The sequence below is a fragment of the Streptomyces sp. NPDC054770 genome, from assembly GCF_053611985.1.
The window spans coordinates 112055-157886 of the sequence record NZ_JBSHBL010000016.1 but is presented as its reverse complement, the minus strand read 5'-3'; the positions used below and the strand labels follow the sequence as shown (position 1 = coordinate 157886).

Below are 45832 nucleotides of genomic sequence, written 5' to 3'. Positions count from 1 at the left end.
GTGCCCCTTTGAGCGGAGGGGCACCCCACCCGGCCGACCGCTGTTCCGGGACCGGGGCAGGTCAGACGTTCGAACCGCTGCCGCCGCCCGAGGACACCTTGATGCCGCTGGTGATGGTGTCGATGATCGACTCCTTCTGGCCGACGTCGACGCCGAACCGGACCACGACGATCTGCTGGGCGTTCGCGGGCGACGGGAAGGCCAGCGACTCGACGTAGCCGTCGGCGCCCTTGCTGGTGATCGCCTTCCAGCGGACCAGGTACCCCTTCTGCCCGGCCACGGTGACCGCCTTGGAGGCCAGCACCTGGTGCGAGGTGATCGAGCCGTAGCCCTTGCCGTACGAGTCCTCGGCATTGGCCGAGATGTCCGCCTTGGCGACCGCCTCGGCGGTGGCCCCCTTGGCGCCCAGCAGCAGTGCGGGCGCCGAGTAGGCACCGCCGGCGGTGCAGGTCTGCGAGGTGTCGCCCGGGCACTTGTAGGAGTCGTCGGAGCTGACGTTGGCGCCGTACTGGATCGCCTGCCCGGTCCAGCCGTCCGGCACCGGGATGCTGATGGCGTTGGTCGAGTCCGACACCCTGCCGCCGCCCTTGACCTTCGGCGCCTCGGACTGGCCCGGCGACGGCGACGCGCCACCGTCGGTGCCACCGGAACCCGAGCTGCCGCCCGACCCGCCGAACGGGAAGCCCTGGCCGCCGTTCTGCCCCTCGGGACCGCCCTGGCCGAACCCGCCCTGGCCGCCCGAGCCCTGCTGCGAGGCCTGCTGGTTGCCGTTGTCGCTGCCGTTGCCGGTGAGCGCCCACGCGCCCACCCCGATGGCGGCGAGGACCGCCACGGCGACGCCGACGGCAATACCGGTACGCAGCCCGCGCTTGGCGGGAGCCGGCGGCGCCGGGTACCCCGGATAACCCGGGTACGCGGGGTAGGCCTCGCCGGCCGGGTACGCCGGGTAGGCCGGGGCCCCTTCGGCCGACTGCGCTCCGTCGGCCGGCTGCGCTCCGTCGGCCGGCGGCTGCGGCGGGGGACCCCAGTCGGCGGCCGACCCGGCGGGCCGGGTCTGCTCCGTCCAGGCCTTGCCGTCCCACCAGCGTTCGGTGGCCGGACCGTCACTTGTCTGCCCGGGATCGGGATACCACCCGGGGGGAGTCACCTGCGTCATGCCCCCAACCGTATGAGGCATCGGTGAAAGTCGGATGAGAGGATCCGGCAATGTTCGTACGAGGTGGGCCGGCACGCCTCATTCGAGTTGGAGCCGGACCGGTGGCACCGGTGCCGGCGGGGGCAGCCGCAGGCCGTTGCGCCCCGGGGTCAGGGAGCCCAGGATGCTCGGGTGACGGGCGCCGGTGGCGGTCGGGGCGGTGCCCACGAGGCCGTGCGCGGTGAGGAAGCCGAGGACCGCGAAGGCGTAGGCCTCCTTCGCCGCCGCCGGCAGACCGAGCTCGTCGGAGACGCGCACCGGGATCTCCGGCAGCAGGTCGCCGAGCATCCGCATCAGCACCGGGTTGCGGGTGCCGCCGCCCGACGCGACCACCTCCGTCGCCGCCACGCCCCGCACCGCGTCCGCCACCGTCCGGGCGGTCAGCCGGGTGAGGGTCGCCAGCGCGTCCTCGGCACGGATCCCGGCGGGCGCCCGCCAGTACCCCGCGTGGAACAGCTCCTTGCCGGTCGTCTTCGGCGCGGGCAGCGCGTAGTACGGCTCCGCCAGCAGCTCTTCGAGCAGCGCCTCGTGCGGACGGCCGCGCGCCGCCAGCGCCCCGTCCACGTCGTACGTCAGCCGCCCGCCGGTGAACTCCCGGACCGCCGCGTCCAGCAGCGCGCACCCGGGCCCGGTGTCGAAGGCCGTGCCGTCCGGCGCGGTCAGGTTCGCGATCCCGCCGAGGTTCAGCGCCACCGGCGTCCCCGGCCGGCCGCGCAGCCACAGCAGGTCGACCAGGCTCACCAGCGGGGCGCCCTGGCCCCCGGCCGCCACGTCCCGCGGCCGCAGGTCGGCGACGACCGGCAGCCCCGTCGCCTCCGCGATCCACGCCGGCTGCCCGAGCTGCAACGTGCCGTGCACCCGGCCGCCCTCCACCCAGTGGTAGACCGTCTGCCCGTGCGAGACCACCAGCTCGGCCCGCCCGCCGCACAGTTCGCGGTTGGCCCGGACCGCGGCCGCCGCGAACGCCTGGCCGATCCGGGTGTCCAGCAGACACACCCGCGCCAGCGGCACGGCGGCCGGCGGCAGCGCACCCGCGAGCGCCTCCCGCAGCTCCTCGTCGTACGGCGTGCTCACCATCCCCAGCGGCTTCAGCAGCAGCGTCCCGTCCAGCAGCCGCAGCTCGGCCGCCGCCGCGTCCACCGCGTCGTACGACGTCCCGGACATCAGGCCGATCACCAGCAATGTCCCAACCCGCCTTTCAACCCGCCTTCGTCCTCGGCGGCCCGAGCAGGGCGAGCACGCTGACCGCGCAGGTCGCCGCCGCGTAGTAGCCGGGAACGTCGAGGTTCCCGGTGCGTCGCACCGCCTCCGTGATGATGAGGCCCGCGCAGCCCGAGAACACGGCATTGGACAGGGCGTAGGCGAGTCCCAGGCCCGTGCAGCGGGCCCGCGCCGGGAACATCTCCGCCAGCATCGCGGGCCCCGGTCCGGCCATCAGCCCCACCACCGCACCCGCACCGCACAGGGCCGCCCCCTGCACGGCGGCCGGGGTCCCCGGGTCCTGGAGGAGGTGCAGCAGGGGCAGCGCCAGCAGCACCACGAGCCCGGCGCCGGTCAGCATCACCGGCCGCCGCCCCACCCGGTCGCTGAGCAGTCCCGCCGGCAGGATCGCCGCCGCGAACCCCAGGTTCGCCACCACGGTGGCCAGCAGCGCCTGCCGGAAGCCGGTGTGCAGCGCGGCCTGGAGGTACGAGGGCAGCACCACCAGGAAGGTGTACCCGGCCGCCGACCAGCCCATCACCCGGGCGGCGGCCAGTGCGATCGCCCCGGCCGGCACGCGCACCGTGTGCACGGCGCCCACGGCCGGCTCCCGGAACTCCGGTGTCTCGTCCAGCCCGATCCGCAGCCACAGCGCCAGCGCACCCAGCGGCATCGCCAGCAGGAACGGCAACCGCCAGCCCCAGGAAGCGAACTGAGCCGTCGTCAGGAGTACGGACAGCCCCACCGCCACACCCGCCCCGCCCAGCAGCCCCAGCGCCACGGTGAACGACTGCCACGCCCCGTACAGTCCCCGTCGTCCCGGCGGCGCGAACTCGGTCAGCATCGCCACCGCACCCCCGAACTCCCCGCCCGCCGACAGCCCCTGAACCACCCTCAGGAACGTCAGCAGCCAGGGCGCGAGCACACCCGCCTGCGCATACGTCGGCAGTACGCCGATCAGCGCCGTCGCGCCGGTCATCAGCGCCACCACCAGGATCAGCACCGGCCGCCGGCCGAGCCGGTCCGCCAGCCGGCCGAACAGGGCCGCGCCCAGCGGACGGAAGAAGAACGCCAGCCCGAACGAGGCGTAGGTGCGCACCAGCCCCTCGGCCGCGCTCCCGCCCGCCGGGGTGAAGAACCGCTCGGCGACCACGGTCGCCACATAGCCGTAGACACCGAACTCGTACCACTCGATGAAGTTCCCCACCGAGCCCGCCGCCAGCGCCCGGAGGGGCCGGTTCCGCTCCCGTACTGCCCGATCTTCGAAAGTCGGTTTCATGTCCCTGCCCGTTGACGGTCCGTTGGCTGTGCAGCGGCAGGTCGGAGCCGTCCGCGTCGCCCGGGCGCACCCACTTTCACCCGTCACGGCAACAGCTGCCCGGACCCGCCTCCGGACAGCCAACCGGACGGCTACGCTCGTGGTCTGTACGTCATTCGGGCGACTTGGGGAGGTAGCGGGATGACGGAGGAGCAGCCCCCGGGAGGCGCTTCGGCTCCCCTCTGGGAGCGCGAGGAGGAGATCGCCGCCATCACCGAGGCGCTCGACGTCCTCTGCGCCGACCGTTCCACCGCCGGGAACCTGCTGGTGCTGCGCGGCGAGGCCGGGCTCGGCAAGACCGCGCTGCTGGCCGAGACCCGCCGCATCGCCGAGCGCCGGGGCTGCACCGTCTGGTCCACCCGCGGCGTCGAGACCCTGCGCAGCGTGCCCTTCCACGTGGTACGGCAGTTACTCCAGCCCGCCCTGGTCTCCCTGCTGCCCGAGGAGGCCCGGGAGTACCTCGGCGACTGGTACGACATCGCCGGCCCCGCCCTCGGCATAACGGACCCCGGCGACCGCCAGGCCGACCCGCAGGGCGTCTGCGACGGCCTGGTCGCCGCCGTCCGCCGGCTCGCCAAACGCGACTGGCCGCTGGTCCTGCTGGTCGACGACGCCCACTGGGCCGACCAGGAGACCCTGGCCTGGCTCGCCGCCTTCGTCGAACGCCTGGACGACCTGTCCGTCCTGGTCCTGGTGGCCCGCCGCCCCGGCGAGGTCAGCGGCGACAGCGCCCGCTACCTCGACGCCGTGGCCGCCGCGGCCGGCCGCCCGGTCCGCACCGTCAGCGCCCTCACCCCGGACGCCACCGCCGGCCTCACCCGCGCCACCCTGGGCGAGCACGCCGACGCCCCGTTCTGCCGCGAGGTCTGGGCCGTCACCGGCGGCAACCCCTACGAGACCGTCGAACTCCTCGCCAAGGTCCAGGACAGCGAGGTGGAGCCCGTCGAGGCCCGGGCCGGCGAACTGCGCGCCCTCAACCGGTCGGCCAGGGGCGGCGGACTCGTCACCCGCCTCGAAGGCCTCGGCGTCGACGCCACCCGGTTCGCCTGGGCCGCCGCCATCCTCGGCACCGGCATCTCCGTCGGCCTGGTCGCCCAGCTCGCCAGCATGGCCGTGGACGACGCCGGGCGCTGCGCCGAACTGCTGCGCACCGCCCGCATCCTCACCGAGCCCGACCCGGCCGGCTCCCGGCCCCACACCGGTGACCTGGAGTTCGTCCACCCGCTGATCGCCACCGCCGTCTACAACTCCATCCCGCCCGCGATGTGCACCGCCATGCACGGCATCGCCGCCCAGATCGTCATCGACGACGGCCGCGGCATCGCCGAGGCCTCCCGCCATCTGCTGAAGGTGCACCCGGACGACGACGAGGAACTCGTCGAGCAGCTGCGCGACGCGGCCAAGGAGCACCTCGCCGTCGGCGCCCCGGACGCGGCCCGCCGCTGCCTCGAACGCGCCCTCCTCGAACCGCCCCTTCCCGAGGTCCACGCGCGCGTGCTCTACGAACTGGGCTGCGCCACCCTCCTCACCAAGCCCGCCGTCACCATCGGCCACCTGCAGAGCGCGCTCGGCATGCCCGGCCTCGCCGGACCCGAACGCGTCGACGCCGTCTTCCGGCTCTCCCAGGCCCTCCTCCACAACGACCAGCTGGAGGAGGCCGTCCGCACGGTCGAGGCGGAGGCCGCCCGGCACGAGGAGGGGCCCGCCAGACTCCGGCTCCAGGCCGTCCAGTTCATGTGGGAGGGCATCGCCGGCGAGGCCGTCTCCCCGCAGCGCTCCGAACGCCTCGCCGACCTCGCCGCCACCTGCACCGGCCGCGACAACTCCGAGCGCGCCCTGCTCATGCTGCGCGGCTTCGACCTCCTCATCCAGGGCGAGAACGCCGAGGAGGTCGTCGAGTTGTGCGACCGCGCCCTCGTCAACGGCCGGCTCGCGCCCGGCCTCGGCTGGACGGACACCGAGTGGGGCATCGAACTCCTGCTGATGCTCGCCAACGCCTACGTCTACACCGACCGCCTCGACCGCGCGGAGAGCCTGTACAACGAGGCCCTGCGCGCCTACGAGTCCTCCGGCTGGAGCGGCGGCCACCTCGCCCTCGCCCATGCCTACGTCGGCCTCGGCCACCGCAGGCGCGGCCGGCTGCGGGACGCGGAGACCTCCCTGCGGGAATCCCTGCGGATCGCCGAGCGGGTCGGCCGCCGGCTGCCCCTGTACTGGACCGCCACCTGCAACCTGATCGACACGCTGCTCGCCCGCGGCCATGTCCAGCAGGCCTGGGAGACCGCCGAACAGTACGGCTTCGCACCGCCGTACCCCTCCACCATCGTCATGCCGGACCCGAGGTCCGTGCGCGGCCGGCTCCTCCTCGCCGTCGGCCGCACGAAGGAGGCGGTCAACGAGCTGGAGGCGGCGGAGAAGGCGGCCGCCGCGCGCGGCCACTTCAACCCCGTGGTCGTGCCCTGGGCGCTCGACCTCGCCCGGGCCCTCGCGAACGAGGACCCGGCGCGGGCGGCGCAGCTGGCGAGCGACGCGCGACGGCAGGCCGAGCGGTTCGGCACGGACACGGCGATCGGCGAGGCGCTGCGCTGCGCCGCCGCGCTGGAGACCGGGCAGCGGCAGGTGCGGCTGGCCTCGCAGGCGGTGGCTTACCTGGAGGCGTCGCCCTGCCAGTACGAGCATGCGGCGGCCCGGGTGGAGTACGGGATCGCCGCGCGCTCGGTGGCCGAGCTGAACAGGGGGCTGGCGTTGGCCCGGTCCTGCGGGGCGGACGGGCTGGTCGCTCAGGCGCGGGAGGTTCTGGAGACCGGGCGGGGGCTGCGGTGACGGGTCAGCGCGCCGCAGGGAGCAAGAGGCACGGCTGAGCCTGCTCCGTGGCTGCGTCCGCACCGGCCGGCTCGATCCGGTAGAGGCGGGTCGGTGGCGTGCGGGTCACCGTCTGTGTCAGGAGGCCGTCCGTGAAGAGGGCTCCCACGCCGTCGTCCAGCGCCCACCCGGCGGGGAGCGCGCCGGTGGCCACGGCCGCCCGGTAGGAGGGGCGGCGGCCCGGTTCACTGTCGTAGTGCGGGCAGACCGAACCGGACAGCAGGCCCAGCCCGTCCGGCAGGGACGTCAGCGGTCCGAAGGAGTCGGTCTGCGAGCCTTCCGCCCAGCAGTTGGCTCCGGCGCTGATACCGCACAGCAGCGTGCCGCGATCGTAGGCCTCGCACATCAACCGGTCCACGCCGTGCGCACGCCAGACTGCCAGCAGGTTCGCGGTGTTGCCGCCCCCCACGTACACGACGTCCTGAGCGAGCAGGAACGTGCGCAACGCGGCATCATCGAGTTCCCTCCGGAACAGCGGCAGGACACTGGGCTCGCAGGCCCGTGACCGGAACGCGGCGAGAAACTGTTCCTGGTAGGCGGGGGCGTCGCCGCTGGCGGTGGGCACGAAGCACACCTTGGGCCGCGAAGCACGGGCGTGAGCGAGCACCCAGTCGTCCAGCAGGCCGTCGTCGTCGGTGGAGAAGCCGCCCCCGAGAAGAGCCAGACGACGCACAGGAACGGCAGTCACGGCGGAAGTGCCTCCTCAGGGCGTCACAGAGCAAGGAGCTGATCGGTGACCGCTGAGAGGCGTTTCTGTACGTCGCGGTCGTACGCCGCTTCGTGGGCCCGCGCGGTATTCGTGCCGTCGAAGTAACCGCCCGTTCCCAAGTCCCGCGTCGCCAGGGCCAGTACACCCGGAGCCCCGTCCGCCACCGTGCTCCAGGGTGCCACTCCGCCCTCGCGCACCATCGCGGTGTCCATGAAGGTCGCCGGGTGCAGGACGTTCACCGAGACTCCGGTGTCCGCCAACTCCTCCGCCAGGGCGAAGGTATGGGCCGCCAGGGCGAACTTGCTGCGGCGGTACGCCGCGAAGCCCTGGTAGCCGCGGGTGAATTCGGGGTCGTCGAAGTCGAGGGGCTCCTGGCCCGCCGAGCCGACGTTCACGATCCGGGCGGGGGTGTTCGCGCGCAGTGCCGGGAGGAGGGCGCGGGTGAGGGCCACCGGGGCCAGGTAGTTGACGGCGAGGCGCAGCTCGTGGCCGTCCGTGCTCAGTTCGCGGGCCGAGCCGGGTGCGCCGGCGCCGATGCCCGCGTTGTTGATCAGGACGTCCAGGCCGGGGTGCGCCTCGGCGACCCGCGCGCCCAGTTCGCGGGCCTGGGACAGCGAGGCCAGGTCCGCGACGAAGCCCGCCGCGTCGCCCTCGGTGCGCAGTTCCTCGACCAGCAGCTCGGTACGGCCCGGATCCCGGCCGTGGGCGAGGACGACGTGGCCCGAGCGGACCAGTTCGAAGGCGACGTACCGGCCGAGCCCGGAGGTGGCGCCGGTGATCAGAACAGTGGACATGCCTCCAGCCTAGGCAGGGGACGGCGCCGGGTGGGTGGTGCGGCTGGAGGTACGACCGGCAGGGTCACCCTTCTTCTTCCGCCAGCACCCGCTGCGCCGTCGCGAACGCCGAGTTCGCCGCCGGCACCCCGCAGTACACGGCCGTCTGCAGCAGCACCGCGCCGATCTCCTCCGGCGTCAGCCCGTTGCGCCGGGCGGCCCGCACATGCATGGCCAGCTCGTCGTAGTGGCCGTGGGCGACCAGCGCGGTGAGGGTGATCATGCTGCGTTCACGGCGGGAGAGGGTGGGGTCGGTCCAGATCTCGCCCCAGGCGTAGCGCGAGATGAAGTCCTGGAAGCGGGCCGTGAAGGGCGTCTGCCGGGCCTGGGCGCCGTCCACGTGCGCGTCGCCGAGTACTTCGCGGCGTACCGCCATCCCGCGCCTGGCGCCTCCGTCCAGGTGGGCGCGGAGCGCGGTGAGGACGGCCTCGGGGCACTGCGCGGGCGCCAGATGCGCGGCGCCCGGCAGCTCGACCAGCGTGGCCGACGGCACCGCGTCCGCGATCTCCCGCAGATGCGGCGGCGGGGTCGCCGGGTCCTGCCGGCCGGCGATCAGCAGGGTGCGGACGGCGATCTCACCGAGCCGGTCCCGCAGGTCGAAGGCGGCCAGCGCGTCGCAGCAGGCGGCGTACGCCTCCGGGTCGGCCGCCCGCTGGTCCTCGACCAGCCGGGGCACGGTGAACCCGGGGGTGAACCAGCGGCTGGGGGCGTTCTCCGCGAGCCACTCCACGCCCTCCCGGCGCACCCGTTCGGCCCGCTCCTCCCAGGGCCCGGACCCGCCGAAGTGGGCCGAGGAGCAGATCACCGCCAGGTTCTCCAGCCGGTCCGGGTGGTGGACGGCCAGGTGCAGCCCCACGGCACCGCCCAGCGACACCCCCGCGTACCCGAACCGCTCGATGCCGAGCGAGTCGGCGAGCGCGAGCACCAGGCCGGCCAGGTCACCGACGGTCGCTCCCGCCCTGATCAGGCCGGGTGCCGAACCGCCGTGCCCCGGCAGGTTCCAGCGCACCACCCGGTGCGCGGTGGACAGTTCGGGCGCCACGGCGTCCCACAGGGCGTACGAGGTGCCGAGCGACGGCCCGAGGAGCAGCGGGGGAGCCGAAGCGGGCCCCTCGGTGCGGTGGTTGAGGAGTTTCTCGGTCAACGTCGCTCCAGAGCACGGTCGGTGAGCACACCGGCGGAGCCGGTATAGCGGGCGGGATCGGTCAGGTCGTCGAGATCGACATCCTTCAAGCCGGGTTCCTCGGCGAGGAGTTCACGCAGCGTCCGGTGCTCGGTGCGGGTGCGGCGGGCCAGCTCGGTGAGCAGCTCCTTGGCGCGGGCCCGGCCGAGCACGGGGGCCAGCTCGGCGGAGAGCCGCTCCGAGACGATCAGCCCGCCTGTGAGGTCGAGGTTCCGGCGCATCGCCTCCGGGTGCGCCAACAGCCCCTCCGCCAGTTCCGCCGCGTCCCGCGCCGCACCCCCCACGGTCCGCAGCAGATCCCGCAACGGCTCCCACTCGGCGTGCCAGGCACCGGCCGGCCGCTCGTCCTCCGCGACCATCGAGCCGTACAGGACGGCCGCGAGCTGCGGGGCCCGCCGGGCGGCCGCCGCGATCAGCGTCGACCGGACGGGGTTGGCCTTGTGCGGCATCGCCGAGGAACCGCCCCCGCCGCCCTCGGAGACCTCGCCGATCTCGGTACGGGACAGGGTCAGCACATCCGCGGCGATCTTCCCCAGCGCCCCGGCCGTGAAGGCGAGGCACCCGGCGAGATCGGCGATCGGCGTCCGCAGCGTGTGCCAGGGCAACAGCGGGGCGGCCAGGCCGAGTTCGCGGGCGTACGCGGCCGGCAGCTGCTCGGCGTGCGCCGCGCCGTACACCCCGAAGGCGGCCAGCGTGCCCGCCGCGCCGCCGAGTTGGGCGGGCAGTGACTCCCGGACCCGGGTCACGCGGTCCCGGGCGTCCAGGACCAGCGAGCGCCAGCCGGCCGCCTTCAGCCCGAAGGCCGTCGGCACGGCGTGCTGGGTGAGTGTGCGGCCCGGCATCGGTGTACCGCGGTGCGCGGCGGCCTGCCGGGCCAGCGCCTGCCCGGTGCGGCCGAGGTCGGCGAGCACGAGGTCCAGGGCGCGGGCGGCGACCAGCATCGACGCCGTGTCCATGATGTCCTGGCTGGTCGCACCCCGGTGCACGTACGGCCCGTACTCCGCGCCGACCGCCTTCGTCAGATCGGCGACCAGCGGGATCACCGGGTTGCCACCGCCCCGTGCGCGCTCCGCGAGGGTGCCGACGTCGAATCGGCCGGGGTCGGCCGCCTCGGTCACGGCCGTCGCGGCCTCGGCCGGGGCCAGGCCCAGGGCGGCCTGGGCCCGGGTGAGGGCCGCCTCCGCGTCGAGCAGCGCCCGCAGGTACGCGCCGTCGCTCGTCGCGGCCGCGGCGGCGGAACCGGACCACCCGGGACCGAGCAGCCCTGCCGCACCGCCGCCGTACTCCACTGAACTCACTGGAACTCCAGGAAGACCGTCTCGCCCTCGCCCTGAAGGCGGATGTCGAAACGGTAGGTCCCACGGCCCTCGTCCGCGGCGATCAGCGTGTCGCGCCGCTCGCCCACCCGGGTGAGCAGCGGGTCGGCGGCGAGCGCCGCGTCGTCGCCCGGCAGGTAGACCCGGGTGAACAGGTGCACCAGCAGGCCGCGCGCGAACACGCACAGGCTCAGGTAGGGCGCGTTGCCGCCACGGGCGCCGGGCCGCAGCGTCCGCGTGTACCAGTGCCCGTCGGTGTCCGTCTGGATCCGGCCCCAGCCGGTGAACTCCACGCCGTTGCGGCCGAGGTAGTCACCGGTCGCCGGGTCCCGGCGGATCGAACCGTCGGTCGTGGACACGTTCCCGTCCGGGTCGGCGCCCCACACTTCCACGAGCGCGTCGGGCAGCGGGGTGCCCGCCCCGTCGTAGACGTACCCGTGGACCGTGATCGTGTCCGGGTGCCCGAGCGGCGCGATGTCCTCGCCGCCGCGGAACGGCAGCGCATAGCCGTAGAACGGGCCGACCGTGTGCGACGGGGTGGGCAGCACGCGCTCGGGGCTGCTCGTGTCGATCTTCGTCATGGCAGGTCAGCGTCCTTCTTCGAGCCAGGTGGCGGCGGGGCCGTCCAGCACGATGTCCCAGTGGTAGCCCATCGAGAACTCCGGTACGGACAGGCCGTGGTCGTAGGTCGCGACCAGGCGCTGCCGGGCCGCGTCGTCCGTCACCGACTGGATGATCGGGTCGTACGGGAACAGCGGGTCGCTCGGGAAGTACATCTGCGTCACCAGCCGCTGCGTGAACGCCGAACCGAACATCGAGAAGTGGATGTGCGCCGGACGCCAGGCGTTGAGGTGGTTGCGCCAGGGGTAGGGGCCCGGCTGGATCGTGGTGAAGTGGTAGCCGCCGTCGGCGTCGGTGATCGTACGGCCGACACCCGTGAAGTTGGGGTCCAGCGGGGCGTCGTGCTGCTCGCGCTGGTGTGCGTAGCGGCCCGCCGAGTTGGCCTGCCAGATCTCGATCAGCTGCCCCCGCACCGGCCGCCCGTCCCGGTCGAGGAGCCGCCCGGACACGGTGATCCGCTCCCCGACCGGCTCACCGCTGTGCTGCCGGGTCAGATCATTGTCTATCCCGGTGATGTCCCGCTCCCCGAACGCGGGGGAGTGAAGCTCCACCAGCTCCGGGTCCTTGGCCGTGTCGATGGCGACCAGGGGCTGTTTCGGATGCCGGAGCACGGAGGACCGGTAAGGGGCGTAGTCACGGCGGGGGTGATGCTCGACGGGGCCGCCTCCGGCCACGCGCTTCTCATAGGCGGCGTGCTCGGCAGCGATTTCGACGTCGATATCAGCTTGGGTGAGTGTCATGAGAAGTCCTAGGTGAAGCGCCCTGCTTTTAGGGGCGCGGGGAACTGCGCGACCAGCCACAACGCACCCGCAGGTGCCCTACGACCTATCGCTCAAGAACAAGCGCGAGCCCTTGCCCGACGCCGATGCAAAGGCTGGCGACACCGATACCGCCGCCACGCCGCGCAAGCTGATGCGCCACGGTCCCCGCCAGCCGCGCACCGGACGCTCCCAACGGGTGCCCCAAGGCAATGGCTCCACCCTGCGGATTGAGGATCGCCGGATCGAACTCGGGCCACTCGGCGACACACCCCAGCACCTGCGCCGCGAACGCCTCGTTCAGCTCAAGGACCGACAGATCACCGAACCCCTTGCCGGCCTTGCCCAGCGCACGCGTCACCGCTTCGACGGGCGCCAGCCCGAAGTAGTCCGGGTCGATCCCGGACACCCCGGTCGCACCGACCCGGGCCAGCGGCTCCCGCCCGAGCGCCCTGAGGCCCTCCTCGTCGGTCAGCAGCAGCGCCGCCGCGCCGTCGTTGAGGGGGGAGGCGTTGCCCGCGGTCACGGTGCCGCCCTCCGTACGGAAGGACGGCTTGAGCCTGGCCATCGCGGTGAGAGAGGCATCCGGGCGTACGCATTCGTCGGCGGCGAAGGGGACCGGGTCGCCCTTGCGCTGCGGGACCGGCACGGGCGCCAGCTCGGCGTCGAACAGGCCCTGTTCCTGGGCGGCGGCCGCCTTCCGGTGCGAGGCGAGCGCGAACTCGTCCTGCTGCTCCCGGCTGATCTTGTGCTTGTCGGCGATGCGTTCCGCGCTCTCGCCGAGCGGGATGGTCCACTGCGGCGGCATCTCGGGGTTGACCATGCGCCAGCCCAGCGTGGTCGAGTACAGCTCGGCGTGCCCGGCGGGGAACGGCCGGTCGTTCTTGGGCAGCACGTACGGCGCCCGGGTCATCGACTCCACACCGCCGGCCACGGCGATGGACGCATCGCCCACCGCGATGGCGCGGGCGGCCTGGATCACCGCTTCCAGCCCGGAGGCGCACAGCCGGTTGACCGTCACCCCCGGTACGGACGTCGGCAGTCCGGCGAGCAGCGCGGCCATCCGGCCGACGTTGCGGTTCTCCTCGCCGGCGCCGTTGGCGTTGCCGAAGTAGACGTCCTCGATCCGGGCGGGGTCCAGGGCCGGGGTGCGGGCGAGGAGTTCACGGATGGCGTGTGCGGCCAGGTCGTCCGGGCGTACGCCCGCGAGGCCGCCGTTGTAGCGGCCGATCGGCGTACGGACCGCGTCGACGATGTACACCGTGTTCACAGCAGGCCCTCCGGGACAGTGAGTTTCGCGTCGGTCTTGGCGATGATCTCCTCGGCACCGACCCCGGGCGCGGTCTCCACGAGGACGAGTCCGTCGTCGGTGACGTCCAGGACACCCAGGTCGGTGATGATCCGGTCCACGCAGGCCTTCCCGGTCAGCGGCAGTGCGCACTCGGTCAGGATCTTCGGCGAGCCGTCCTTGGCGGTGTGGGTCATCACCACGATGACCGTGCGGGCACCGTGCACCAGGTCCATCGCCCCGCCGATCCCGGTGACGAGCTTGCCGGGGATCGCCCAGTTGGCGAGGTCCCCGCCGGCGGAGACCTGCATCGCCCCCAGTACGGCGACGTCGATGTGGCCGCCGCGGATCATCGAGAAGGACAGGGCGGAGTCGAAGAAGGAGGCGCCGGGCAGGACCGTGACGGTCTCCTTCCCGGCGTTGATCAGATCCGGGTCGACGGCGTCCTCGGTGGGGTAGGGGCCGGTGCCCAGGATGCCGTTCTCCGACTCCAGGACCACCTCCACCCCCTCGGGCAGATAGTTCGGGATCAGCGTCGGCAGCCCGATCCCGAGGTTGACGTACTGGCCGTCCTCGAGCTCGCGGGCCGCCCGCGCGGCCATCTCCTGGCGCGTCCAGGCCATCAGCTGCTCACCGTCCGCTGCTCGATCTTCTTGTCCGCCGCCTGCTCGGGGGTGAGGGCCACCACCCGCTGTACGAAGATCCCCGGCAGATGCACCGCGTCCGGGTCGATCTCGCCGGGCTCCACGAGTTCTTCCACCTCGGCGATCGTGACCTTGCCGGCCATCGCGGCCAGGGGGTTGAAGTTCCGGGTGGACTTGTTGAACACCAGGTTCCCGTGCCGGTCGCCCTTCGCCGCCCGGACCAGCGCGAAGTCCGTGCGGATACCCCGCTCCAGGACGTACTCGGTGCCGTCGAACTCCCGCACCTCCTTCGCCGGGGATGCCAGCGCCACCCCGCCGGAGCCGTCGTAACGCCACGGCAGTCCGCCCTCCGCGACCTGGGTGCCCACACCGGCGGGGGTGTAGAAGGCGGGGATCCCGGCGCCGCCCGCCCGCAGCCGCTCCGCCAGGGTGCCCTGCGGGATCAGCTCCACCTCCAGCTCACCGGCCAGATACTGGCGCGCGAACTCCTTGTTGGCCCCGATATAGGAGCCGGTCACGCGGGCGATCCGTCCGGCGGCGAGCAGGACGGCAAGACCCGTGTCCATCGCCCCGCAGTTGTTCGAGACCACCGACAGGCCGCCCACCTCCCGCTGGTACAACGCCCCGATCAGCACGTTCGGGACACCGCTCAGCCCGAACCCGCCCACCGCCAGCGACGCGCCCTCCGGCACATCGGCCACCGCCTCCTCGGCCGTGGCGACCACCTTGTCCATCCGTGCAGCCTCATCTCTCAGCGAATTAATCAGGGCACTGAGTATTTCAGCGAGATGTCTGCCACGCTGCCACTGCCGTCGCCACCCGTCAAGACCTGGGCTGATGGCAGACGGGTGTACAGACAGGGGGGAGGGCTGCGGGTATCGTTCAGTACACCAACGAATTCGGACCATGGGAGCGCATATGGCCGCGGTGGACCTCACCACCCACCCCGGGCACCTGGCCCGGCGGCTCCAGCAGGCCCACTACCTGCTGTGGAACACGATGGTCTCGGAGGAGATCACCTCGCCGCAGTTCGCCGTACTGAACGCGCTCGTCGCCGAGCCGGGACTGGACCAGCGGACCGTGGGGGAGCGGGTGGGCCTGGACCGGTCGACCATCGCCGAGGTCATCAGCCGGCTGGGCCGGCGCGGGCTCCTGGACAAGGTGCGCGACCCGCAGGACGGCCGCCGCTTCCTGCTGCGCCTCACCGACGACGGCCTGCGCACCCACCGCAAGCTCGCCGTGCGCACCGCCCGGATGAACCAGGTCTTCCTGGCCCCGCTCTCGGCCGAGGAGCAGACCCGGTTCTTCGACCTGATCCGCAGGGTCTCGGACGCGGCGGAGGGCCTGCGCAACCCGGCCGAGCCGGCCGCGCCGCAGGGTCAGGCCTTGGCGAACACCACCCACACCTGACCGTCGGCGAAGTTCAGCGGGCTGCCGTCCGCGTCCGTGAACGTCGTTCCGTCGGTGGCCGCCGGGCGGGACCAGGTGGCCTCGAACGACCGCCCGTCCCGCAGTACTTCCGCTTTCCCCGAGCCCACCGTCTGGGTGAACGGCGTGTAGTTGCCGAGCACGTCGTGAAACGCCGACTTCGTCACCCGCACGTGCTGCACCACGACCGTCGCCGGTGCCAGCCGGCTGCCCGCCGTCGTCCGGTCCGGTGTGCCGTCCATGGACACCAGCCAACGCTTCCGGTCGGCGGACCAGGTGAAGGTGAAGCGGGCCGCCGGGTACCGCACGGTGCGCGAGGCGGTGGCCGTGCCGCCGGATGGTGCCGGTCCGTAGCGGAAGCCGGTGGTGAGCGCCGCCCTGCCGGGGGCCCCGTCCATCAGCTTGGCCGGGCGCAGGTACAGGTTGTGCGGGGCCGGTCTGCCGGTGCCCCGGTAGTAGGCGCCGGACGCCTCCGCGGGGGACTCCGGCTTCAACGGGGCCTTGCCGATCAGGGGGAGCAGTTTCTTCTGGGCGCCGGAGAAGGCGAGCGTCGGCCGGTGGAACTGGCGCAGCAGTTCCAGGTCGGACTCGCGGGCGCTGCGGACGGGGCCGACGACCTCGGGGAGCTCGGTGGCGAACACCGCCATCAGTCGGCTGAGCCCGCCCTCGACCTGCTCCGCGTACACCACGTCCGCCGCGTCGAGACCGGTCTGGGGGCGGGCCGCGGCCACGTTGTCGATCTTCACGGCCAGCACGGATCCGGTGGCCTGCTGCCCACTCGGTGTCGGGGTGCCCTCGCTCGGTGTCGGGGTGCCCTGCGGCGCGCGGCCGTCGTCCGTCGGGCCGTGCCGGGTGCAGCCCGCCGTGAGGGAGGCCGCCGTCGCGGCCGCCGCCAGTGCCGCCGTCAGGACGGTTCGGCGCGTCGGCGCCCTGTGCTGCATGCCCACCGCTGCCACCCCGTTCGTCCCGCCCCGTTCACCCTCTTGCTTGATTGTGCGTTCAACGGGTCATCGGGGGCCATACCCGGTCGAACCCGATCGCGGGCAGTCGGGGCAGTCGGGGTGGTCGGGGCGGTTCAGGACCCCAGGATCTCCGTGAGGTCGTAGCGCACCGGCTCCTCCAGCTGGGCGTAGGTACAGCTCTCCGGGGTGCGGTCCGGGCGCCAGCGGCGGAAGCGGGCCGTGTGCCGGAAGCGTGCCCCGTTCTCCATGTGGTCGTACGCCACCTCGGCCACCCGCTCCGGCCGCAGCGGCACCCAGGACAGGTCCTTCTTGCCCGACCAGCGGCTCGGTGCGCCGGGCAGCCGGGCCGACTCGTGGGCGGCCTCCTCCGCCCAGGCCGCCCACGGATGCCCGGAGACGTCGGCCAGGCGCAGCGGCTCCAGCTCCTCGATCAGCTCGGCCCGCCGCTTCATCGGGAACGCGGCCGACACGCCCACGTGCTGGAGGGCGCCCCGGTCGTCGTACAGACCCAGCAGCAGCGAGCCCACCACGGGGCCGCTCTTGTGGAGGCGGTAGCCGGCCACCACGACGTCGGCCGTCCGCTCGTGCTTGACCTTGAACATGACACGCTCGTCCTGCCGGTAGCGCAGGGTGAGCGGCTTGGCGACGACCCCGTCCAGGCCTGCTCCCTCGTACTGCTCGAACCACTGCCGTGCCACCTCGACATCGGTCGTGGCCGGAGCCAGATACACCGGCGGGGTGACCCCTTCCAGCGCCCTGGTGAGCAGCGCTCGGCGGTCGGTCAGCGGGACGTCGAGCAGCGACTGTTCGGCCAGTGCCAGCAGGTCGAAGGCGACGAAGGAGGCGGGGGTCCGCTCCGCCAGCGTGCGCACCCGGGAGTCCGCCGGATGGATCCGCTCGGTCAGCGCGTCGAAGTCCAGCCGGCCCTCCCGGGCGATGACGATCTCCCCGTCCAGCACGCACCGCTCGGGCACCCGCTCCTTCAGCGCCGCCACCAGCTCGGGGAAATACCTGGTCAACGGCTTCCCGGTACGACTACCGAGTTCCACCTCGGCACCGTCCCGGAACACGATCGCGCGGAAGCCATCCCACTTCGCCTCGTACTGCATGTCCGGCGGGATCGTCGCCACCGACTTGGCGAGCATCGGCTTCACGGGCGGCATCACCGGCAGATCCATGCCATGACTCTACGAGCGGTCCCCGGTGCGCGCTCGCCACGCGGTCCCCCCCACCGAGGCCCGAGGGACCGTGTCGAGCCGATATGCGCGGTGGGATTGGTGCGCCTACCGTGGCCGCATGGGCGATGCGGTGCAACTGGAGGTGGCCGGCCGGACCGTACGGCTGTCCAGTCCGGACAAGGTGTTCTTCCCGGAGCGCGGTTTCACCAAGCTGGACGTCGCCCGCTACTACGCGGCCGTGGCCCCCGGCATCCTGCGCGCCCTGCGCGACCGCCCCACCACCCTCCAGCGCTACCCGGACGGCATCGAGGGCGAGTGGTTCTACCAGAAGCGCGCCCCCAAGGGCATGCCCGACTGGATCCCCACCGCCCACATCACCTTCCCCAGCGGCCGTACCGCCGACGAGATGTGCCCCACCGAGGAGGCCGCCGTGGTGTGGGCCGCGCAGTACGGCACGCTCACCTTCCACCCCTGGCCGGTGCGGAGCGGTGACGTCGACCGGCCCGACGAGCTCCGTATCGACCTCGACCCACAGCCCGGCACCGACTTCGCCGACGCGGTCCGCGCCGCCCATGAACTGCGCGCCGTCCTCGACGAGTTCGGCGGACTGCGGGGCTGGCCCAAGACCTCCGGCGGTCGCGGCCTGCATGTCTTCGTGCCCATCGAACCCCGCTGGACCTTCACCCAGGTCCGGCGCGCGGCGATCGCCGTGGGCCGCGAGCTGGAACGCCGGATGCCGGACCGGGTGACCATCAAGTGGTGGAAGGAGGAACGCGGCGAGCGAATCTTTGTTGATTACAATCAGACAGCGCGCGACCGCACCATCGCCTCCGCCTACTCCCTGCGGCCCCGCCCGAACGCGCCCGTCTCCGCGCCGCTGCACTGGGCGGAGGTCGACGACATACAGCCCGCCGACTTCGACCTCGCCACCATGCCGGCCCGGTTCGCCGAAGTCGGCGACGTGCACGCCGACATGGACGACCACGCCTACTCCCTCGACGCCCTGCTGGAACTCGCCCGCCGCGACGAACACGAGCACGGCCTCGGCGACCTGCCCTACCCGCCGGAGTACCCGAAGATGCCGGGCGAGCCCAAACGCGTCCAGCCGAGCCGGGCGCGGCCCGAACAGCCCTCCTGACGGCGGGACTTGGACGGCGGGACTTGAGGGCGCCCGGTGACCGCCGGCAGGCGGTACGGCCCCGGGAGCGCTCTCACCGCCCGGCGGCGCCCGGGACTATGCTGATCGCCAGCCGCCGACGAGGAGGGCCGAGGTGTCCGAGGCAGTGTCCCGCCCCACGCTGGAGGCCGTGGCCGCGCGGGCCGGAGTGTCCCGGGCCACCGTGTCACGGGTCGTCAACGGCGGGGACGGCGTGCGCGAGCCCCTCGTCGAGCGGGTGCGCCGGGCGGTCGAGGAACTCGGCTACGTCCCCAACCAGGCGGCCCGCAGCCTCGTCACCAGACGGCACGACGCCGTCGCCGTCGTCATCGCCGAACCGGAGACCCGGATCTTCACCGACCCCTTCTTCGCGCTCCAACTGCGCGGCATCAGCAAGGAGCTGACCGCCCACGACAACCAGCTCGTGCTGCTGCTCACCGAGGGGCGGGACGACCACGCGCGGGTGGCCCGCTATCTCGCCGGCGGCCATGTGGACGGCGCGCTGGTCTTCTCGCTCCACCTCGACGACCCGCTGCCCGGCCTGATCGAGGGTGCCAAGGTCCCCACCGTGTTCGGCGGCCGGCCCGGCTGGAGCGGCGGTTCGAAGAGCGCCGTGTACGTCGACTGCGACAACCGGGGCGGCGCCGAGGACGCAGTACGCCATCTCGCCGGCCTCGGCAGGACCCGGATCGCGCACATCACCGGACCACTGGACCAGACGTCGGCGGCCGACCGCCTCCAGGGCTACCGCGACGTCATGGGCGAGGCCGACCCCCGGCTGGTAGTCGCCAGCGACTTCACCCCGTCCGGCGGTGAGCGCGCCATGGGCGAACTCCTCGACCGCTGCCCGGACGTGGACGCCGTGTTCGCCGCCAACGACCTCACCGCGCTCGGCGCCCTGCGGGTCCTGCGCGAGCGCGGCCGCCGGGTGCCCGAGGACGTCGCCGTGATCGGCTTCGACGATGTGCTGCCCGTCGCCGAACAGACCGAGCCGCCGCTGACGACGGTCCGTCAGGACATCGAGGAGATGGGCCGGTTGATGGCCCGGCTGCTGCTGGCCACGCTGAACCGCGGCGCGTCGGCGGCCGGCGCGCCGTCCAGCGTCGTCCTGCCGACGACCCTGATACGGCGCGCGACCGCCTGACCGCCTGACCGCCTGACCGCCTGACCGCCTGACCGGCCCCGGCCTCCGCCTCGGGCGGGCCCTCAGGTCTGCTGCGGTTCGCCCTTGATCACCGCGAAGCGCGCGCCGTACGGATCGGCCAGCTTCGCCATCCGGCCCACACCCTCCAGCGTGGTCGCCGGCATCCGCACCCTGCCGCCCGTCTGCTGGGCCTTCTCGACCACCGCGTCCGGGTCCTCCACCTCGAAGTACGGCAGCCAGTACGCACCGGCCTGCGCCTCGGCCGGGTCCTCGGCCAGCGGGACCATCCCGCCGAACATCGACGCGTCGTCCCCGCCCGGCGGGTTGACGCAGGTGTAGGTGCCGCCGGGGAAGGGCACGCCGGAGGTCTCCAGGCCGAGCGTCTTGTGGTAGAAAGCCGCGGCGGCCGCGATGTCCGGGGTGTACAGCTCGACCCAGCACAGCGAGCCGGGATCGCCCGCCACGTCGACCCCCTTGGTCAGTGCCGGCTGCCAGATGCCGAAGGGCACGCCCGCCTGGTCGGCGAGGACCGCCAGGTGGCCCTGGCCCATCACGTCCATCGGCTGGGCGAGGACGCCGCCGTGCGCCTGCTCGGCCGCCTTCGCGGTGGCCTGCGCGTCCCCGCTCTGGAAGTACACGGTCCAGGACGGCGGACCCTGCTCCGGGGTGGTCTGCATACCGCCGGCGACGGTCCTGCCGTCCAGCTGGAAGAATCCGTAACCGCCGGCGTCGGGACCCGCCGACTGGAACTGCCAGCCGAAGAGACCGTTGTAGAAGGAGACGGCACCGTCGATCTCGGGTGTGCCGAGGTCGATCCAGTTGGGAGCGCCGTTGACGAAACGGGTGGTGAGCATCATCGCCCTCCTCGGAAGGGTCCTGTTCACTGCTGGGCCGAGTCTTCCACCGCCCACTGACAAACGCTGCCCGACCACGCCCACCGCAGTCCGGTTACCCAGGGTCACCCGACGCAATCGCCGAGTTTCCCATTCGTTCCGCGTGCCGCCGTGCACGGGCGTGGCGCCGAGGCGCATGATCGAGGCTGCGGCAGTCTGCCGCCGCCACGTTGAGCGGGCGTTGATCGAACGTTTTTCGCCGCCCGGCACGATCCTGGCCATGCACTTCGACACCATCACCTCGCCCCGCACGCCCGTCCCGGCCTGGCAGGCACAGGCGTTGTGCGCGCAGACCGGGGCGGACTTCTTCTTTCCCGAGCCCGGCAGCTCGGTGCGCGAGGCCAAGCGCATCTGCGGTATGTGCGAGATGCGTTCGGCCTGCCTGGAATACGCGCTGGACAACGACGAACGCTTCGGCGTCTGGGGCGGCCTGTCCGAGAAGGAACGCCTGGAACTGCGCCGCGGGTCCCGCTGAACCCACGCCCGCCCGGGAAATGCGGTTCGGCCGTACGCCCAGGCCCGGATACCATCCCGGGACGCGGCCGGACGTAGCGCAGAGGCAGACGCACCGCATGGCATGCGGGACACGCCGGTTCGAATCCGGTCGTCCGGGCCGCGTGACGAGGTCCTGTAGAGCAGAGGCAGACTCGCCGCCTTGCCAAGGTGGATACGCCGGTTCGAATCCGGCCGGGACCGCGGTACGGCGGACACGGGGCGGGGCGGATGAGCGAGGCGATCACCGAGGCGGAACTGGCGGCTTTCCACCAGGTGGTGGGGAAGCTGCGGGCGCTGCCCGTCGACGACCCGGTGCGGCTGCGTGCCGAGCAGGTCGCCGCCTCCTTCGCCCGCGACGGCCGGCTGCGCCGCCGCAGGACGCGCGGCACCGAGACGTCGGCGGCCGACGCCGCCGTGATGGCCGCGACCGCGACCGGCGCCCTGGACCGCCGCGAGGACGCGCCGCTGGCCGTACCCGGCGCCGGCGGCGTCTTTCGGAAGCCGCGGACCTGCTACGTCTGCAAGTCGCCCTATCGACAGGTCGACACCTTCTACCACCGGCTCTGCCCCGACTGCGCCGCCGACAACACCGCACGCCGCGCCCTGAGCACCGACCTCGGCGGCCGCCGGGTGCTGCTCACCGGCGGCAGGGTGAAGATCGGCTTCCAGCTGGCCCTGATGATGCTGCGCGACGGCGCCGACGTCGTCGTCACCTCGCGCTTCCCGTACGACACCCGGCGGCGTTTCGAGGCGGCGCCGGGCAGCGCCGGGTGGCTGGACCGGCTCACCGTCCTCGCCGTCGACCTGCGTGACCCGCGCCAGGTCCTCGGCCTGTGCGAGGAGTTGCGGCAGGAGGGCAAGCCGCTGGACATCCTCGTCAACAACGCGGCCCAGACCGTGCGCAGACCGCCCGAGTCGTACGCCCTGCTGGCCGCCGGCGAACCCGACGCGCTGCCCCCGGGCGTCCGGCAGGCCCCCGGATTCACTCCGGTGCGCAGCCTGGCGGGCTCGGCCGCGGCGCTGCCCGTCGCACTGCGCGAGGCCGACGAGGCCGGACTGCTGCCCGACCCGTCGCCCGAGAACTCCTGGTCGGCCCGGCTCGGCGACCTCGACCCGGCCGAGGTCCTGGAGACCCAGCTCGTCAACGCCCTCGCCCCGGCACTGCTGTGCGACCGGCTGCTGCCGCTGCTGCTGGCCTCGCCGCGTCCGCGTCGCTACGTGGTCAACGTGACCGCCGTAGAGGGCCGTTTCACCGTCCGCAACAAGATGGCGGGCCATCCGCACACCAACATGGCCAAGGCCGCCCTCAACATGCTCACCCGCACCAGCGCCGCCGAACTCGCCGAGCGGGGCGTCCACATGTGCGCCGTCGACACCGGCTGGATCACCGACGAGAACCCGGCCCCGAAGAAGGCCCGGATGGCGGGCGCCGGTTTTCGCACCCCCCTCGACATCGTCGACGGCGCGGCCCGCGTGTACGACCCGATCGTGCGCGGCGAGGCCGGGGACCCGGTGTCGGGGGTGTTCCTGAAGGACTACCGGGAGGCGGAGTGGTGACCGAGGACCCGCAGGGCGCTCAGCAGGGGACTTTCGCCCGTGTCCCGCACGTCATGCCGCGCCCGGCGGCCGCCGCCGACACCATCGGCCGGGCCCTGTCCGGCTCCGAACACCGCCTCGCCCACCTCGTCCTGACCCACACCGGACCGCGCCGCCACAGGCCTGACCGTCAGCTCCGCCGCAGGTCCGTGAAGACCTCCATCCAGAACCGCTGCTGCCGCTCCGACACCCCCACCAGGTAGGTCGCACGCAGCTTGGCCGGAAGCAGCGCCACCAGGCGGCCCACCGCCGCCCGGTCTCTCTTCAGCTGGGACAGCTCCGCGTTGGCGAGGATCTGGTGCACCACGTCGCTGTCGTCGCCGCCCTCGTCGGAGTGTGCGGCGGCCCTGCGCAGCCGGGCCTCCCAGGCGTCGACGTCCCGGGCCAGCTCGCGCAGCCCGGTGACCGGGCGGCCCCGGAAGCGGTCGACGAGGGCCGTCAGCGGCACCGGCGCGTACTCGCCGTCGCCGAGGTAGACCGTGCCCATCTCCAGCGGCAGCCCCTTGCGGTGCAGCTTGACCAGCCGCTCCAGGGTCCGCTTGGTGATCCAGGCCCGGCCCTCGTCGTCGATGTCGTGCTTCCACCACTCCAGAACCGTCTCGGCGTCCCGGCCGTACCGCGCGAGCAGCCACTCATTGGCCGGGATGTCCTCGGGCTCGACCGTCAGCGACGCCGTGAACCGGGTCGCCTGGGCGATGTTGTTCCGTGAGACCAGCAGCTTGCGGCCCAGATGGTACGGCGGATTCTGCACGGCTATCTGGGCCCGCAGGTTCTCGATCCGCCGTCCCGCCAGCGACCACTCCTGGGTGACCTCCATCAGTTTGGCGAACGCGGCCTTGTCCTTGGGCCGGTTGTACTCGTCCCACACGATCGCCTTGGGCTCCGGACCCGTGAAGGGCGCGGCGAGGAGGTTGTCGAGCGTGCCGTCCGGGGACGGGACCGGTGCGCACAGGTCCTCGACGTTCGTCACCGGCAGCGAGAAGTACAGGGGGTCCCGGCCAAGACCCGCGCGCAGGGTCTCGCGGACCAGCTCCGTCTTGCCGCAGCCCGGCGGGCCCTGGAGCAGCACCGTCCAGCGGTTGCGCAGCGCCGCCCGCACCACCTGCCGCACCGGGTCCGAGATCGTCGCCGGGTTGGCCACGCCCACACTCGCCGCGATCCGGTCGAGGATCTCGGCCGTGCGGTCCGGCCCCGGCCGTCCGTCCGGGCCCGGTTCGGCCAGCCGCAGCCGCTCGCCGTCGACCAGCGGCAGGCCCCAGCGCAGCGGGAAGCCCTCGCGCGCGTTGGCCAGCACATGGTCGAGGGTGCGCGGGGAGAGCAGCTCGCGCAGCGCGGGGGAGAGGGACGCCCACAGGGAGAACACCGCACGCAGGTCCCACGGGCGGTACTTGGCCGCGAGATGCCGGCGCCACGAGGTGTCGTTCGCCGTGATCCGGATCGTCACCATGCGGTCCAGGAGTGCCAGGTCACCACGGCGTGCCGAGGTCTCCGACAGCGACTCGTTGTCGGTGAGGAACACGCCGACGCAGCCCAGGGCGCGCAGATCGTGCTCGCCCAGCGACCAGTTGCAGGCCACCTGCATGAGCTGCGACTGGATCGTGTCGCCCGCCTGCAACGAGTCGTCGATGAGCAGCACGAACGGCCGGTCCGGCTTGAGCTGGCTCATCACCAGCTGGCGCAGCACCAGTTCGCCCGTGTGCGGGTCCCGGACCGGCGCGTTGACCAGCAGGTCGTCCGGGGTCAGGTTCGCCGCAGGCACGTACACCAGCGTGGTGTCCGGGTGGGCGCGGGCGAGGTGCGAGAAGAACGTCGCCGTCTTGCCGATCCCGTGCTCGCCGAAGACCTGCCCCGTCTGCCCCATGTCGATCATCGCGTCGATGAAGGACTCCAGCCGGGAGGCGGCCGACCGCTGTGTCTCCTGTGTTCCCTGCGTTTCTGTGCTCATCTACCGTGATCCCGTGGTGACGCGATGGCAGTCCATCGCGGGTGCGTGCGTCTCGGGCCAGTCGTGGCCGCCCTCTGTGATCAGCCAGATCCATTTCTCCGGCTCGGCCGGGGTGATCGGCGGCGCGTATCCGTCGGTGAGGACGACGACCGCGTCCGGGTTCACCTCGCAGCGCCGGCCCGCCACTTCGGTACGGCCCTCCACGTAGTCCGCGACCACCTGGAAGCTGGTGCCGCCCCCGCCGTACACCCGCTCCCCGGGCCGGAACGGCATCACCACGGCGTCGAAGGACAGCCAGTGCGCCGCCACCCCGTCGATCCGGCCGACGAGCCGGGTGAGCCAGTCGATCACCCGGTCCGGCATCGAGCCCGAGGTGTCGTAGGCGATGACCAGCACCTTGTCGCGCACCGGGCCGCGCCGGGCGAGCATCGGGTCCTGGCCGAGGGCCGCGAGCAGCGCGCCGCGCTTCTTCGGGTACACCAGCCGCTCGCCGTCGCGCAGCCGGGAGCCCAGGACGTCCACCAGCCAGCGCTGCCACCAGTCGACGGTCCCGGTGCGGGTGGTCTCGCCACGCAGCATGCCCGCGCCCAGTTTCCCCCAGAGCTTCGCGGCCCGCGCCGACCCGTCCTCCGTGCGGCTCATCAGGTCGAGCAGCTCGTGCTCCGCGCCCCCGTGTCCGCGCCGGGCCGCCAGCAGGGAGTTGAGCAGCGCGGACGAGGTCACCGCGTCGACCGTCTCCTGGTCGGCGGGTACCAGGCCGGCCACCAGGTGCGGACACAGGAGCGGCGGCACCGGCGGATCGCACATGCGCTTGAGCTCGCCGTAGATCCGCATGTCGGTCTCGACGAACTCCTCGTACGCGAGCGGCTCCAGGCCGTGGGCCGTCAGGTCCTCGTGGTAGGCGTCGTACACCGTGCGCGGGTCGACACCCGTCGGCCGGCCGTCCAGCAGGGGCAACCCGGTGCGGCCGAGGCGGACGAGGGCCACGTGGTTGATGGCGACCTCGGCGGCGAGTGTGAACACCGGGTCCTCGCGCAGCTCGGGATCGGCCAGGAGATGGCGGTGCACCAGGTGCCGGGCCTCGTGGAACAGCACGAACTTCACGCCGTCCAGGCCCAGTCCGACGAAAAAGCCAGGGTTGTAGAGCAGCAGACAGGTACCGTCGCCCGAGGCGACCACGGCCGCCGTGTCCACCGCCGTCGTCGGGATCTGGTGCGGGCACTTCGAGTACAGCCACGAGGCCACCGCCGACTCCGTCAGCCCGAAGTCCAGCAGCGCGGCCTCCTTCAGCCGCCGCGCCTGCGCCACCACCGCCGGATCCGCCGGCCGGTACGCCTCAAGTGCCCTGCGGTCGGCCAGGTCGACCCCCACAGGACGTGCCCGCCCCCGCTCTCCGTACGCCATGTGCCGTCCCCCGCGCCGCGGTTCCCCCCGTGCTCCATTGGTACCAGCCGGCACTGACAACGGGCCAAGGCATTACGATCTGCCGCAAGGGCGGGGCCGTAGCGCAGAGGCAGGCGCACCGGTCTCCAGAACCAGAACACGCCGGTTCGAATCCGGCCGCCCCGCCCCCCCACGGAAGCGCGGGGCTGTACTGAATGTGCGGCTACCGCCGCGTGGGCGCGACCAGCCACAACAGCACATCGCAGCACTTCCGGCCCCCGCGGCGCGCCCAGGTCGGGTCCGACTTCGTGCACCACAGGAGCCGTGCCGACAGGTCGCACACCGGCAGGCAGGGGCGCGGTCCGGGCGCCCCGGCGACCGGCAGGCATGCGAGCGGCCGGTCCGCGCGGCACGCTGGTAGGAGAGCACGTGGCGATGGGAGGGGCTCCCATGGGAAACACCGAACAGCGGCCCGCCACCCGGACCCGGGTCGAGAAGCCCGTCGGCGCCGGGAGCGTGTTCTTCTCCTTCGCCCCATGGGTGATCTTCGGTGTCGTGGCGAGCCCCAGCACCTGGGAGTACGCGGCACTGGCCGCGCTGATCGCCGCCGTCGTGCTCTCCGGCAAGGACATGCTCCGGGGCCGGTTCTTCCTGCTGGACATGGTCGCCATCGTGTTCTTCGCCGTGCTCTGCGTCCTGGCCCTCGCCCTGGACCGCCACGAGCTGATCTGGCTGGAGACGTACGCGCAGGTCGTCTCCAGCGCGGTGGTGGCCGTGGTGGCACTCGGCTCCCTGCTGTCCGACCCCTTCACCGCGCAGTACGCCCGCCACTCGGTGCCGCGCGAGCACTGGGACTCGGCCGTCTTCAGACACGTCAACACCGTGCTGACCGCGGCCTGGGGCGCCGTCTTCGCGCTGATGGCCCTGTCCACCTGGCTGGCCATCCGGATCCCGGCGGGCAGCGACTGGTTCGACTGGGTCGTCCCCATCGCCCTGCTGGTCTGGGCCGTGAAGTTCACCGAACGCTATCCGGACCGGTACAAACAGCGGGTGGCGTCCTAGCTAGGCGATGGCCCCCGCGGTCCTGACGAGTTCCCCGGTCGTGCCGTGGAAGGTGTCGAGGAGCTGGGCAAGTACCGCCCAGGCCTCCTCGCGGTCGCCCAGGTGGTCTCGGACCAGCGGGCGCAGGGCGTCCTCGGCCTCGGCGGCGCGGCGCGGGAACATCACGTGGCCCAGGGAGAGCACGTTGAGTACCTCCAGGGCCGGTCCGTGCTCCAAGGCGTACGTGGCGGGTCCGTCCATGATCCCCGCCTGGCGGACCCGGAAGTCGAACTTGCGGTGGGAGCCGAACTGGGCGCGCAGCGAGGGCGGGCAGTCCGGGCGGACGGACAGGGCCCAGCGGACATAGCCGGGCAGGGAGTTCTCGCGGTCCGCCTCGGCGACCGTCTGCCAGTGCTCACGCCGGTAGACCATGGAGGCGGCCTCCTGCGCGGCGGCCATGGAGACCGACTCGCGCAGGGCCGGTACCAGTCCGATGCGGGTGATCCGGTCGGGGACCGGCGGTGCCGCGTAGTCGTCGCGCAGGACCGGGTCCACCTCCACCGCGAGCAGCCGGCCGGGGCCGAACGGCACTCCGTCCAGGATGGCCCGTCGCAACGCCGTGTCCCGGTGGGTGAGCAGACGCCAGACGACAGCGTTGAGATCCGGGTCGTCCTCCTGGAGCATCCACAGCACCACCGAGGACGGCAGCGCCGACAGCCCCCAGGGGATCCGGCGCCTGGCTTCCCGGAGATCCTCCGGTGCCGGGCGGGGCAGCCCGACCCGCGCGCGTACCCGGTCGGCGTCCGCGGAGCCGATCAGGTCCAGCAGGAAGCCGGCCGCCCGGCCGGAGGTGGTGTCAGCGCGCATGGGCGAATGATGCCGCAGGTCACCGACAGGGCGCACCGGAAAAATCCGGGCGCCCGTCCGGCGGGGCGTCAGGCGCCGGCGCGCGTTGCCATCCGGGCCTTGCGCGCGGCCAGCTTCTCGTCGAACTTCGTGGCCTCCGCGTTCAGTCCGCCCATGAACAGGCCGAGTTCCTCCTGCGCCTGCAGGCCCTCCGGGCCGAGGCCGTCAATCTCCAGGACCTTCAGGTGGCGCAGCACCGGCTGGAGTACGTCGTCGTGGTGGATGCGCAGGTTGTAGACCTCGCCGATGGCCATCTGGGCGGCGGCCCGCTCGAAGCCGGGGATGCCGTGGCCGGGCATGCGGAAGTCGACGACGACGTCGCGTACCGCCTGCATGGTGAGGTCCGGGGCGAGTTCGAAGGCGGCCTTGAGCAGGTTCCGGTAGAAGACCATGTGCAGGTTCTCGTCGGTCGCGATGCGGGACAGCATGCGGTCGCAGACCGGGTCGCCGGACTGGTGGCCGGTGTTGCGGTGCGAGATGCGGGTCGCGAGTTCCTGGAAGGCGACGTAGGCGACCGAGTGCAGCATCGAGTGCCGGTTGTCGGACTCGAAGCCCTCGCTCATGTGCGACATCCGGAACTGCTCCAGCTTGTCCGGGTCCACCGCACGCGAGGCGAGCAGGTAGTCGCGCATCACGATGCCGTGCCGGCCCTCCTCGGCGGTCCAGCGGTGCACCCAGGTGCCCCAGGCGCCGTCCCGGCCGAACAGCGAGGCGATCTCGTGGTGGTAGCTGGGCAGGTTGTCCTCGGTGAGCAGGTTCACCACCAGGGCGATCCGGCCGATCTCGGTGACCTTGGACTGCTCCTTGCCCCAGGCCTGACCGTCCTCGAAGAAACCGGGGAAGTTACGGGCGTCCGTCCAGGGCACGTACTCGTGCGGCATCCAGTCCTTGGCGACCTTCAGATGCCGGTTCAGCTCTGTCTCGACCACTTCCTCCAGGGCGTACAGCAGCCGAGCGTCGGTCCAGGCGGACGAGCTGCCGAGATGGGGAGAAGTGATCGTCACGAGAACTCCAGGGGGACGTCGAACAAGAGCGGATGAACGGGAGAAGACCGGCGAGCGGTGCCGGAACCTACGCGATCGTAGGCTACGAAACCGTAGGTTACGAAGCCGTAGGTTAAGGGTGCTGTAAAGATCGCTGATCAGGCCCGGTGCCCAAGGCGAATCGGGACATGCCGACCAGCCCCGGGACCCGCAGGTCCCGGGACTGAAGAGGTGAAACGATCACCCGTCAGGCGTACAAGTCCCGCAGCCGTACGGAGAGGCACGTCACACACCCCTCCAGTTTCTCGAACTCGGAGATGTCCACGGTGACCACCTCGTGGCCGAGATCGGCCAGCAGTTCCGCGGTCTTCGGGGCGCTCGCCGACATCAGCACCTTGCCACCGCCGAGCAGCACCACATGGGAGCCCGCGTCCTCCGGCACCGCCAGGAAGCCCGGGAACAGCGAGGGCCGGTCCACGTTCGGGATGTGCCCCAGAATCGTTCCGTCGGGCAGCGCGGTCACCGCCGACTTCAGATGCAGCACCTTGCTCACCGGTACCGCGACCACCCGCGCGCCCAGCGGCTCGAATGCGGCCCGCAACTGCTGCACCCCGGCCGCGTTGGTCCGCCCGCCGCGGCCGACGTAGACGGTGTCGCCGACCTTGAGCACGTCACCGCCGTCCAGGGTGCCCGGCTCCCAGACCCAGTTCACCGAGCAGCCGAGGCGGGCCACCGCCTCCTCCACACCGGCCGTCTCCTCGCGCCGGGACTCGGCGCCGGGCCGGGTGATCAGCGCCACGTTCTTGTACATGACGACCGTGTCCTCGACGAACACCGAGTCCGGGCAGCCGTCCTCCGGATCGACCTCGACGGTCTCCCAGCCGTGCGCGCGCAGCGTCTCCGCGTACGCCTCCCACTGCTCCTGGGCGAGCTCGACATCGACCTTCTCCCGCTCGATGTGCGTCACCAGGCCTTCGGCGAGGAGCGGGCTGGGGCGGCGGATGAGGGCCTTCTTGCTGGGCACGACGGGTCTCCGGGGTCGGGGTTCGGTCCGGCGACCATCGCGGGGCGCCGGACCGCCATCATGCAGGGCGGGTCCGTGCCGACAAAACCCCCCGTTGTCAGGCTGTGCCCTCTCCGAGCCCGGCCACCTCGTCCGGAGTCGTGCCCGTCAGCTCCCCGTCCGCCATCAGCAGCCACCGGGTGATCCCGATCGACTCCAGGAACGGTAGGTCGTGACTGGCCACGATCAGGGCGCCCGCGTACGACTCCAGAGCCGTGGTGAGCTGGCGGACGCTCGCCATGTCCAGGTTGTTCGTCGGCTCGTCCAGCATCAGCAACTGCGGCGCCGGCTCGGCCAGCAGCAGCGCGGCCAGCGCCGCCCGGAAGCGCTCGCCGCCGGACAGCGTCCCCGCCTGCTGGTCTGCCCGGGAGCCCCGGAACAGGAAGCGGGCCAGCCGGGCCCGGATCCGGTTGTTGCCGGCGTCCGGTGCGAACCGGGCCACGTTCTCGGCGACGGTCAGCTCGTCGTCGAGGACGTCCAGCCGCTGCGGCAGGAAACGCAGCGGCACGTGCGCGTGCGCCTCGCCCGCGACCGGCGCCAGCTCCCCGGCGATCGTCCGCAGCAGCGTCGTCTTGCCCGCGCCGTTGCGCCCGATCAGCGCGATCCGCTCGGGCCCGCGCAGATCGAGGATCCCCTTCACCCGCGAGCCGTGCGCGAGCTCCAGATTCTCCAGCGTCAGCACGTTCCGGCCCGGCGGCACGGCCGTGCAAGGCAGTTCGACGCGGATCTCGTCGTCGTCCCGTACCGCCTCCACCGCCTCGTCCAGCCGCTCCTTCGCCTCGCTGAGCCGCTCCTCGTGCATGATGCGGTGCTTGCCCGCGGACTCCTGGGCCGCGCGTCTGCGCGCCCCCATGACGATCTTCGGCTCGCGCTTCTGCTCGAACATCTTCTGCCCGTACCGCTTGCGGCGGGCCAGTTTGACCTGGGCGTCGGACAGTTCGCGTTTCTGCTTGCGGACATCGGCCTCGGCGACCCGCACCATGCGTTCGGCCGCCTCCTGTTCGACCGCGAGCGCCTCCTCGTACGCCGAGAAGTTGCCGCCGTACCAGGTGACCTCCCCGGTGCGCAGGTCGGCGATCTGGTCGACCAGGTCGAGGAGTTCGCGGTCGTGGCTGACCACGATCAGCACGCCCGGCCAGGACGCGACGGCCGCGTACAGCCGCTTGCGGGCGTACAGGTCGAGGTTGTTGGTGGGCTCGTCGAGCAGCAGCACGTCCGGGCGCCGCAGCAGCAGCGCGGCCAGCCGCAGCAGCACCGACTCGCCGCCGGACACCTCGCCGACGCTCCGGTCCAGGCCGATGTGGCCGAGCCCGAGTTCGCCGAGGGTGACCAGGGCGCGCTCCTCGACGTCCCAGTCGTCGCCGACCGTCTCGAAGTGCGCCTCGGACACGTCACCCGCCTCGATGGCGTGCAGCGCGGCCCGCCGGGCGGCGATACCGAGCGCCTCGTCGACGCGCAGCGTGGTGTCGAGCGTGACGTTCTGCGGGAGGCAGCCGACCTCGCCGGCCACCTTGACGGTGCCGTCGGCCGGGGTGAGCTCACCGGCGACGAGCTTCAGGAGCGTTGATTTCCCTGATCCGTTGACGCCGACCAGGCCGGTGCGGCCGGGGCCGAAGGAGATGTCCAGGCCGTCGAAGACGGGGGAGCCGTCGGGCCAGGCGAAGGACAGGGACGTGACGGTGACGGATGCAGACATGGGCGCCTCGCGGTTGCTTGCGGTGTCGGGGGACAGACACGTGTCGAGACACCGCGAGGCAGCAGCCGAATGGGCCAGGAAGGGATCCTGCGCCGGGAGGACGGCTCACACGCCGAGGTCGAACGCCACAGACACACCTCACGGGTGTGACGCGGTGTCTCGGAACCTCAGACGAGCAACGTCCTTCTCCAATCGGCGACAACAGGACGTGCACCACCGTACGAGCGGGTTCGGCGCGCCGTCAACGCATTAAACGGCGGCGTCGACGCACGGAACGCGAGCCCCGCCGGGCTCCACATGCAGGTCGGATTCCTGCCAGCCTCCGTCCTGCACCGGGTGATTGAGTCGTCCGCATGACGACGAACCAGAGCACCCTCCGGGACCAGGCCCGCGCCTTCCACGCCCTGCACGTCCCGGGGCGGCCGCTCGTCCTCCCGAACGCCTGGGACGCGGTGAGCGCCCGGCTCGCCGAGGACGCGGGCGCCGCCGCGGTGGCGACCACCAGTGCCGGGCTGGCCTGGGCCCTCGGCGCCGTCGACGGCGACCGGCTGGACCGGGACCGGGCGCTGGAGGCCGTGGGGCGCATCGTCGCCACGGTGCGGGTTCCGGTCAGCGCCGACATCGAGAGCGGGTACGCCGAGGACCCGGAGGGTGTCGCCGACACCGTCCGCGCGGTGCTCGCGGCGGGCGCGGTGGGCGTCAACATCGAGGACGCCCTGTACGGCACGGAGGGGAGCGGGCCGCTGCGGTCGGTCGCGGGGCAGGTCGAGCGCATCGCTGCCGCGCGGGCGGCCGCGGACGCGGCGGGGGTGCCGTTGTTCGTGAACGCCCGGATCGACACCTTCCTGCGCGCCGCGGGGGGAGTGGACGCCACCCTGGAGCGGGCCGCCGCCTTCCGGGCCGCGGGCGCCGACGGGATCTTCGTCCCCGGGGTTGTCGATCCGGAGACGGTCAAGGCACTCGTCGAGGGTGTCGGCCTGCCGCTGAACGTGCTGGTGGGCCCGGGCGCGCCGGCCGTCGCCGAACTGGCCGCCCTCGGTGTGGCCCGGGTGAGCGCCGGTTCCGGCCTGGCCGAGGCCGCACACGCGTCCGTCCGCCGCGCCGCACGGGAGCTGCTGGACGCGGGAACGTACGGGGCACTGGCGGGCGGGATCGGCTACGGCGAGCTCAACACCCTGCTGGCGCGGAAGAACTGACTCAGCAGGCGTCGCGCATCAGCTCGGCCAGGTCGTGGTCCAGGTCCAGCTGGAGGTGTTCGAGGCCGGTGGGGACCAGGTCGCCGGTGGCCTCCAGGAACCGGCGTATCTCGCCCGTGCGCACATGGATGACGGCGGTGCCCTCGGGGGCGTGGAACTCCAGCACGGTCCGGTCGTAGCCGTACGGCCGCACCCGGACGTCACCATTGCCCTCGGGCGCGTGCAGCCCGGCTGCCAGCAGCTCGCGGGAGAACGTCCAGCAGACGTCGACCCCCTCCAGGGTGGCCGGGGCCGGGAAGGTCATGCGCACCGCGAAGGGGTCCTCGCGGTCGTAGCGCAGGGTGGCGGGAATGCTCGGCATGCGCGGCGACGCGGCGACCAGGCGGGCCTCTACGGGCTGCTCGATGACGGTGGACAACGCCTTGCTCCCTCGTGACGGTCGTACGAATTTCCGGGCGTGTGAGACCTGGCACTTGAAGAGACGACGGAAGCGACAGATCCGTGCACGCGTAGTGCGAGTGACCTCTGTCACCGGCCTTATTCACACCCGGGGCTTACCTGGCGCCAGGGGCTGCCGGGCCCTCTGGACGGCGCCGTGACGGTCGGATAGCTTCGCGCGCCATGAGGCGCATGGGGAGCACGCGACGCACAGGACGAGCCCGACGTACCGGCCGGGCGGTCGCGGTGGGGGTGGCGTGCACGGCGGCGCTGGCCGCGCTGACCGCCGGTTCGGCGCAGGCCACGACGCGGGCACCGCACTGGGAGCTCAAGGACACGGGCACCCCGGACGTGCGGTTCCGGGGCCTGGCCGCCGTCGACCGGAACACCGCCTGGCTGGCCGGTACCGCCGGTACCGTCCTGCGCACCACGGACGGCGGGACGAGCTGGCGGAACGTCTCTCCGCCGGGCGCGGGCGACCTCCAGTTCCGGGACGTCGAGGCGTTCGACGCGCGCCGCGCGGTGGTGCTGGCCATCGGCGAGGGCGAGGCGTCCCGGGTCTACCGCACCGACGACGGCGGCCGGACCTGGACGGAGTCCTTCCGCAACACCGACCCCGCCGCCTTCTACGACTGCATGGCCTTCTTCGACCGCCGGCACGGCCTCGCCATGAGCGACCCGGTCGACGGGAAGTTCCGCATCCTGTCGACGAGCGACGGCGGCCGTTCCTGGCGCGTGCTGCCGGCCGACGGCATGCCGGCCGCCCTGGACGGCGAGGCGGGCTTCGCGGCGAGCGGCCAGTGCCTGGTCACCTCCGGGCCGAAGGACGCCTGGCTGGCCACCGGCGGCGGCGCCCACGCGCGCGTGCTGCACTCCACCGACCGCGGCCTGACCTGGACCGCCGCCGACACGACCGTCCCGGCCGGCGATCCGGCCAAGGGCGTCTTCGCCCTCGCCTTCCGCGACCGCCGGCACGGCCTCGCGGTCGGCGGCGACTACCGCGCCGACCAGGCCTCACCGCAGGCGGCCGCGGTCACCCCGGACGGCGGCCGCAGCTGGCGGCCCGCCGCCACCCCGCCGCCCGCCTACCGCTCCGGCGTGGCCTGGCTCCCGCACAGCCGCACCAGGGCCCTCGCCGTCGGCCCCACCGGCACCGACCTGACCACCGACGGCGGCCGCACCTGGCGGACCGTCGACACCGGCTCGTACGACACGGTGACCTGCACACCGGACCTCAGCTGCTGGGCGGCCGGCGAGCAGGGGCGGGCGGCACGCCTGGAGAACTGATCAGGGGGTACCCGTTCCGCACACCGGGGAAAGGAGCGGTCATGCCACGCGGATCCAGCCCCAAGCGGGAACGTCAGTACGAGCACATCAAGGAGAGCGCGCTCGACCGCGGCGAGAGCCAGGGCCGCGCCGAGGAGATCGCCGCCCGGACCGTCAACAAGGAACGCGCCCGGTCCGGTGAGTCCAGGACCGCGAGCCGGACGTCCATCGAGGACATGTCGTCCGGCCGGCGCGGCGGCAAACGGTCCCACAGCGGCGCTCAGGGCCCGACCTACGACCAGCTCTACGAGGAGGCCCAACAGCGCGGCATCGAGGGCCGTTCGGACATGAACAAGGCGCAGCTGCAACGCGCCCTGAACGCCGAGAAGAGCTGACGCCGGGCCGTACGCGGGGTCCTGACCCGTCAGCGCACGCGCGCGTGGCACGCCGTACGCTCGTGCCCACCATGACGACGACCGTACGCGTACCCGCCGACTGGCCCGCGACCGAGGAAGCGGCCCTGGCCGTGCAGGACGAGCTGCGGGGCCGGGTGGTCCTCGACGAGCCGGGCCCGGCGCCCGGCACCGGTCGGGTCACCGGCGTCGACGTGGCCTACGACGACGAGCGGGACCTGGTCGCCGCGGCGGCCGTCGTCCTGGACGCGGCGACCCTGGAGGTCGTCGCCGAGGCGACCGCCGTCGGCCGGGTGTCCTTCCCGTACGTGCCGGGACTGCTCGCCTTCCGCGAGATCCCGACCGTACGGGCCGCCCTGGACGCCCTGCCCTGCCCGCCGGGCCTGGTCGTCTGCGACGGCTACGGCCTCGCCCACCCGCGCCGCTTCGGCCTCGCCAGCCACCTGGGCGTCCTCACCGGCCTGCCCACCGTCGGCGTCGCCAAGAACCCCTTCACCTTCGCGTACGACGACCCGGACGCCCCGCGCGGCAGCCACGCGCCGTTGCTCGCCGGCGCCGAGGAGGTCGGCCGCGCCCTGCGCACCCGGGACGCGGTCAAGCCGGTGTTCGTCTCCGTCGGCCACCGGGTGAGCCTCGACAACGCCTGTGCCCACACGCTCGCGCTCACCCCGAAGTACCGGCTGCCGGAGACCACCCGCCGCGCGGACGCGCTGTGCCGCCGGGCGCTGCGCGAGGCCCAGGCCTGAGTATCCGCTCTGAGTACGAGTACGGATGTGGGCGGCCCGCGCCCGACGGCAGGCTGGCCCGCATGACCACACACCGTGCACCCAAGCCCGCGGCCGACCCCGCCCAGTCCGTCGAGCGCGCCGTGAACGCGGCGCTGGTCCTCGCCGCGGTGGCGGGGTTCGCCTGGATCGTCGCGATGCTCTACACCGTGCTGGAGTGGCAGTCCTGACGGTGCCCGGGCCTGCCGGAACGCCTGCTAGAACGTTGCAGCCACCCGGAACCCGATGCCCGCCGCCCGCAGCCGCTCGGTCAGTGCGTCGCCCATCGCCTGCGCGGTGGTGACCTGGCCGGCCGTCGGCGGCAGGTCGTCGAAGGCGAGGGAGAGGGCGGCCTCGGCGAACATCTTCGCCGTCTCGCCGTAGCCGGGATCCCCGCCCGAGACCTCCGTGAACACCCGGCGTCCGCCGCCCTCGCCGACGAACCGGACCGTGAACCAGCTGCGGGCCCGCTTCTCCGCGTCCGGCCCGTCCCCGGGCCTGAGCCGGTCCGACAGCCAGCGCCGGGCGGGCGGCAGCTGGGCGGCCGCGGCGACGGCGCCGACGGCCGCGACCCCGCCGAGCGCCATCGGCAGGTGCCTGACGGCCGCGTAGTGCCGGTAGCGGAAGTCGGGGCCGTAGCGGTCCAGGGCCCGCGCCGAACGGCGCACGATCTGGGCGTCGATGGTGGGCAGCGGCAGCGCCCAGGCGCCGACCTCGGGCGCGAAGCGCGGGACACCCGTCGGCGCGCTCGCCCGGCGGCTCAGCAGCCGGGGCTCGTGCCGGGCGCGGTCCCGCGCGGCGGCGATCATCTGCCGGGGACGCGCGAACTGGTCCAGCGCGGAGGCGAAGGTGCCGCCGGAGAAGGCCGCGTCGGCGGTCACGAACCCGTCCACGGTCAGCGGCACGCCCTCCGGCAGCTGGCGGACCGTGAAGTACGCGCCCAGGTCGTGCGGGACCGAGTCGAAACCGCACGCGTGCACCAGGCGGGCGCCCGTCTCACGCGCGCGTGCGTCGTGCCGGACGTACGTCAGGTCCACGAACTCCGGCTCGCCGCACAGGTCCAGGTAGTCGGCGCCGGTGTCCGCGCAGGCCGCGACCAGGTCCTCGCCGTAACGGCCGTAGGGGCCGACCGTGGTGGCCACCACGCGCGCGTGCTCGGCGAGGGCGCGGATCGTGGCGGGCTCCGCCGCGTCGGCGCGCAGCACCCCGACCTCCGCGTCGCCCGGCAGCCGCTCGCGCAGCGCCGCGAGCCTGCGCTCGTCCCGGGCCGCGAGGGCCCAGCGCAGGCCCTTCGGCGCATGGGCGGCGAGGTACTCGGCGGTGAGCTCGCCGACGAAGCCGGTGGCTCCGAAGAGCACGAGGTCGTAGGGACGGTCCGTCGTCTTCAGCCTGCTCATGACACCTCTCGGTCGTGCAACCCGCGCCGTTGTCGGTGGCTGAGGCTAGCGTGAGGAGTGCGGACGCACCCCTACGGGGTAACTTGACTAAGCGCTTGCTCGTCCACCCTTGTGCCCAGTGGAACGTGTTCTTAGCATCATCGGTGTTACATCAGTTGTGTCACATGACTGGGGGCGGCATGACCACGGCAGGGACGCCAGGACACGGCCCGCTCTCCGGCGTGCGCGTGGTCGAGCTGGCCGGCATCGGCCCCGGCCCGTTCGCCGCCATGCTCCTCGCCGACCTGGGCGCCGACGTGGTCCGCGTCGACCGGCCCGGCGGCCCCGGGCTCGCCGTCGACCCGGCGTACGACGTCACCAACCGCAACAAGCGCTCGGTGCTGGTCGACCTGAAGTCCCCGGACGGCCCTGCCCGCGTCCTCGACCTGGCCGACCGCGCCGACATCCTGATCGAGGGCTACCGCCCCGGCGTCGCCGAGCGGCTCGGCGTCGGACCGGAGGACTGCCACGCCCGCAACCCCCGCCTGGTCTACGGCCGGATGACCGGCTGGGGCCAGCAGGGCCCGCTCGCCCACCGCGCGGGCCACGACATCGCCTACATCGCCCTCACCGGCACCCTCGGCATGATCGGCCGCCCCGACGAGCCCCCGGCCGTCCCCGCCAACCTGCTCGGCGACTACGCGGGCGGCTCCCTCTACCTCGTCGTCGGCGTCCTGGCCGCCCTGCACCACGCGCGCGCGACCGGCACCGGCCAGGTCGTGGACGCCGCCATCGTGGACGGCACCGCGCACCTCGCCGCGATGATCCACGGCATGGTGGCCGCGGGCCGCTGGCAGGACCGGCGCGCGGCCAACCTGCTGGACGGCGGCTGCCCGTACTACGGCACCTACGAGACGGCCGACGGCGGATACATGGCGGTCGGCGCCCTGGAGCCCCAGTTCTACGCCGAGTTCCTCCGGCTGCTCGGCGGCCTGGACGACCTGGCCGACGCCCGCAAGGACTGGACCCGCTGGGGCGAGCTGCGCGAGCGCGTCGCCGCCCGCTTCAAGGCCCGTACCCGGGACGAGTGGACGGCGGTCTTCGACGGCTCCGACGCCTGCGTGGCCCCCGTCCTCTCCCTCCGCGAGGCCCCGCACCACCCCCATCTGGCCGCCCGCGGCACCTTCACCGACCACGGCGGCATCACCCAGCCGGCCCCCGCCCCGCGCTTCTCCGCGACCCCCACGACCGTGCGCACCGCCCCCGCCCGGCCGGGCGCGGACACCACCGGAGTGGCCCGCGACTGGGACGTACCGGCACTCCTCGACGGCCAGGACGACGGCCAAGACGACGACCACGACAAGGACACCATCTGATGGAGCTCTCGACCTTCCTCGACTACGCGGGCGACCCGCGTACCGCCGCGGACCAGGCCGCCGCGCTGGAGTCGGCCGGCCTCGACGCGGTCTGGGTCGCGGAGGCCTACGGCTTCGACGCGCCCACGATCATGGGCTACCTGGCCGCCCGCACCGAACGGATGAAGATCGGCTCCGGGATCCTCAACGTCTACTCCCGCACCCCCGCCCTCATCGCCCAGACGGCCGCCGGCCTCGACGCGGTCTCCGGCGGCCGCGCGATCATCGGCCTGGGCGCCTCCGGCCCGCAGGTGATCGAGGGCTGGCACGGCAAGGCCTACGACAAGCCGCTCGGCCGTACCCGCGAGACGATCGAGCTGACCCGGCGGATCCTGCGCCGCGAGGTCATCGACCACCACGGCATCACCGACATGCCCCGCCCGGGCGGCCTCGGCAAGCCCCTGAAGATCCTCACCAAGCCGGTCCGCCCGGCCGTCCCGCTCTACGTGGCCTCCCTGGGCCCCGCCAACGTCCGGATGACCGCCGAGATCGCCGACGGCTGGCTGCCCACCCTGTTCATCCCCGAGAAGGCCCACCAGGTCTGGGGCACGCCCCTGGCGGAGGGCGCCGCCCGCCGCGACCCGGCCCTCGGCGAGCTGAAGATCGTCGCCGGCGGACTGCTGGCCATCGGCGAGGACGCGGCCGCCGCCCGGGACCTGGTCCGCCCGCGGATCGCCCTGTACGTCGGCGGCATGGGCGCGCCGGGGAAGAACTTCTACAACGACCTCGCCGTCGCCTACGGCTACGAGAAGGAGGCCCGGCTCATCCAGGAGCTGTACCTCGACGGCCGGCAGCGGGACGCCGCGGCGGCCGTACCGGACGAGTTCTGCGAGCTCATATCCCTGTGCGGCCCGGAGGGTTACGTCCGCGACCGTATCGCCGCCTTCCGCGAGGCCGGCGTGACCATGCTGGACATCACCCCCGTCGGCCCGGATCCGGCCCGCCTGGTCGAGACCGTCAAGAACTGGCTCTGACCCTCACGCTCTTGAAAGACCCTCGTCTCTTGAAAAAACCTCGTTGAAAGGCTTGTCAGTGAGCACCGAAGCGTACGTGTACGACGCGATCCGCACCCCGCGCGGCCGCGGCAAGGCGAACGGCGCCCTGCACGGCACGAAGCCCATCGACCTGGTCGTCGGCCTCATCCACGAGATCCGTGACCGCTTCCCGGACCTCGACCCGGCCGCGATCGACGACATCGTGCTCGGGGTCGTCGGCCCGGTCGGCGACCAGGGCTCCGACATCGCGCGGATCGCCGCGATCGCCGCCGGACTGCCGGACACCGTCGCCGGCGTGCAGGAGAACCGCTTCTGCGCGTCCGGCCTGGAGGCCGTGAACATGGCCGCCGCCAAGGTCCGCTCGGGCTTCGAGGACCTCGTCCTCGCCGGTGGCGTCGAGTCGATGTCCCGGGTGCCGATGGCCTCGGACGGCGGCGCCTGGTTCAACGACCCGATGACCAACCTGGCCGTCAACTTCGTGCCGCAGGGCATCGGCGCCGACCTGATCGCCACCATCGAGGGCTTCTCCCGGCGGGACGTCGACGAGTACGCGGCGCTCTCCCAGGAGCGCGCGGCGACGGCCGTGAAGGAAGGCCGCTTCGAGCGTTCCCTGGTCCCCGTGAAGGACCGCGCGGGCCTGGTCGTCCTCGACCATGACGAGCACCTGCGCCCCGGCACCACCGCCGACTCCCTCGCCAAGCTGAAGCCCTCCTTCGCCGACATCGGCGAACTGGGCGGCTTCGACGCGGTCGCCCTCCAGAAGTACCACTGGGTCGAGCAGATCGACCACGTCCACCACGCGGGCAACTCCTCCGGCATCGTCGACGGCGCCTCCCTGGTCGCCATCGGTTCCAAGGAGATCGGCGACCGCTACGGACTCACCCCCCGCGCACGGATCGTCTCGGCCGCCGTCTCCGGCTCCGAACCGACCATCATGCTCACCGGCCCCGCCCCCGCCACCCGCAAGGCCCTCGCCAAGGCCGGTCTCACCATCGACGACATCGACCTGGTCGAGATCAACGAGGCGTTCGCGGCGGTCGTGCTGCGCTTCGTGAAGGACATGGGCCTGTCCCTGGACAAGGTCAACGTCAACGGCGGCGCGATCGCGCTGGGCCACCCGCTCGGCGCCACCGGCGCGATGATCCTCGGCTCGCTCGTCGACGAACTGGAGCGCCAGGACAAGCGCTACGGCCTCGCCACCCTGTGCGTGGGCGGCGGCATGGGCATCGCCACCATCGTCGAGCGCGTCTGAAATCCCCGCGGAACCAAGAGACTTCACGGAGACACGAGCCATGACCGAGAGCACCACCATCCGCTGGGAACAGGACGACACCGGCGTCGTCACCCTCGTCCTGGACGACCCCAACCAGTCCGCCAACACCATGAACGCGGCCTTCGTCGAGTCCCTCGCCGCGGTCGCCGACCGCCTGGAGGCCGAGCAGGACTCGATCCGGGGGATCATCTTCACCTCCGCCAAGAAGACCTTCTTCGCCGGCGGCGACCTGCGCGACCTCATCCGCGTCACCCCCGAGACCGCCCAGGACCTCTTCGACGGCGGCCTCGCGATCAAGCGCAACCTGCGCCGAATCGAGACCCTCGGCAAGCCGGTCGTGGCCGCCATCAACGGCGCGGCCCTCGGCGGCGGCTACGAGCTCGCCCTCGCCTGCCACCACCGGGTCGCCCTCGACACCCCCGGCACCAAGATCGGCTGCCCCGAGGTCACCCTGGGCCTGCTCCCGGGCGGCGGCGGAGTCGTCCGCACGGTCCGCCTCCTGGGCATCGCCGACGCCCTCCTCAAGGTGCTTCTCCAGGGCACCCAGTACAACGCCACGCGCGCGCTGCAGAACGGCCTCATCCACGAGGTGGCCCAGTCGCCGGAGGACCTGCTGGCCAAGGCCCGCGCGTTCATCGACGCCAACCCCGAGTCCCGCCAGCCCTGGGACACCCCGGGCTACCGGATCCCCGGCGGCACACCCGCCAACCCCAAGTTCGCCGCCAACCTGCCCGCCTTCCCGGCCACCCTGCGCAAGCAGACCAACAACGCCCCCTACCCGGCGCCGCGCCGCATCCTCGCCGCCGCCGTCGAGGGCAGCCAGGTCGACTTCGAGACCGCCCAGGTCATCGAGGCCCGCTACTTCGTGGAGCTGGCCGCCGGGCAGACCTCGAAGAACATGATCCAGGCGTTCTTCTTCGACCTCCAGGCCGTCAACTCCGGTGCCAACCGCCCGAAGGGCGTCGAGCCCCGCAAGGTCACCAAGGTCGCCGTCCTCGGCGCGGGCATGATGGGCGCCGGCATCGCCTACTCCTGCGCCCGCGCGGGCATCGACGTCGTCCTCAAGGACGTCTCCGCCGAGGCCGCCCAGAAGGGCAAGGGCTACTCCGAGAAGCTCTGCGCCAAGGCCGTCGCCAAGGGCCGTACCAGCCAGCAGAAGGCGGACGCGCTGCTCGCCCGCATCACGCCCACCGGCGACCCGCAGGACCTGGCCGGCTGCGACGCGGTCATCGAGGCCGTCTTCGAGGACACCGCCCTGAAGCACAAGGTCTTCCAGGAGATCGAGTCGGTCGTCGCCCCCGACGCCCTGCTCTGCTCCAACACCTCCACCCTGCCCATCACCGCCCTCGCCGAGGGCGTCGAGCGCCAGAGCGACTTCATCGGCCTGCACTTCTTCTCGCCCGTCGACAAGATGCCGCTCGTCGAGATCATCAAGGGCGAGCGCACCGGCGACGAGGCCCTGGCCCGCGCCTTCGACCTGGTCCGGCAGATCAACAAGACGCCGATCGTCGTCAACGACTCGCGCGGCTTCTTCACCTCCCGGGTGATCGGCCACTTCATCAACGAGGGCGTCGCCATGGTCGGCGAGGGCATCGAGCCCGCGTCGGTCGAGCAGGCGGCGGCCCAGGCCGGCTACCCGGCCAAGGTGCTCTCCCTGATGGACGAGCTGACCCTCACCCTGCCGCAGAAGATCCGCCGCGAGTCCCGGCTGGCCGTCGAGGAGGCCGGCGGCACCTGGACCGCGCACCCCGCCGAGGCGGTCATCGACCGCATGGTCGACGAGTTCGGCCGCCCCGGCCGCAGCGGGGGAGCGGGCTTCTACGACTACGCTGAGGACGGCGGCCGCGCCGCCCTGTGGCCCGGACTGCGCGAGCACTTCACGAAGCCCGGCCACGAGATCCCGTTCCGGGACATGCAGGAGCGCATGCTCTTCTCCGAGGCCCTCGACACCGTCCGCCTCGTGGAGGAGGGCGTCCTCACCTCGGTCGCCGACGCCAACATCGGCTCGCTCTTCGGCATCGGCTTCCCCGGCTGGACCGGCGGCGTCCTCCAGTACATCAACGGCTACGACGCCTACGGCGGGGCGGGTGCAGGTCTGCCCGGCTTCGTGGCACGCGCGCGTGAACTCGCCGAGACCTACGGCGAGCGGTTCACGCCGCCCGCGCTGCTGGTGGCGAAGGCGGAGCAGGGGGAGACCTTCACGGACGGGCGCTGACCCGGCGCCGGGCCGAGTGCGCGGAGCGGATCCTCCTCAGGAGTCCGCGAGCCACTGGTGCACCTCCGCACTGAGCGAGCGCTGGAAGGCGGTCAGCAGTGCCTGGACCACCAGCGGCCGCATGTGCGCGGACAGGGACTTCACGTCCGCCTCCGTCCGCTCCGCCACCTCGGCCCGGAACAGCTGGGACAGCTCGTGCGCGGCCGCCCGCGCGTGTTCGGTCAGGACCGTGCGCGCGGCCAGGATCGCCTTCTCGGACAGCGGCACGTCGAGGAGCTGCACGGCGAGCCGGAGCAGGCCGGGGTCGATGCGGTAGGCGTTCCCGTCCGGTCGTACGACATCCATGGCGACGAGCCGTTCGACGTCCTCCTCGTCCAGCGGCCGCCCGGCCCGCCGGCGCAGCTCCCCGGCCGTCACGGTCTCCTCGGTGTCCGGGGCCCAGGAGGCCACCACGGCCCGGTGGATGGCCAGGTCGTGGTGGCTCAGGCCGGGCGGCAGCTGCCCCAGATAGCGTTCGATCGCCGCCAGCGTCATGCCCTGGTGCTGCAACTCCTCGATCAGTGCCAGCCGGGCCAGGTGCTCGCGCCCGTAGTGGCCCACCCGGCGCGCGCCGATCACCGGCGGCGGGAGCAGCCCCCGGGTGCCGTAGAAGCGGACGGTGCGGACCGTGGTGCCGGCCCGCGCGGCCAGTTCGTCGATCGTGAGCGCCGGCTCCCCGAGGTCGCCGTCGGCGTCGGTCGTCATGTGCAGCAGTATCGCTGTCACACCGGCACTGTGACACCGGGCGGTGTCTGTAGGTGTTCGCCCGATGTTCACCCCTATATCGCGATCTGGGCCTTGTGAGAAGTTCCGCTCTGTGACCTACGCCATCGCATGTGCCCAGGTGGCCGGGGGAAGGTGGCGCCTTGGTCCGTGCCCACCACCGAGTGCGCCGACCGACTACGTTCCGGACACCCGAGCGCGACCCGCCCGGGCGCACCAGAGAGTGGAACCACCTGTGAGCAAGGACGCCGTGGACACGGCACAGGCCGCCGCCACCCGGACCGACGCGGCCCAGGCGCCCGCGGACGCGGGCGACGCCGGCTACAGCAAGGACCTCAAGGCCCGCCACGTCAACATGATCGCCATCGGCGGCGCGATCGGCACCGGACTCTTCCTCGGCGCCGGCGGACGCCTCCACAACGCGGGGCCGGCCCTCGCCCTCGCCTACCTGGTCTGCGGAATCTTCGCCTTCTTCGTGGTCCGCGCCCTCGGCGAGCTGGTCCTCTACCGCCCCTCCTCCGGTTCCTTCGTGTCGTACGCGCGCGAGTTCCTCGGCGAGAAGGGTGCCTACGTCGCCGGCTGGATGTACTTCCTCAATTGGTCGACCACCGGCATCGCCGACATCACCGCGATCGCGCTCTACACCCACTACTGGAGCATGTTCACGAGCATCCCCCAGTGGACGCTCGCGCTGATCGCCCTCGCCGTGGTCCTCGCGGTGAACCTCATCTCGGTGAAGATCTTCGGCGAGATGGAGTTCTGGTTCGCGATCATCAAGGTCGCCACCCTCGTCGGCTTCATGCTGATCGGCATCTTCCTGCTCGCCACCCAGCACCGGGTCGACGGGCAGACCCCGGGCCTGGGCGTCATCTCCGGCCACGGCGGTGTCCTCCCGCACGGCCTGATGCCGGTCGTCCTGGTCATGCAGGGCGTGATCTTCGCGTACGCGGCCCTGGAACTGGTCGGCGTCGCGGCGGGCGAGACAGCCGAACCGGAGAAGGTCGTCCCGCGCGCGGTCAACTCGATCATGTGGCGCGTCGGCCTCTTCTACGTTGGCTCGGTCGTCCTGCTGGCCCTGCTCCTCCCCGGCTCGGTGTACTCGGCCGACGAGAGCCCCTTCGTCACGGTCCTCTCCAAGATCGGTGTCTCGGGCGCCGGCGACGTGATGAACCTGGTCGTCCTCACCGCGGCGATGTCCTCCCTCAACTCCGGCCTGTACTCCACCGGCCGCATCCTGCGCTCCATGGCGGTGGCCGGCTCGGCCCCGAAGTTCACCGCCCGCATGAACCGCAGCCAGGTGCCCTACGGCGGCATCCTGCTGACCTGCGCGGTCTGCGTGCTCGGCGTCGGCCTGAACTACCTCATGCCCAGCCAGGCCTTCGAGATCGTGCTGAACGTCGCCTCCCTCGGCATCATCAGCACCTGGGTGATCATCATGCTCTGCCACCTGATCTTCGTCCGCCGGGCCAGGGCCGGCCTGGTCGACCGCCCCGCGTTCCGCCTCCGCTTCAGCCCGGCGACCGAGATCGCCACGATCGCCTTCCTGCTGGTCTGCCTCGGCATGATGTGGAACGACCCCGAGGTCGGCCGCAAGACCCTCCTGCTCATCCCGGTGATCGCCGCCCTGCTGGTGGCCGGCTGGTTCGGCGTCCGCCGCCGGGTCTCCCGGACGACCGACAAGGAACTGTCCCAGCTCACGAAGTAGCAGGCCGGCGCCGTTGTCAGTGGCATCGCCTACGGTGGTGTCATGGCGGAGATCACATACATCCGGGGGGACGCCACCACGCCGTCGGGCAAGGGCGTCAAGGTGATCGCCCACGTCTGCAACGACCTGGGCGGCTGGGGAAAGGGCTTCGTGCTGGCGCTCTCCCGCCGCTGGCCGGAGCCGGAGAAGGCATACCGCGCCTGGCACCGCGACCGCGC

At 72.5% G+C, this 45832-nt stretch carries 42 protein-coding genes and 3 tRNA genes (1 of these 45 only partly in view); 21 read left to right on the top strand and 24 right to left on the bottom strand.

All coding sequences use genetic code 11. The annotated features are described in order from the left end of the window. Positions 1-61: 61 nt before the first annotated feature. The 3 genes from ACWGKQ_RS17225 to ACWGKQ_RS17215 form a co-directional block, all read right to left on the bottom strand. Positions 62-1156, bottom strand: a complete 1095-nt coding sequence (locus tag ACWGKQ_RS17225) for a DUF2510 domain-containing protein (protein WP_453292742.1) — start codon at positions 1154-1156, stop codon at positions 62-64. A gap of 78 nt (positions 1157-1234) precedes the next feature. After that, complete coding sequence (locus ACWGKQ_RS17220; protein WP_453292741.1) at positions 1235-2377, bottom strand: anhydro-N-acetylmuramic acid kinase; 1143 nt, start codon at positions 2375-2377, stop codon at positions 1235-1237. 16 nt (positions 2378-2393) lie between these two features. After that, complete coding sequence (locus ACWGKQ_RS17215; protein ID WP_453292740.1) at positions 2394-3674, bottom strand: MFS transporter; 1281 nt, start codon at positions 3672-3674, stop codon at positions 2394-2396. A gap of 180 nt (positions 3675-3854) precedes the next feature. On the opposite strand from ACWGKQ_RS17215, the gene ACWGKQ_RS17210 reads away from it, so the two are divergent. Next, complete coding sequence (locus ACWGKQ_RS17210) at positions 3855-6536, top strand: ATP-binding protein (RefSeq protein ID WP_453292739.1); 2682 nt, start codon at positions 3855-3857, stop codon at positions 6534-6536. 4 nt (positions 6537-6540) lie between these two features. Here the strand turns inward: ACWGKQ_RS17210 and ACWGKQ_RS17205 are convergent, their stop codons facing one another. The 9 genes from ACWGKQ_RS17205 to ACWGKQ_RS17165 form a co-directional block, all read right to left on the bottom strand. Beyond that, the gene (locus ACWGKQ_RS17205; RefSeq protein WP_453292738.1) at positions 6541-7263 is read right to left on the bottom strand and encodes a Type 1 glutamine amidotransferase-like domain-containing protein; all 723 of its coding nucleotides are present in this window, start codon (positions 7261-7263) and stop codon (positions 6541-6543) included. A gap of 23 nt (positions 7264-7286) precedes the next feature. After that, positions 7287-8078, bottom strand: coding sequence for an SDR family NAD(P)-dependent oxidoreductase (locus ACWGKQ_RS17200; RefSeq protein ID WP_453292737.1), 792 nt, complete (start codon positions 8076-8078; stop codon positions 7287-7289). Positions 8079-8142: 64 nt separating this feature from the next. Then, positions 8143-9261: a bifunctional 3-oxoadipate enol-lactonase/4-carboxymuconolactone decarboxylase PcaDC gene (gene pcaDC, locus ACWGKQ_RS17195; RefSeq protein ID WP_453292736.1), complete on the bottom strand. Its 1119-nt coding sequence runs from the start codon at positions 9259-9261 to the stop codon at positions 8143-8145. Then, positions 9258-10589 carry a 3-carboxy-cis,cis-muconate cycloisomerase gene (gene pcaB, locus ACWGKQ_RS17190; RefSeq protein WP_453292750.1) on the bottom strand — a complete coding sequence of 444 codons (1332 nt, stop codon included), beginning with the start codon at positions 10587-10589 and terminating at the stop codon, positions 9258-9260. Before pcaB ends, pcaDC begins: the two co-directional genes overlap by 4 nt. Before the next feature lie 5 nt (positions 10590-10594). Beyond that, on the bottom strand, positions 10595-11197 hold the full coding sequence (pcaG, locus tag ACWGKQ_RS17185) for a protocatechuate 3,4-dioxygenase subunit alpha (protein ID WP_453292735.1): 603 nt from the start codon (positions 11195-11197) through the stop codon (positions 10595-10597). A gap of 6 nt (positions 11198-11203) precedes the next feature. Further along, on the bottom strand, positions 11204-11977 hold the full coding sequence (gene pcaH, locus ACWGKQ_RS17180) for a protocatechuate 3,4-dioxygenase subunit beta (protein ID WP_453292734.1): 774 nt from the start codon (positions 11975-11977) through the stop codon (positions 11204-11206). Between the two features lie 85 nt (positions 11978-12062). Then, a complete protein-coding gene (locus ACWGKQ_RS17175; RefSeq protein WP_453292733.1) occupies positions 12063-13265 on the bottom strand; it encodes a thiolase family protein in 1203 nt (400 codons plus the stop codon). Then, positions 13262-13906: a CoA transferase subunit B gene (locus ACWGKQ_RS17170; protein WP_453292732.1), complete on the bottom strand. Its 645-nt coding sequence runs from the start codon at positions 13904-13906 to the stop codon at positions 13262-13264. Before ACWGKQ_RS17170 ends, ACWGKQ_RS17175 begins: the two co-directional genes overlap by 4 nt. Then, positions 13906-14661, bottom strand: a complete 756-nt coding sequence (locus tag ACWGKQ_RS17165; protein ID WP_453292731.1) for a CoA transferase subunit A — start codon at positions 14659-14661, stop codon at positions 13906-13908. The genes ACWGKQ_RS17170 and ACWGKQ_RS17165 overlap by 1 nt, the downstream gene beginning before the upstream one ends. 184 nt (positions 14662-14845) lie before the next feature. Here ACWGKQ_RS17165 and ACWGKQ_RS17160 point away from each other — a divergent pair, with 184 nt between their 5' ends. Beyond that, complete coding sequence (locus ACWGKQ_RS17160) at positions 14846-15337, top strand: MarR family winged helix-turn-helix transcriptional regulator (protein WP_453292730.1); 492 nt, start codon at positions 14846-14848, stop codon at positions 15335-15337. On the opposite strand, the gene ACWGKQ_RS17155 is transcribed toward ACWGKQ_RS17160, so the two are convergent. Both ACWGKQ_RS17155 and ACWGKQ_RS17150 read right to left on the bottom strand, forming a co-directional pair. Continuing rightward, positions 15307-16296, bottom strand: coding sequence for a DUF3048 domain-containing protein (locus ACWGKQ_RS17155; protein ID WP_453292729.1), 990 nt, complete (start codon positions 16294-16296; stop codon positions 15307-15309). The genes ACWGKQ_RS17160 and ACWGKQ_RS17155 overlap by 31 nt on opposite strands. 134 nt (positions 16297-16430) lie before the next feature. After that, positions 16431-17495, bottom strand: a complete 1065-nt coding sequence (locus tag ACWGKQ_RS17150; protein ID WP_453292728.1) for an ATP-dependent DNA ligase — start codon at positions 17493-17495, stop codon at positions 16431-16433. A 118-nt stretch (positions 17496-17613) separates the two neighbouring features. Between ACWGKQ_RS17150 and ligD the strand changes: the two genes are divergently transcribed. After that, positions 17614-18633 (top strand): non-homologous end-joining DNA ligase, encoded by a 1020-nt coding sequence (gene ligD, locus ACWGKQ_RS17145; RefSeq protein ID WP_453292727.1) that lies wholly within the window; start codon positions 17614-17616, stop codon positions 18631-18633. 133 nt (positions 18634-18766) lie between these two features. Next, complete coding sequence (locus ACWGKQ_RS17140; protein ID WP_453292726.1) at positions 18767-19795, top strand: LacI family DNA-binding transcriptional regulator; 1029 nt, start codon at positions 18767-18769, stop codon at positions 19793-19795. A 62-nt stretch (positions 19796-19857) separates the two neighbouring features. Here ACWGKQ_RS17140 and ACWGKQ_RS17135 read toward each other — a convergent pair whose 3' ends face one another. After that, positions 19858-20649, bottom strand: a complete 792-nt coding sequence (locus ACWGKQ_RS17135) for a VOC family protein (protein WP_453292749.1) — start codon at positions 20647-20649, stop codon at positions 19858-19860. Between the two features lie 259 nt (positions 20650-20908). On the opposite strand from ACWGKQ_RS17135, the gene ACWGKQ_RS17130 reads away from it, so the two are divergent. From ACWGKQ_RS17130 to ACWGKQ_RS17115, 4 genes are all read left to right on the top strand, one after another. After that, the gene (locus tag ACWGKQ_RS17130) at positions 20909-21163 is read left to right on the top strand and encodes a WhiB family transcriptional regulator (RefSeq protein ID WP_453292748.1); all 255 of its coding nucleotides are present in this window, start codon (positions 20909-20911) and stop codon (positions 21161-21163) included. A 67-nt stretch (positions 21164-21230) separates the two neighbouring features. After that, positions 21231-21301, top strand: a tRNA-Ala gene (locus ACWGKQ_RS17125). Between the two features lie 11 nt (positions 21302-21312). After that, positions 21313-21384 (top strand) — tRNA-Gly (locus ACWGKQ_RS17120). A gap of 27 nt (positions 21385-21411) precedes the next feature. After that, entirely contained in the window at positions 21412-22740 is a 1329-nt protein-coding gene (locus ACWGKQ_RS17115) for an SDR family NAD(P)-dependent oxidoreductase (protein ID WP_453292725.1), read from the top strand. 169 nt (positions 22741-22909) lie between these two features. Here ACWGKQ_RS17115 and ACWGKQ_RS17110 read toward each other — a convergent pair whose 3' ends face one another. Further along, positions 22910-24724, bottom strand: a complete 1815-nt coding sequence (locus tag ACWGKQ_RS17110) for an AAA family ATPase (protein ID WP_453292724.1) — start codon at positions 24722-24724, stop codon at positions 22910-22912. Further along, entirely contained in the window at positions 24725-26128 is a 1404-nt protein-coding gene (locus tag ACWGKQ_RS17105) for a vWA domain-containing protein (protein WP_453292723.1), read from the bottom strand. It abuts the gene before it with no gap. Positions 26129-26220: 92 nt separating this feature from the next. Between ACWGKQ_RS17105 and ACWGKQ_RS17100 the strand changes: the two genes are divergently transcribed. Together ACWGKQ_RS17100 and ACWGKQ_RS17095 are read left to right on the top strand one after the other, a co-directional pair. Continuing rightward, positions 26221-26300: transfer RNA gene (locus ACWGKQ_RS17100), tRNA-Trp, on the top strand. 257 nt (positions 26301-26557) lie between these two features. Then, a complete protein-coding gene (locus tag ACWGKQ_RS17095) occupies positions 26558-27169 on the top strand; it encodes a hypothetical protein (protein WP_453292722.1) in 612 nt (203 codons plus the stop codon). On the opposite strand, the gene ACWGKQ_RS17090 is transcribed toward ACWGKQ_RS17095, so the two are convergent. The 4 genes from ACWGKQ_RS17090 to ACWGKQ_RS17075 form a co-directional block, all read right to left on the bottom strand. Beyond that, the gene (locus ACWGKQ_RS17090; RefSeq protein WP_453292721.1) at positions 27170-28015 is read right to left on the bottom strand and encodes a hypothetical protein; all 846 of its coding nucleotides are present in this window, start codon (positions 28013-28015) and stop codon (positions 27170-27172) included. 68 nt (positions 28016-28083) lie between these two features. After that, positions 28084-29058, bottom strand: a complete 975-nt coding sequence (locus tag ACWGKQ_RS17085; RefSeq protein ID WP_453292720.1) for an acyl-ACP desaturase — start codon at positions 29056-29058, stop codon at positions 28084-28086. A gap of 226 nt (positions 29059-29284) precedes the next feature. Then, the gene (ddaH, locus tag ACWGKQ_RS17080) at positions 29285-30061 is read right to left on the bottom strand and encodes a dimethylargininase (protein WP_453292719.1); all 777 of its coding nucleotides are present in this window, start codon (positions 30059-30061) and stop codon (positions 29285-29287) included. Positions 30062-30158: 97 nt separating this feature from the next. Next, the gene (locus tag ACWGKQ_RS17075) at positions 30159-31796 is read right to left on the bottom strand and encodes an ABC-F family ATP-binding cassette domain-containing protein (RefSeq protein WP_453292718.1); all 1638 of its coding nucleotides are present in this window, start codon (positions 31794-31796) and stop codon (positions 30159-30161) included. A 353-nt stretch (positions 31797-32149) separates the two neighbouring features. Between ACWGKQ_RS17075 and ACWGKQ_RS17070 the strand changes: the two genes are divergently transcribed. Then, positions 32150-32992 (top strand): isocitrate lyase/PEP mutase family protein, encoded by an 843-nt coding sequence (locus tag ACWGKQ_RS17070; RefSeq protein ID WP_453292717.1) that lies wholly within the window; start codon positions 32150-32152, stop codon positions 32990-32992. A 1-nt stretch (position 32993) separates the two neighbouring features. On the opposite strand, the gene ACWGKQ_RS17065 is transcribed toward ACWGKQ_RS17070, so the two are convergent. After that, positions 32994-33410, bottom strand: a complete 417-nt coding sequence (locus tag ACWGKQ_RS17065; RefSeq protein WP_453292716.1) for an SsgA family sporulation/cell division regulator — start codon at positions 33408-33410, stop codon at positions 32994-32996. Positions 33411-33622: 212 nt separating this feature from the next. Between ACWGKQ_RS17065 and ACWGKQ_RS17060 the strand changes: the two genes are divergently transcribed. The 4 genes from ACWGKQ_RS17060 (at position 33623) to mmpA (ending at position 36064) form a co-directional block, all read left to right on the top strand. Then, complete coding sequence (locus ACWGKQ_RS17060; RefSeq protein ID WP_453292715.1) at positions 33623-34717, top strand: WD40/YVTN/BNR-like repeat-containing protein; 1095 nt, start codon at positions 33623-33625, stop codon at positions 34715-34717. 41 nt (positions 34718-34758) lie between these two features. Then, on the top strand, positions 34759-35091 hold the full coding sequence (locus ACWGKQ_RS17055; RefSeq protein WP_453292714.1) for a plasmid stabilization protein: 333 nt from the start codon (positions 34759-34761) through the stop codon (positions 35089-35091). Positions 35092-35162: 71 nt separating this feature from the next. Continuing rightward, entirely contained in the window at positions 35163-35855 is a 693-nt protein-coding gene (locus ACWGKQ_RS17050; protein WP_453292713.1) for an endonuclease V, read from the top strand. A 62-nt stretch (positions 35856-35917) separates the two neighbouring features. After that, positions 35918-36064 (top strand): morphogenic membrane protein MmpA, encoded by a 147-nt coding sequence (gene mmpA / locus ACWGKQ_RS17045; protein ID WP_453292712.1) that lies wholly within the window; start codon positions 35918-35920, stop codon positions 36062-36064. 27 nt (positions 36065-36091) lie between these two features. Here the strand turns inward: mmpA and ACWGKQ_RS17040 are convergent, their stop codons facing one another. Next, entirely contained in the window at positions 36092-37270 is a 1179-nt protein-coding gene (locus ACWGKQ_RS17040; RefSeq protein ID WP_453292711.1) for a saccharopine dehydrogenase family protein, read from the bottom strand. A 179-nt stretch (positions 37271-37449) separates the two neighbouring features. On the opposite strand from ACWGKQ_RS17040, the gene ACWGKQ_RS17035 reads away from it, so the two are divergent. The 4 genes from ACWGKQ_RS17035 to ACWGKQ_RS17020 are packed head-to-tail and all read left to right on the top strand — an operon-like array spanning position 37450 to position 43147. Continuing rightward, positions 37450-38625, top strand: coding sequence for a CaiB/BaiF CoA transferase family protein (locus ACWGKQ_RS17035; RefSeq protein ID WP_453292710.1), 1176 nt, complete (start codon positions 37450-37452; stop codon positions 38623-38625). Then, positions 38625-39638 carry an LLM class F420-dependent oxidoreductase gene (locus ACWGKQ_RS17030; protein ID WP_453292709.1) on the top strand — a complete coding sequence of 338 codons (1014 nt, stop codon included), beginning with the start codon at positions 38625-38627 and terminating at the stop codon, positions 39636-39638. The genes ACWGKQ_RS17035 and ACWGKQ_RS17030 overlap by 1 nt, the downstream gene beginning before the upstream one ends. A gap of 58 nt (positions 39639-39696) precedes the next feature. Further along, positions 39697-40911, top strand: coding sequence for an acetyl-CoA C-acetyltransferase (locus ACWGKQ_RS17025; RefSeq protein ID WP_453292708.1), 1215 nt, complete (start codon positions 39697-39699; stop codon positions 40909-40911). A gap of 40 nt (positions 40912-40951) precedes the next feature. Then, complete coding sequence (locus tag ACWGKQ_RS17020) at positions 40952-43147, top strand: 3-hydroxyacyl-CoA dehydrogenase NAD-binding domain-containing protein (protein ID WP_453292707.1); 2196 nt, start codon at positions 40952-40954, stop codon at positions 43145-43147. A 36-nt stretch (positions 43148-43183) separates the two neighbouring features. Here the strand turns inward: ACWGKQ_RS17020 and ACWGKQ_RS17015 are convergent, their stop codons facing one another. Then, positions 43184-43891 carry a MerR family transcriptional regulator gene (locus ACWGKQ_RS17015; protein WP_453292747.1) on the bottom strand — a complete coding sequence of 236 codons (708 nt, stop codon included), beginning with the start codon at positions 43889-43891 and terminating at the stop codon, positions 43184-43186. 253 nt (positions 43892-44144) lie between these two features. Here ACWGKQ_RS17015 and ACWGKQ_RS17010 point away from each other — a divergent pair, with 253 nt between their 5' ends. Both ACWGKQ_RS17010 and ACWGKQ_RS17005 read left to right on the top strand, forming a co-directional pair. Continuing rightward, a complete protein-coding gene (locus ACWGKQ_RS17010) occupies positions 44145-45614 on the top strand; it encodes an amino acid permease (RefSeq protein WP_453292706.1) in 1470 nt (489 codons plus the stop codon). 42 nt (positions 45615-45656) lie between these two features. After that, a protein-coding gene (locus ACWGKQ_RS17005; protein WP_453292705.1) for a macro domain-containing protein crosses the window boundary here: on the top strand, positions 45657-45832 show its 5' end (the start). The gene runs 325 nt beyond the window's last position; only the first 176 of its 501 coding nucleotides appear in the window; its start codon is at positions 45657-45659; its stop codon lies beyond the right edge, outside the window.

Coding starts and splice junctions, on each gene's coding strand:
- ligD (WP_453292727.1), top strand. CDS start 17,614: ATGGGCGATGCGGTGCAACTGGAGGTGGCCGGCCGGACCGTACGGCTG.
- ACWGKQ_RS17035 (WP_453292710.1), top strand. CDS start 37,450: ATGACCACGGCAGGGACGCCAGGACACGGCCCGCTCTCCGGCGTGCGC.
- ACWGKQ_RS17075 (WP_453292718.1), bottom strand. CDS start 31,796: ATGTCTGCATCCGTCACCGTCACGTCCCTGTCCTTCGCCTGGCCCGAC.
- ACWGKQ_RS17130 (WP_453292748.1), top strand. CDS start 20,909: ATGCACTTCGACACCATCACCTCGCCCCGCACGCCCGTCCCGGCCTGG.
- ACWGKQ_RS17110 (WP_453292724.1), bottom strand. CDS start 24,724: ATGAGCACAGAAACGCAGGGAACACAGGAGACACAGCGGTCGGCCGCC.
- ACWGKQ_RS17020 (WP_453292707.1), top strand. CDS start 40,952: ATGACCGAGAGCACCACCATCCGCTGGGAACAGGACGACACCGGCGTC.
- ACWGKQ_RS17155 (WP_453292729.1), bottom strand. CDS start 16,296: ATGCAGCACAGGGCGCCGACGCGCCGAACCGTCCTGACGGCGGCACTG.
- ACWGKQ_RS17105 (WP_453292723.1), bottom strand. CDS start 26,128: ATGGCGTACGGAGAGCGGGGGCGGGCACGTCCTGTGGGGGTCGACCTG.
- ACWGKQ_RS17095 (WP_453292722.1), top strand. CDS start 26,558: ATGGGAAACACCGAACAGCGGCCCGCCACCCGGACCCGGGTCGAGAAG.
- ACWGKQ_RS17090 (WP_453292721.1), bottom strand. CDS start 28,015: ATGCGCGCTGACACCACCTCCGGCCGGGCGGCCGGCTTCCTGCTGGAC.
- ACWGKQ_RS17170 (WP_453292732.1), bottom strand. CDS start 13,906: ATGGCCTGGACGCGCCAGGAGATGGCCGCGCGGGCGGCCCGCGAGCTC.
- ACWGKQ_RS17050 (WP_453292713.1), top strand. CDS start 35,163: ATGACGACGACCGTACGCGTACCCGCCGACTGGCCCGCGACCGAGGAA.
- ACWGKQ_RS17150 (WP_453292728.1), bottom strand. CDS start 17,495: ATGGATCTGCCGGTGATGCCGCCCGTGAAGCCGATGCTCGCCAAGTCG.
- ACWGKQ_RS17055 (WP_453292714.1), top strand. CDS start 34,759: ATGCCACGCGGATCCAGCCCCAAGCGGGAACGTCAGTACGAGCACATC.
- pcaH (WP_453292734.1), bottom strand. CDS start 11,977: ATGACACTCACCCAAGCTGATATCGACGTCGAAATCGCTGCCGAGCAC.
- ACWGKQ_RS17115 (WP_453292725.1), top strand. CDS start 21,412: ATGAGCGAGGCGATCACCGAGGCGGAACTGGCGGCTTTCCACCAGGTG.
- ACWGKQ_RS17070 (WP_453292717.1), top strand. CDS start 32,150: ATGACGACGAACCAGAGCACCCTCCGGGACCAGGCCCGCGCCTTCCAC.
- mmpA (WP_453292712.1), top strand. CDS start 35,918: ATGACCACACACCGTGCACCCAAGCCCGCGGCCGACCCCGCCCAGTCC.
- ACWGKQ_RS17160 (WP_453292730.1), top strand. CDS start 14,846: ATGGCCGCGGTGGACCTCACCACCCACCCCGGGCACCTGGCCCGGCGG.
- ACWGKQ_RS17200 (WP_453292737.1), bottom strand. CDS start 8,078: ATGTCCACTGTTCTGATCACCGGCGCCACCTCCGGGCTCGGCCGGTAC.
- ACWGKQ_RS17215 (WP_453292740.1), bottom strand. CDS start 3,674: ATGAAACCGACTTTCGAAGATCGGGCAGTACGGGAGCGGAACCGGCCC.
- ACWGKQ_RS17210 (WP_453292739.1), top strand. CDS start 3,855: ATGACGGAGGAGCAGCCCCCGGGAGGCGCTTCGGCTCCCCTCTGGGAG.
- ACWGKQ_RS17030 (WP_453292709.1), top strand. CDS start 38,625: ATGGAGCTCTCGACCTTCCTCGACTACGCGGGCGACCCGCGTACCGCC.
- ACWGKQ_RS17135 (WP_453292749.1), bottom strand. CDS start 20,649: ATGCTCACCACCCGTTTCGTCAACGGCGCTCCCAACTGGATCGACCTC.
- ACWGKQ_RS17165 (WP_453292731.1), bottom strand. CDS start 14,661: ATGGACAAGGTGGTCGCCACGGCCGAGGAGGCGGTGGCCGATGTGCCG.
- ACWGKQ_RS17040 (WP_453292711.1), bottom strand. CDS start 37,270: ATGAGCAGGCTGAAGACGACGGACCGTCCCTACGACCTCGTGCTCTTC.
- ACWGKQ_RS17225 (WP_453292742.1), bottom strand. CDS start 1,156: ATGACGCAGGTGACTCCCCCCGGGTGGTATCCCGATCCCGGGCAGACA.
- pcaG (WP_453292735.1), bottom strand. CDS start 11,197: ATGACGAAGATCGACACGAGCAGCCCCGAGCGCGTGCTGCCCACCCCG.
- ACWGKQ_RS17015 (WP_453292747.1), bottom strand. CDS start 43,891: ATGACGACCGACGCCGACGGCGACCTCGGGGAGCCGGCGCTCACGATC.
- ACWGKQ_RS17060 (WP_453292715.1), top strand. CDS start 33,623: ATGGGGAGCACGCGACGCACAGGACGAGCCCGACGTACCGGCCGGGCG.